The 57,671-nt window shown below is 40.9% G+C and carries 54 protein-coding genes and 1 tRNA gene; 31 read left to right on the plus strand and 24 right to left on the minus strand.

Annotated elements, in window-relative coordinates; genetic code table 11:
* Together I8752_RS01770 and folB are read right to left on the minus strand one after the other, a co-directional pair.
* Window positions 1-255: transposase (locus tag I8752_RS01770; RefSeq protein WP_214430613.1), on the minus strand; the 255-nt coding region annotated here is incomplete at its 3' end.
* Window positions 256-797: 542 nt separating this feature from the next.
* Window positions 798-1,166: a dihydroneopterin aldolase gene (gene folB / locus I8752_RS01775; protein ID WP_214430614.1), complete on the minus strand. Its 369-nt coding sequence runs from the start codon at window positions 1,164-1,166 to the stop codon at window positions 798-800.
* A gap of 173 nt (window positions 1,167-1,339) precedes the next feature.
* Here folB and menD point away from each other — a divergent pair, with 173 nt between their 5' ends.
* On the plus strand, window positions 1,340-3,172 hold the full coding sequence (gene menD / locus I8752_RS01780) for a 2-succinyl-5-enolpyruvyl-6-hydroxy-3-cyclohexene-1-carboxylic-acid synthase (protein ID WP_214430615.1): 1,833 nt from the start codon (window positions 1,340-1,342) through the stop codon (window positions 3,170-3,172).
* Window positions 3,173-3,193: 21 nt separating this feature from the next.
* Here menD and I8752_RS01785 read toward each other — a convergent pair whose 3' ends face one another.
* Window positions 3,194-4,060, minus strand: coding sequence for an Rpn family recombination-promoting nuclease/putative transposase (locus I8752_RS01785; RefSeq protein WP_214430616.1), 867 nt, complete (start codon window positions 4,058-4,060; stop codon window positions 3,194-3,196).
* A 113-nt stretch (window positions 4,061-4,173) separates the two neighbouring features.
* Here I8752_RS01785 and menB point away from each other — a divergent pair, with 113 nt between their 5' ends.
* A complete protein-coding gene (menB, locus tag I8752_RS01790; protein ID WP_214430617.1) occupies window positions 4,174-5,007 on the plus strand; it encodes a 1,4-dihydroxy-2-naphthoyl-CoA synthase in 834 nt (277 codons plus the stop codon).
* Between the two features lie 133 nt (window positions 5,008-5,140).
* Here the strand turns inward: menB and I8752_RS01795 are convergent, their stop codons facing one another.
* Window positions 5,141-5,458 carry a hypothetical protein gene (locus I8752_RS01795; protein WP_214430618.1) on the minus strand — a complete coding sequence of 106 codons (318 nt, stop codon included), beginning with the start codon at window positions 5,456-5,458 and terminating at the stop codon, window positions 5,141-5,143.
* Window positions 5,459-6,665: 1,207 nt separating this feature from the next.
* Window positions 6,666-9,683, minus strand: coding sequence for a GAF domain-containing sensor histidine kinase (locus I8752_RS01800; RefSeq protein WP_214430619.1), 3,018 nt, complete (start codon window positions 9,681-9,683; stop codon window positions 6,666-6,668).
* A 582-nt stretch (window positions 9,684-10,265) separates the two neighbouring features.
* On the opposite strand from I8752_RS01800, the gene murJ reads away from it, so the two are divergent.
* A complete protein-coding gene (murJ, locus tag I8752_RS01805) occupies window positions 10,266-11,870 on the plus strand; it encodes a murein biosynthesis integral membrane protein MurJ (RefSeq protein ID WP_214430620.1) in 1,605 nt (534 codons plus the stop codon).
* A 153-nt stretch (window positions 11,871-12,023) separates the two neighbouring features.
* Entirely contained in the window at window positions 12,024-12,542 is a 519-nt protein-coding gene (locus I8752_RS01810) for an outer membrane beta-barrel protein (protein WP_214430621.1), read from the plus strand.
* A 145-nt stretch (window positions 12,543-12,687) separates the two neighbouring features.
* Here I8752_RS01810 and I8752_RS01815 read toward each other — a convergent pair whose 3' ends face one another.
* Entirely contained in the window at window positions 12,688-13,671 is a 984-nt protein-coding gene (locus I8752_RS01815) for a metal ABC transporter solute-binding protein, Zn/Mn family (RefSeq protein ID WP_214430712.1), read from the minus strand.
* Between the two features lie 667 nt (window positions 13,672-14,338).
* On the opposite strand from I8752_RS01815, the gene I8752_RS01820 reads away from it, so the two are divergent.
* The 4 genes from I8752_RS01820 to I8752_RS01835 are packed head-to-tail and all read left to right on the plus strand — an operon-like array spanning window position 14,339 to window position 18,819.
* Complete coding sequence (locus I8752_RS01820) at window positions 14,339-14,689, plus strand: hypothetical protein (RefSeq protein WP_214430622.1); 351 nt, start codon at window positions 14,339-14,341, stop codon at window positions 14,687-14,689.
* 21 nt (window positions 14,690-14,710) lie between these two features.
* The gene (locus I8752_RS01825) at window positions 14,711-16,765 is read left to right on the plus strand and encodes a MotA/TolQ/ExbB proton channel family protein (protein ID WP_214430623.1); all 2,055 of its coding nucleotides are present in this window, start codon (window positions 14,711-14,713) and stop codon (window positions 16,763-16,765) included.
* The gene (locus tag I8752_RS01830) at window positions 16,758-17,408 is read left to right on the plus strand and encodes an OmpA/MotB family protein (RefSeq protein WP_214430624.1); all 651 of its coding nucleotides are present in this window, start codon (window positions 16,758-16,760) and stop codon (window positions 17,406-17,408) included. The genes I8752_RS01825 and I8752_RS01830 overlap by 8 nt, the downstream gene beginning before the upstream one ends.
* 13 nt (window positions 17,409-17,421) lie before the next feature.
* Entirely contained in the window at window positions 17,422-18,819 is a 1,398-nt protein-coding gene (locus I8752_RS01835) for an EH signature domain-containing protein (RefSeq protein WP_214430625.1), read from the plus strand.
* 98 nt (window positions 18,820-18,917) lie between these two features.
* Here the strand turns inward: I8752_RS01835 and I8752_RS01840 are convergent, their stop codons facing one another.
* From I8752_RS01840 to I8752_RS01860, 5 genes are all read right to left on the minus strand, one after another.
* Window positions 18,918-19,187, minus strand: coding sequence for a hypothetical protein (locus I8752_RS01840; protein WP_214430626.1), 270 nt, complete (start codon window positions 19,185-19,187; stop codon window positions 18,918-18,920).
* 105 nt (window positions 19,188-19,292) lie between these two features.
* Entirely contained in the window at window positions 19,293-20,324 is a 1,032-nt protein-coding gene (locus I8752_RS01845) for a WD40 repeat domain-containing protein (protein WP_214430627.1), read from the minus strand.
* 130 nt (window positions 20,325-20,454) lie between these two features.
* A complete protein-coding gene (locus tag I8752_RS01850; protein WP_214430628.1) occupies window positions 20,455-21,438 on the minus strand; it encodes a CobW family GTP-binding protein in 984 nt (327 codons plus the stop codon).
* A gap of 161 nt (window positions 21,439-21,599) precedes the next feature.
* On the minus strand, window positions 21,600-22,010 hold the full coding sequence (locus I8752_RS01855; RefSeq protein ID WP_214430629.1) for a hypothetical protein: 411 nt from the start codon (window positions 22,008-22,010) through the stop codon (window positions 21,600-21,602).
* Between the two features lie 270 nt (window positions 22,011-22,280).
* Window positions 22,281-22,931, minus strand: a complete 651-nt coding sequence (locus I8752_RS01860; RefSeq protein WP_214430630.1) for a hypothetical protein — start codon at window positions 22,929-22,931, stop codon at window positions 22,281-22,283.
* A 361-nt stretch (window positions 22,932-23,292) separates the two neighbouring features.
* Here I8752_RS01860 and I8752_RS01865 point away from each other — a divergent pair, with 361 nt between their 5' ends.
* Complete coding sequence (locus tag I8752_RS01865) at window positions 23,293-23,877, plus strand: LURP-one-related/scramblase family protein (protein ID WP_214430631.1); 585 nt, start codon at window positions 23,293-23,295, stop codon at window positions 23,875-23,877.
* A 143-nt stretch (window positions 23,878-24,020) separates the two neighbouring features.
* Here the strand turns inward: I8752_RS01865 and I8752_RS01870 are convergent, their stop codons facing one another.
* The 3 genes from I8752_RS01870 to I8752_RS01875 all read right to left on the minus strand — a co-directional run bounded on the left by I8752_RS01870 (window position 24,021) and on the right by I8752_RS01875 (window position 25,922).
* Window positions 24,021-24,962, minus strand: coding sequence for an N-acetylmuramoyl-L-alanine amidase (locus I8752_RS01870; protein WP_214430632.1), 942 nt, complete (start codon window positions 24,960-24,962; stop codon window positions 24,021-24,023).
* A gap of 520 nt (window positions 24,963-25,482) precedes the next feature.
* Window positions 25,483-25,653 (minus strand): hypothetical protein, encoded by a 171-nt coding sequence (locus tag I8752_RS37125; RefSeq protein WP_225895391.1) that lies wholly within the window; start codon window positions 25,651-25,653, stop codon window positions 25,483-25,485.
* 182 nt (window positions 25,654-25,835) lie between these two features.
* Window positions 25,836-25,922, minus strand: a tRNA-Ser gene (locus I8752_RS01875).
* A 107-nt stretch (window positions 25,923-26,029) separates the two neighbouring features.
* Between I8752_RS01875 and I8752_RS01880 the strand changes: the two genes are divergently transcribed.
* The 3 genes from I8752_RS01880 to I8752_RS01890 all read left to right on the plus strand — a co-directional run bounded on the left by I8752_RS01880 (window position 26,030) and on the right by I8752_RS01890 (window position 27,986).
* The gene (locus I8752_RS01880) at window positions 26,030-26,398 is read left to right on the plus strand and encodes a 2Fe-2S iron-sulfur cluster-binding protein (protein WP_214430633.1); all 369 of its coding nucleotides are present in this window, start codon (window positions 26,030-26,032) and stop codon (window positions 26,396-26,398) included.
* An 85-nt stretch (window positions 26,399-26,483) separates the two neighbouring features.
* Window positions 26,484-27,035 (plus strand): thermonuclease family protein, encoded by a 552-nt coding sequence (locus I8752_RS01885; RefSeq protein WP_214430713.1) that lies wholly within the window; start codon window positions 26,484-26,486, stop codon window positions 27,033-27,035.
* Between the two features lie 138 nt (window positions 27,036-27,173).
* Window positions 27,174-27,986 (plus strand): inositol monophosphatase family protein, encoded by an 813-nt coding sequence (locus I8752_RS01890; RefSeq protein WP_214430634.1) that lies wholly within the window; start codon window positions 27,174-27,176, stop codon window positions 27,984-27,986.
* A gap of 4 nt (window positions 27,987-27,990) precedes the next feature.
* Here I8752_RS01890 and I8752_RS01895 read toward each other — a convergent pair whose 3' ends face one another.
* Both I8752_RS01895 and I8752_RS01900 read right to left on the minus strand, forming a co-directional pair.
* Window positions 27,991-29,760, minus strand: coding sequence for an ELWxxDGT repeat protein (locus tag I8752_RS01895; RefSeq protein ID WP_214430635.1), 1,770 nt, complete (start codon window positions 29,758-29,760; stop codon window positions 27,991-27,993).
* Window positions 29,761-29,880: 120 nt separating this feature from the next.
* Complete coding sequence (locus I8752_RS01900) at window positions 29,881-31,251, minus strand: type I secretion C-terminal target domain-containing protein (protein WP_214430636.1); 1,371 nt, start codon at window positions 31,249-31,251, stop codon at window positions 29,881-29,883.
* Window positions 31,252-31,736: 485 nt separating this feature from the next.
* On the opposite strand from I8752_RS01900, the gene I8752_RS01905 reads away from it, so the two are divergent.
* Both I8752_RS01905 and I8752_RS01910 read left to right on the plus strand, forming a co-directional pair.
* On the plus strand, window positions 31,737-32,690 hold the full coding sequence (locus I8752_RS01905) for a J domain-containing protein (RefSeq protein ID WP_214430637.1): 954 nt from the start codon (window positions 31,737-31,739) through the stop codon (window positions 32,688-32,690).
* A 129-nt stretch (window positions 32,691-32,819) separates the two neighbouring features.
* Window positions 32,820-34,031 carry an ATP phosphoribosyltransferase regulatory subunit gene (locus I8752_RS01910; protein WP_214430638.1) on the plus strand — a complete coding sequence of 404 codons (1,212 nt, stop codon included), beginning with the start codon at window positions 32,820-32,822 and terminating at the stop codon, window positions 34,029-34,031.
* Between the two features lie 65 nt (window positions 34,032-34,096).
* Here the strand turns inward: I8752_RS01910 and I8752_RS01915 are convergent, their stop codons facing one another.
* On the minus strand, window positions 34,097-34,279 hold the full coding sequence (locus I8752_RS01915) for a DUF6887 family protein (RefSeq protein WP_214430639.1): 183 nt from the start codon (window positions 34,277-34,279) through the stop codon (window positions 34,097-34,099).
* On the minus strand, window positions 34,254-34,448 hold the full coding sequence (locus I8752_RS01920) for a DUF6888 family protein (protein WP_214430640.1): 195 nt from the start codon (window positions 34,446-34,448) through the stop codon (window positions 34,254-34,256). The genes I8752_RS01915 and I8752_RS01920 overlap by 26 nt, the downstream gene beginning before the upstream one ends.
* A 328-nt stretch (window positions 34,449-34,776) precedes the next feature.
* Between I8752_RS01920 and I8752_RS01925 the strand changes: the two genes are divergently transcribed.
* The 9 genes from I8752_RS01925 (at window position 34,777) to I8752_RS01965 (ending at window position 44,687) form a co-directional block, all read left to right on the plus strand.
* Entirely contained in the window at window positions 34,777-35,502 is a 726-nt protein-coding gene (locus I8752_RS01925) for a hypothetical protein (protein ID WP_214430641.1), read from the plus strand.
* A 36-nt stretch (window positions 35,503-35,538) separates the two neighbouring features.
* Window positions 35,539-36,657: a DUF1822 family protein gene (locus I8752_RS01930; protein WP_214430642.1), complete on the plus strand. Its 1,119-nt coding sequence runs from the start codon at window positions 35,539-35,541 to the stop codon at window positions 36,655-36,657.
* A 315-nt stretch (window positions 36,658-36,972) separates the two neighbouring features.
* Window positions 36,973-39,780 carry an ABC transporter substrate-binding protein gene (locus I8752_RS01935; protein ID WP_214430643.1) on the plus strand — a complete coding sequence of 936 codons (2,808 nt, stop codon included), beginning with the start codon at window positions 36,973-36,975 and terminating at the stop codon, window positions 39,778-39,780.
* 495 nt (window positions 39,781-40,275) lie between these two features.
* The gene (locus I8752_RS01940) at window positions 40,276-40,797 is read left to right on the plus strand and encodes a hypothetical protein (protein ID WP_214430644.1); all 522 of its coding nucleotides are present in this window, start codon (window positions 40,276-40,278) and stop codon (window positions 40,795-40,797) included.
* Window positions 40,798-41,098: 301 nt separating this feature from the next.
* A complete protein-coding gene (locus I8752_RS01945; RefSeq protein ID WP_214430645.1) occupies window positions 41,099-41,398 on the plus strand; it encodes a hypothetical protein in 300 nt (99 codons plus the stop codon).
* A gap of 126 nt (window positions 41,399-41,524) precedes the next feature.
* Window positions 41,525-41,749 carry an indolepyruvate ferredoxin oxidoreductase subunit alpha gene (locus I8752_RS01950; protein ID WP_066380485.1) on the plus strand — a complete coding sequence of 75 codons (225 nt, stop codon included), beginning with the start codon at window positions 41,525-41,527 and terminating at the stop codon, window positions 41,747-41,749.
* 308 nt (window positions 41,750-42,057) lie between these two features.
* Entirely contained in the window at window positions 42,058-42,738 is a 681-nt protein-coding gene (locus tag I8752_RS01955) for a PEP-CTERM sorting domain-containing protein (RefSeq protein ID WP_214430646.1), read from the plus strand.
* A 221-nt stretch (window positions 42,739-42,959) separates the two neighbouring features.
* Window positions 42,960-43,703, plus strand: coding sequence for an ABC transporter ATP-binding protein (locus tag I8752_RS01960; RefSeq protein WP_214430647.1), 744 nt, complete (start codon window positions 42,960-42,962; stop codon window positions 43,701-43,703).
* 249 nt (window positions 43,704-43,952) lie between these two features.
* Window positions 43,953-44,687 carry a carbonic anhydrase gene (locus I8752_RS01965; protein WP_214430648.1) on the plus strand — a complete coding sequence of 245 codons (735 nt, stop codon included), beginning with the start codon at window positions 43,953-43,955 and terminating at the stop codon, window positions 44,685-44,687.
* 217 nt (window positions 44,688-44,904) lie between these two features.
* Here the strand turns inward: I8752_RS01965 and I8752_RS01970 are convergent, their stop codons facing one another.
* Window positions 44,905-46,389 (minus strand): amidohydrolase family protein, encoded by a 1,485-nt coding sequence (locus tag I8752_RS01970; protein ID WP_214430649.1) that lies wholly within the window; start codon window positions 46,387-46,389, stop codon window positions 44,905-44,907.
* Between the two features lie 184 nt (window positions 46,390-46,573).
* Here I8752_RS01970 and I8752_RS01975 point away from each other — a divergent pair, with 184 nt between their 5' ends.
* From I8752_RS01975 to I8752_RS01985, 3 genes are all read left to right on the plus strand, one after another.
* Window positions 46,574-47,368 carry an aspartyl/asparaginyl beta-hydroxylase domain-containing protein gene (locus I8752_RS01975; RefSeq protein WP_214430650.1) on the plus strand — a complete coding sequence of 265 codons (795 nt, stop codon included), beginning with the start codon at window positions 46,574-46,576 and terminating at the stop codon, window positions 47,366-47,368.
* Between the two features lie 75 nt (window positions 47,369-47,443).
* Window positions 47,444-48,451 (plus strand): zinc-binding dehydrogenase, encoded by a 1,008-nt coding sequence (locus tag I8752_RS01980; protein ID WP_214430651.1) that lies wholly within the window; start codon window positions 47,444-47,446, stop codon window positions 48,449-48,451.
* Window positions 48,452-48,461: 10 nt separating this feature from the next.
* On the plus strand, window positions 48,462-48,872 hold the full coding sequence (locus I8752_RS01985; protein WP_214430652.1) for a nuclear transport factor 2 family protein: 411 nt from the start codon (window positions 48,462-48,464) through the stop codon (window positions 48,870-48,872).
* Here I8752_RS01985 and I8752_RS01990 read toward each other — a convergent pair.
* A complete protein-coding gene (locus tag I8752_RS01990; RefSeq protein ID WP_214430653.1) occupies window positions 48,869-49,351 on the minus strand; it encodes a hypothetical protein in 483 nt (160 codons plus the stop codon). The two genes, I8752_RS01985 and I8752_RS01990, sit on opposite strands and share 4 nt — an antisense overlap.
* 31 nt (window positions 49,352-49,382) lie before the next feature.
* Here I8752_RS01990 and I8752_RS01995 point away from each other — a divergent pair, with 31 nt between their 5' ends.
* The 3 genes from I8752_RS01995 (at window position 49,383) to I8752_RS02005 (ending at window position 51,160) form a co-directional block, all read left to right on the plus strand.
* On the plus strand, window positions 49,383-49,577 hold the full coding sequence (locus tag I8752_RS01995; RefSeq protein WP_214430654.1) for a hypothetical protein: 195 nt from the start codon (window positions 49,383-49,385) through the stop codon (window positions 49,575-49,577).
* Window positions 49,578-49,614: 37 nt separating this feature from the next.
* On the plus strand, window positions 49,615-50,739 hold the full coding sequence (gene bchI, locus I8752_RS02000; protein WP_214430655.1) for a magnesium chelatase ATPase subunit I: 1,125 nt from the start codon (window positions 49,615-49,617) through the stop codon (window positions 50,737-50,739).
* Between the two features lie 124 nt (window positions 50,740-50,863).
* Window positions 50,864-51,160, plus strand: a complete 297-nt coding sequence (locus I8752_RS02005; protein WP_214430714.1) for a hypothetical protein — start codon at window positions 50,864-50,866, stop codon at window positions 51,158-51,160.
* 70 nt (window positions 51,161-51,230) lie between these two features.
* On the opposite strand, the gene I8752_RS02010 is transcribed toward I8752_RS02005, so the two are convergent.
* The gene (locus I8752_RS02010) at window positions 51,231-52,322 is read right to left on the minus strand and encodes a nucleotidyltransferase domain-containing protein (protein WP_214430656.1); all 1,092 of its coding nucleotides are present in this window, start codon (window positions 52,320-52,322) and stop codon (window positions 51,231-51,233) included.
* A gap of 647 nt (window positions 52,323-52,969) precedes the next feature.
* On the minus strand, window positions 52,970-53,230 hold the full coding sequence (gene psaK, locus I8752_RS02015; protein ID WP_214430657.1) for a photosystem I reaction center subunit PsaK: 261 nt from the start codon (window positions 53,228-53,230) through the stop codon (window positions 52,970-52,972).
* Window positions 53,231-53,670: 440 nt separating this feature from the next.
* Between psaK and I8752_RS02020 the strand changes: the two genes are divergently transcribed.
* Window positions 53,671-54,111, plus strand: coding sequence for a SufE family protein (locus I8752_RS02020; protein ID WP_214430658.1), 441 nt, complete (start codon window positions 53,671-53,673; stop codon window positions 54,109-54,111).
* Between the two features lie 213 nt (window positions 54,112-54,324).
* On the plus strand, window positions 54,325-55,236 hold the full coding sequence (locus tag I8752_RS02025; protein ID WP_214430659.1) for an alpha/beta fold hydrolase: 912 nt from the start codon (window positions 54,325-54,327) through the stop codon (window positions 55,234-55,236).
* A 273-nt stretch (window positions 55,237-55,509) separates the two neighbouring features.
* Here I8752_RS02025 and I8752_RS02030 read toward each other — a convergent pair whose 3' ends face one another.
* Both I8752_RS02030 and I8752_RS02035 read right to left on the minus strand, forming a co-directional pair.
* Window positions 55,510-56,298 (minus strand): ABC transporter permease, encoded by a 789-nt coding sequence (locus I8752_RS02030; protein ID WP_214430660.1) that lies wholly within the window; start codon window positions 56,296-56,298, stop codon window positions 55,510-55,512.
* 19 nt (window positions 56,299-56,317) lie between these two features.
* On the minus strand, window positions 56,318-57,298 hold the full coding sequence (locus I8752_RS02035) for an ABC transporter ATP-binding protein (protein WP_214430661.1): 981 nt from the start codon (window positions 57,296-57,298) through the stop codon (window positions 56,318-56,320).
* Window positions 57,299-57,671 lie beyond the last annotated feature (373 nt).

The raw sequence follows: 57,671 nt of genomic DNA on the forward strand, positions 1-57,671 counted from the left end.
TAAATATACTTCATTCTTCCGCCACAAATGTTTACGAAAAAATATCCAAAACAGCGTCGCCCAAGGTATTACTGTATGAAAGAACCTCAACATTGTTCGATAACTACCACCCATTTCTGCCCACCGGGATATTCCCAACATTGTGATTCGCCCATTCATCGCTAACATGGCCTGTATTATCTGGTTCAACTGTCGCATCGTTGTGGCGTTTATCTGCGGTAGAAGACATTGCAATAGTGATAAGATGTCGGGCATGGGCGGCTAGTAGTTTCTGAGTTGTCGTTGTGAGAGACAATAACTCTACTACGAAACGCCCTACCTCTTCATGCTCTTATTTTGGCAACGGTATTGATCGTGTACGCCTTTTCTCTCCCTACTGCATAGAAATATAGCAATCCTATTTGATTTGTGAAGAAGAACAGACACATATCTTGTACCAAGCGACTGAAGTCGCGGCTACACGAGACTTTACCCGCCTGCGCGGGTTCCAAACCCTTGATTCTATGTTAGTCCGCGTAGGCGGTGAGTCCAGCGCTGCAAAGAGAAGTGCCGTGCGGGGGTTCCCCCCCGTTGAGGCGACTTCGGGGAGGGTTTCCTTCCACAGGCGGCTGGCGTTAGCGACGTTCGCGTAAGCGTCTCCCCTTGGGAGAAGGAGCTTCACCCGGAGGGACTTCGTTTGTATAGCCGCGAATTCCATGAGCTGGGGCTAGGTGCAAGATGTGAACAGACAAGGGAGAGGTTTTTCACAACTCATTTAAGACTGCTATATTCTGTGGATGGAAAAGCAGGCGTATGCTTCAAAATCCCGGCTTAGTTCTAGTCACTTCAATGCTGATTTTGCCGCCAAAATCTGGGATAGGTGCAGCGGGTTTACTAACGGTAAGTTGGACTTGTGTGACAAGATCGCACTCTTGGAGGATAGAATCTGCGATCGTACCTACTAACCGTTCCAGTAGAGAAAACTTGGATGTTTTAACCAGATTTTGTATTAAGCTAATGACGCTGCGATAATCTAAAGTATCTTCAATCGCGTCAGTCTTGGCAGCTGTGGAGATATCCAACCATAACTTCACATCTACCTCAAACCATTGTCCTAGTACCTGTTCTTCTGCCAGATAACCAGTATAGCCATAGCAGCGAATTCCCGTTAAATGAATGCAATCCATAAAAGTTTGAGAGCAAATTTTGTAGCGAAAAGTTGCAAGGAGGAGCCACTACGTTGCGCGGGTTAAGAGCGTTGAAGCAAGTGGCGTTGGTTTCCCTCCTTAGCAAACTTTTCAAAACGGATTTTAAATCGATCTCTATACAAAATCTAAAATTTAAGATTATCTGAATAGCTATGCTTGATTTGATGCCAATCGCCTTTAGGAATGTTAATCAACTTTGGGCTTATATCTTGACGGAAACGCTAAAAACTTTGGGATTGCGTTGTGTCGTAATTTGTCCTGGTTCCCGTTCCACACCCCTAACAGTCGCCTTTGCCCAACAAGTACCTGATATTGAAGCCATTTCCATTCTCGACGAACGCTCCGCCGCCTTTTTTGCCTTGGGGAGAGCCAAAGCTACAGGATGTCCGGTGGCGATAGTTTGCACCTCTGGAACCGCTGGAGCAAACTTTTACCCAGCGCTGATTGAAGCTAAAGAAAGTCGCGTACCACTTTTAATATTAACCACCGATAGACCACAAGAATTGCGAGATTGCCACTCTGGGCAAACAATAGATCAGTGGAAATTATATGGTAACTATCCAAACTGGCAAGCAGAGTTAGCTTTACCTTCCCCAGATATGGGAATGCTAGCGTATTTGCGACAAACGGTAATTCACAGTTGGGAAAGAACACAAACTCCCACAAAAGGGCCAGTACATCTAAATATTCCCTTTCGTGACCCTCTCGCACCTGTTCCTGATGGCACAGACTTGAGTTATTTCCAGTCACAGTTCCATTTACAAGACTTCTTTGCAGGAATAAACAGCAATTCTCTAATCTCCACTCTTGTGCAGACGCGATTAATCGCCTCTTTACTTCCCACTTTCCAAGAATGGCAAAAATGCGATCGCGGTATCATCATTGCTGGTGTTGCTCAACCACAGCAGCCGCAAGAATATTGTAGAGCGATCGCCCGACTTTCCCAAACTCTTAAATGGCCCGTGCTGGCAGAGGGACTTTCGCCAGTGAGAAATTATGCCGACCTTAATCCTTATTTAATTTCCACTTATGACCTAATTTTGCGTAATCAGCAATTAGCGAAACAGCTAGCGCCTGAAATGGTAATTCAGGTGGGTGAAATGCCTACGAGTAAAGAACTGCGTAGCTGGATAGATGCAACCCAACCCCGACGCTGGGTAATTGACCCCAGCGACCAAAACCTCGACCCTTTGCACGGGCGGACGACGCATTTACGAGTTGCGGTGGAACAGTTAGCAGAGGAGCAGGGGAGCAGGGGAGCAGGAGAGCAGGAGAGCAGGGGAGCAGGGGAGCAGGGGAGAATTAATTCATTGGCTGATGAGTACCTAAAATTTTGGTGTACTGCTGAAGCTCAAGTTAGAAAAGCTGTTGACCAAACTATGGACACAATGGAGGAGTTATTTGAAGGCAAAGCCGCGTGGTTACTTTCCCAGACTCTACCGCCAGGAACGCCGCTGTTTATTGCCAATAGTATGCCTGTGCGGGATGTGGAATTTTTTTGGCAACCGAATAATTTAGGGGTGCGATCGCATTTTAACCGTGGTGCAAATGGCATCGATGGTACGTTATCCACAGCTTTAGGAATTGCCCATCGCCAGCAAAGTAGTGTGATGTTAACGGGTGATTTAGCTTTACTGCATGACACCAATGGTTTTTTAATCAGAAATAAATTTGTCGGACATTTGACAATTTTGTTAATCAACAACAATGGCGGTGGAATTTTTGAGATGTTACCCATTGCGAAATTCGACCCACCATTTGAAGAATTTTTTGGTACTCCCCAGGATATTGATTTCGCCCAGTTATGCGCTACTTACAATGTGCAGCATGAATTGATTACTTCTTGGGAACAGTTGCAGCAAAAATTAAACCCACTTCCAACTATGGGGATTCGGGTTTTGGAGTTGCGGACAAATCGCAAAGCTGATGCCAAGTGGCGACAGGATAATTTGCGTCAGTTTGCGCCGATCGAGCTTCTGAGATAGAGGTAGGATGAGCGAGCTCTCTCAACCAGTAGCTTGATTTTGTAACCACTGTTCTAAGTCCGCGATCGCACTAAAATCCAATAACGCCTCACCTAATGCTTCTAACTGTTCTAGGGACAACGCCTGAATCTGGGACAGCAGCACATCGGGAATTGCGCCTACTCGTCTATTTAACAGTCGCAGAACGAGCGATCGCGCTTCTTGTTCTCGTCCTTCTTCGCGTCCTTCTTCGCGTCCTTCTTCACGTCCTTCTTCCTTTGCTTCGCGGAAAGCCCGTGGTTCTTCCAAATTCAGTCCTAACATTGCTTCAATCTCCTCTCGACTCAGAGTAGAAAACTTGTAGACAATAATCGTCGTCACTAACTCAATTATCGCTTGCTCTGATTGTTGCCGTGCTTGTTCTAACAAAAACCGAGCTGATTCCACTGCTTCTGTTTCCGGAATCCTAGTCAGCAACATCAACCCCAATCCCAAAGGTTGTTGTCGTAAATCTCCCAACTCATCCAGATAAACCCGCTGGACTTGACCACTTTCTAACAAAGCGCGGTGAATAGTTGAGTTAGAGGGTTCCAACTTCCGAGAGTCAAAAATTATTACACCAAACCAGTCATCATAACGGATAGAGTGGCGATAGAGAAATAAAAATAATTCGCTAAAGAAGCGGTGATACAAATCTTCGTCCTTTTGAAACTGCACCTCAGCAAAGAAGACCACTTGGGATGCGTTAGCAGGAGGTAGAAATACTCCATCAATCCGGAACGCTGTTTCTTTGACCTCAACTGATTCAAACTGGTAGCCAGCAGCTTCTAAGGGTGGTTGGTCTACCAATTCAAACAGTAATTCTGGAAATTGCTTGAACAATTTGTAGAAGATGGAGTCGCGTCGCATTGTGGTTGCTAGTCAATTACCAGCCTGATTGTAAAGGTTTGAGACATTAATCTTAGCGATCGCTTGTCCCTTACGCGCTAAAATTCTCAAGCACAATAGCGCACTTCATTTCTATGGAAATTAACTGGCAAACCGCCAAAACCTACGAAGACATCCTGTATCACAAAACCGATGGCATTGCTAAAATCACCATCAATCGCCCCCAGAAACGCAATGCCTTTCGTCCCAAAACTGTCTTTGAACTGTATGATGCTTTCTGTGATGCTCGTGAAGATACTAGCATCGGCGTAGTCCTATTTACTGGTGCTGGACCGCACACAGATGGTAAATATGCCTTCTGTGCTGGTGGCGATCAAAGCGTGCGGGGACATGGGGGTTATGTTGACGATGCTGGCATTCCCCGCTTGAACGTGCTGGATTTGCAACGCTTGATTCGTTCTATGCCAAAAGTAGTAATTGCTTTGGTAGCCGGTTATGCGATCGGTGGTGGACACGTTCTACACTTAATTTGTGACCTCACCATTGCTGCTGATAACGCCATTTTCGGACAAAGCGGCCCGAAAGTTGGTAGTTTTGATGCTGGTTTTGGAGCAAGCTACCTCGCCCGTATTGTAGGACAAAAAAAGGCGCGAGAAATTTGGTTCCTTTGCCGTCAATATAATGCCCAGGAAGCCCAAGAAATGGGCTTAGTTAATTGCGTTGTTCCTGTAGAAAAATTAGAACCAGAAGGCATTCAATGGGCGCAAGAAATTTTAGAAAAAAGTCCGATCGCTATTCGTTGTCTAAAGGCAGCATTCAATGCTGATTGTGATGGACAAGCTGGTTTACAAGAACTTGCCGGAAATGCCACCCTACTGTACTACATGACAGAAGAAGGAGCAGAGGGAAAACAAGCCTTTCTCGAAAAGCGTCCACCGAATTTTCGCAATTTCCCCTGGCTTCCTTAAAAATTGCCAAAATCGCACCTTATTTTAAGGTGCGATTTTTCAAGCAAGAAGTGAAATTTTACAGCACTAGAAATCTTAAAGATAAATCTTAATATTAAGCAGACTACAAACTGAGTCTAGTAATAAAGTTTGACTAAATTCGTACTGCCTTAGCCTCAGCCTCTGGTAAGGAACAGCTAGCCATTTCCTCCACAGGGACAAGAACCACATTATCTACAACATTAGAAGCCATAGAGTGAGTCGAAGCTAACACTTTTGTTGCATTTGGTAAACTCCAAACACCTTCCAAAGTTTCCCAAGAAGGTGCAAAAGGTGGAAGTGCCAAAGAACAAGCTTTCCAACTTGCTTGAACTGGCGCTCCCAACTGCTGACACATTCCCCCACGACGACCCTCTGGCTTGTAATGACGACAATATCGACAGGCAGATGTCAAGAATTTATTGGATTTCATTTTAGTTCATCTTTAGTGCCGTTGATGGCTGAGTTGCATCCTTATATTTTGCTTCTAGATATAAATACGGAGTATAGCCAAAAGTCTTTATTTACTCTATGTTTCAGCGATCCCAATGAAAAAATAAACTTTAGGAAGTTTTTAGATTCTTGTTATATTTTTAAACGATTACTCAAGTGAATACACACCAATTTTCTGCTAAAACTAATTGGGGATCAAAGTTAAAACTATGATTTTAAATTTAAATAAAACTTTTACATCATCCCTAAGACGTAATTTAGTAATGATATTTGTAATAAATTCCTATCGGTCATTTGGCTAGGCTGGCATAATTTAATATAAAATTTTTTGCTTGTTCCAAAATGAGAACTTTTGTATTACTAAGCTGTAAGTTGGTTTAGAATTTATCTTATTGAACTAAGAAGTACTAATATTGTTTTGCTAATAACTGGATAAAAACTAAATATTTTATCTTACCTATATTGTGATACTTGATTTTGGTCATAAAGCCACATGTCAGAGGTTATTTAAAGTAAAAATAAAATTCCTGTAGGGTATATTAAGCACATATTTTGATGTGATTTGTCATAAAAAAACACGATTAAAGCACTTAATGCACTGTCAGTAACATCATGCGCTATGGCTTTAGCTTAACGCAACAGCAATGAAGCGGGAGTAATATCCACGCCACTTTTTCCCTTCTTACTTAAGATTTACTTCATAAGTGGTCTGTCAAACTTTTTTTAGATGAGGTATCTGAAAAAACTTATTACACCTTTAAGACTTAAAGTCCTTCCCAACACTTTCTAACTTTTTACTCAGAATCCGTACTTACATCCATATTTCTTAATAATTGTCAAAGTACGACCTTTAAAGGGTTTTAAAATTCATCTTGAATATGAAATTGGTAACAATCTCTCTACTTTTGTTGCTAAAAAATTCATTTTGTTGAGAATTGTATAGATAGACATAAGTGGTTGACTTTCCATCCAAAATTATTGTTTCAAGTGTCAAAATAATTTGGGTAAATCTAAATAGTACCCAAGCACAATTTAGATTTACCTTCTTATGAGAGCCTAAATAAGTCAAGTAAGTAAATGACCCCACTCAAAGCGATCGCAACCTCGTTTGAGAAGTCATTCATTGGGATAAGTATGGGGTCATAATTTCATAGACAGGTCAAAGAATCTCTAGCACCCAGTTGCTTTTAATTACCGCTGGGAATTTCAATTAAAAATTCCGTTCCCTGTCCTGGTTTAGAGGAACATTTAATCTGACCGTGATGTTTTTCAACCACTATTTGATAGCTGATAGACAATCCCAAGCCCGTACCTTTACCTGGCGATTTGGTGGTAAAAAATGGGTCAAAAATGTGCGATCGCACCTCTTCTGGAATACCAAGACCATTATCAGCTATTCTAATTACAATTTGCTTATTAATAAATTGCGTATTAATCCAAATAGTTAAGGGCACTTTGGGGCTAATTGTTGATGGTTTTAAATGCTTTTGATGTATAGTTTTAAACTTATCCTCTAATGCATCAACACTATTACTCAGGAGATTCATAAACACCTGATTTAATTGAGCGGGGTAGCATTCTATTAAAGGAACATCACCATATTCTTTCACAATCTCAATAGCTGGACGTTCATTATTATTTTTAAGCCTATGCCCTAAAATCAGTAAAGTACTGTCTAAACCCTCATGAATATCTACTGGTTTCAATTCAGCTTCATCTGTACGAGAGAAATTTCGCAGTGATAGCACAATCTGGCTAATTCGCTCCGTTCCAATCTTCATCGAATCAAGCGTTTTAGGTAAATCTTCAAGGATAAAATTTAAATCAGTCTTATCTATTTGTTTTTTAATATCTGGAAATAGAGAATCATTTTGACGGTAAATGTTGATAACGTTTAGCAGTTCTTTAATATATTCATTTAAATGTACGAGATTGCCAAAAATAAAACTGACAGGATTATTGATTTCATGAGCAACTCCTGCAAGTAGTTGCCCTAAACCTGCCATTTTTTCACCTTGAATTAATCGGGTTTGAGTTTGTTTTAATTCTTGCAATGCTTGAGTTAATTCTAGAGTTTGGCGTTTGGTTTGTTCGAGTAATTCTGCTTGCTGAATAGCAATTCCTAACTGCACCCCTACTTGTGCTAGTAGATTAATTTCTTCATCTTTCCAATAGCGCGGTTGCGAATTTTGATAAGCAACTAATAATCCCCATAATGTCTCGCCTTGCCGAATCGGAACAAAAGTTTCATTGCGTGGCAATTTATCATCTTCGTCTGGGTGCTCAAAAGTTTCTATAATCATTGGTTGGGCTTGTGCAACAGCTTTCCAACCATCTTTAAATGAATCTGCTACAAATTTACCACTCCAATCAGAGTTAAAGCGGTAGATTGCAACTCGCTCAACTTCAAGCAGCTCTCGAACAGCTTGGGTAGTCGTTCTAAAAATAGTTTTAACATCTAGCGACTGACGAATTTTATCAATAGTTGCAGCTAGAAGTTCTTGTCGTTCCATTGCTTTCTCACGTTCGGTAGCTTCTGCTAACTGGACAGCCTGCATTTGAAATTGTTTTAAATAAGAATCCTGTCTTAATGCAACTCCTAGTTGCTCGGCTATTTGACTGGCAAATTCAATTTCAGAAGATTGCCAGTAACGAGGAGCATCGCATTGGTGAATACACAGCAATCCCCAAAGTTCGCCCTTTTTTAACAAGGGTGCAACCATATTTGCACGTACTTGAAATCTTTCTAGTATTTGAACGTAGCAGGCTTGAAACTTTTCTTGATAAATGTCAGCGATCGCATTGACTCGGCCTTGGGCGTAAAGTGGTGCAAAATGTTCGCTAAAACAGTGGTCATAAACTTTTTCTGCTCTTGCTGAAGTCCAACTAAGAGCTACATCTTCGTAAATAAATTCTCCTTCCCAGTCTTTTTGCGGGTTAAAACGAAAAATTCCCACTCTGTCTGCTTGCAACATTTGTCGCACTTCGGTGACAGTAGTTTGAAAGATTGTGTCTAAATCTAAGGATTCCCGAATGCGAGTAATGACGCTAGTTAATGTTTTTTGTTGCTCTGCTTGGTACTGTGCTTTTGTTAATAATTCATGATGCCGTAGTACTACACCTATTTGTGTGCCGATTTTACTGAGTGATTCAACTTCATAAGATTGCCACTGTCTAGGTGACGAATTTTGGTAAGCAGCGATGACTCCCCAAAGTTTGTCTCCCTGAAGAATAGGAGCAGTTGCAAAAGCTTTTGCTTGGAATTGTTCCAACAGGTTTATATGGCAGTCTTTTAACCCAGCTTGATAGATGTCATTGGCTATAAATGTCTCGTTATTTACGTAGCGTCCCCCTTGGGTTTGTTGCAAATAAGTATCAGCGATCGCATTTTGAACGCTAACTAAGGGAGTCCAGCCTTCGGTAAACGATTCGGCAACAAAGCTACCACTCCAATCAGCATTGAAACGAAAGATCGCAACTCTATCTGCTTGCAGCAATTTGAGTATTTCTTCAGTTATGGTTTTAAATATAGTGTCAATGTCAAGAGGCGAACGAATTCTATCAACAAGCCGATCGATGACTCGATCGCGCTGAACTGCTTGAGCCAATTGTGCGGCTTGTAATTGCACTTCATGAAGATGCTTGGCTTGTTGAATGGCAACTGTTAAATGGTTAGCAATTTGACGAATAAATTCAATTTCTGATTCTTTCCAGTGCCGAGGTTCGCTACACTGATGAATGCAAATCAATCCCCACAGTTCTTTCTCCCTTAATAGAGGGACAATGAGGTTGGCGCGTACTTGAAATTGACTTAAAATTGCCACATGACAATCGCTTAATCCAGCTTCATAAATATCAGCAACCGCTTGTACCCGACCTTGTTGGTAATGAACAGCAAATTGCTCTCCAAAACAGCGATCGCGGACTTTAACTGCCATAGCCGAAATCCAACCAGATGCAACATCTTCAGAAATAAATTCTCCTTCCCAGTTTTTTCCCATATCAAACTGAAAGACTGCTACACGATTAGCATTGAGCAACTGACGCACTTCGATAACGGTAGTTTGAAAAATTGTCTCTAAGTCAAGAGACTCCCGAATTCGTGCAATCACACTTGCTAAAGCTTTTTGTTGCTCTAGTTGCTCTTGAAGTTGAACGTCTGACAGTAAAAGTGAATTTTCTGCAAAGTTTGAATTGAGTTCCATTGCTTTGAATTTTGGTTTTTTATAAATATTTGTCATGCCAAACTTCTTTGGTTGAATAGCATTAAAACTATGACAAACTTCCAATTATTAGAATGTCTAACTATTTCCGAGAAGATGGTTATTGTTATAGTTCCCCTTTTCGAGGCATCTTTGTAAGAGCCAAAAAATAATTCTGTCTTGAAAAAACAATACAAACATGTCGTGGCGCGTCTATACAAAAGTTGGTTGTTAGTTGTCAGTTGTCAGCTTAGGCGTGTTAGCACAGCGATCGCACAATTAATTATTTTGTCTAGCGTTGGGATCGTGGACTTAAAAAAGAAGTCGGGAAAAGGGTAAGGGGAAAAGGAATAAGAAAAACCTTTTACCTTTCCCCTTTTCCATACCTACCCCTCTGACTTTTTGGCTAAAATGCATACAATCCTCGCCATCTCAGCAATTGAATTTTGAGCGTTCGCACTTAAAATTATTGCCATGAGACTAAAAGCTCATGACTAATTTGGCAAATTTAAGCTGACAGTCCTTAAGATTTCAGGTTAAATATTCAAGAGATATGCACTCTAGCAGAGTTGTCAGGTATTTTTCGTGACTAATCAAGAGCAAACGCCCTCTCGTTCTTTCGCTGGGATTGCTGGCATTGTTGCCGCAGCCACATTAATTAGTAAAGTTGTTGGTTTAGTGCGACAGTTAGCGATCGCTGCCGCTTTTGGTGTTGGTGCGGCTGCCACTGCCTATAGTTACGCCTATATTATTCCTGGCTTTCTATTAATATTACTAGGCGGTGTGAACGGGCCATTACACAGTGCGGTCGTTAGTGTTTTAGCTAGGCGCAGACAAGAAGAAGCGGCTCCCTTAGTAGAAACAGTAACAACACTGGTGGGAGGATTGCTCTTACTGGTGACATTTGCTCAACTTTTCCTAGCAGATGAGCTTGTTGATTTAGTAGGTCATGGCTTGGATACCATAACCAGAGGTATCGCCATCCAGCAAATCCAAATTATGGCCCCGATGGCTGTATTGTCGGGATTAATTGGCATTGGCTTCGGTACTCTGAATGCAGCCAATCAGTATTGGTTGCTCTCCATTAGTCCTTTGTTATCCAGTATCACCGTAATTGTTGGTATTGGTGTCATGGTTTTGCAATATGGCAAGGACATTATCAAGCCAGAATATGCTTTTATCGGTGGTATGGTACTAGCTTGGGGAACCTTAATCGGGGCAATTCTCCAGTGGCTGGTGCAGTTAGTTGTGCAGTGGCGGTTAGGACTAGGCACTTTGCGGCTGCGGTTTGATTTTAAATCTCCCAGCGTCCAAGAAGTGATTAGAATTATGACTCCAGCGACCGTTTCCTCCGGGATGATGCCAATTAACGTTGCTACTGACCTTTACTTTGCTAGCCCGATTCCTGGTGCTGCGGCTGGTTTTAATTACGCCAATTTATTAGTACAAACTCCCCTAGGGATTATTTCTAATATTATTTTGCTGCCCTTATTACCAATATTTGCCAAACTTGCCGAACCGGAAAATTGGCCGGATCTCAAATTACGCATTCGCCAGGGATTACTGCTTACTGCCTTTACCATGCTTCCTTTAGGAGCGCTACTGGTATCCTTATCTGTACCGATTGTGCAGGTTGTGTACGAACGCGGTGCTTTCAAGCAAGATGCTACGCAGTTGGTATCTTCGCTACTAGTAGCTTACGGCATTGGTATGTTTGTATATTTAGGGCGTGATGTCTTGGTACGGGTGTTTTACGCCTTGGGCGATGGACAAACACCTTTTCGTATCAGTACTATTAACATCTTGCTCAATGCTGGATTAGATTGGATTTTAGTTAAACCTTTTGGCGCTCCTGGTTTGGTTTTAGCAACAGTGAGTGTAAATTGCAGTTCAATGTTGATGCTATTGTGGTTGCTCGATCGCAAGTTGAATGGTTTACCTTGGCGAGAATGGACTGTGCCAATTCTGGGTTTAACTGCGGGTAGTGTCGTAACTGGAATTACAAGTTATCTAACTTTGGTTGTTTTGCAACAGGTGTTAGGTAAAGAAGGTTTACTAATTCTAATATTAGAGTTGTGCATCTCAAGCTTAGTCGGGCTTGTGGTGTTTGGGGCGATCGCCTCATGGATGAAAATCCCAGAAGTGAATTCTTTTGTAATTCGTATGCGCCAGCGTTTCTTAAAAAAATAGCTGCCATTTAAATTGCCTAGTGAGTTCACCCAATAAGGTGAAAAATTTTTAACCTTACAGGGTGAACCAAGTGCAGGAGGGTGAAAGCCCTTTAAAAAGGTGACTCTAGTACTAGAGAACATTAATTGAACTTAATCTAGTAAAGAGAAACCTATGAAACTTAAAACTTTAGCCGCTTCTTTCCTTACTGTTGCTTCTATTCTCTTCTCCGCAGGAATTGCTTCTGCTCAAACAGCCACAACAACTGGTACGAACAGTAACTATATCGGTGCTGGTATTTCCGCTGGTGCAACTAGTGGCGGACAAGGTAACGATGCTCAATTTGGTGGCAACGTCCAAGGACGCTACGCTATTCCCAATGCGCCTGTCTCACTTCGAGGTAGCGTTTTGTTTGGCGGCGATGCCACAGCAATTATGCCTATAGTGACTTACGATGTGCCCATTGCCAAAAACACTAACGTTTACTTTGGTGGTGGTTACTCTTTTGTCACAGACAAAGGTAAAAATACTCCGTTAGGTAATGAAAATGCACCTGTAGTTACCCTCGGTGCAGAATCAGTAGTTGCCAAAAATATCATCGCCTATGGTGATGCTAAATGGGGTATTGACGCTTACAAGAACAGCGATGCAGATGCTGTCAGTTTCCAAGCAGGATTAGGCTATCGCTTTTAGAGCATCAATTTAGTAAAGGTAATTAAGCAAAGGAGCCAGCGCGCTGGCTCCTTTTACTTGTGAGTTGAGAAAATTTACGTCTAATTATTCATTAAACTGCATAGCTTTTGATTACCTAATCGCAGTAAAAGTTGTGCTGCATAATCTAGGGAGCTTTTGCTTCAAATCTTAAATAAGTTCCACCCAAACCTTCTACAATTGTGCGGGTATTAGCAATCATCATTTTCTGATAAGTGTCTGCATCGCTTCTTGATTCCCCAAGTCCATCAGCATACAGTTCTCTTTCTGAAACCTTCACTTCTGCATCTTGGGCTAAGGATTGAATCAACTCAGGATTTGTCGTCGTCTCTGCAAAAATTGTTGGTACTTTAGCCTGTTGAATGTCTTTAACTGAATTTTTTAGCTGTGTAGCTGTTGGTTTATCTTCAGTGCTAGTACCTTCTATTGTTCCTAAAGAAAGACCGTAGGCTTTGGCGTAATAACTCAACGCATTATTGGTTGTCATTAATTTGCGTTGCTTGGGAGGAATACTAGCAATTCTTGATTTTATCCAACTATCAATTTGGAGCAGTTGATTTTTTATTTCACTTGCATTGTCACTATAAGTTACTGCATTGTTGGGTTCTAATTTCTTCAGGTTGTTGCTAATTACCTCTACCATACTGATAGTATTCTTGACATTGTGCCAGATATGAGGGTCAGCGACTCTGCGACTACCTTGACGGAATTGCTGCGGTCTAGGAAGCGCAAGTTGAGCAACGGCTATTTTCGGTGCAGAGTTTTTAGTTGCTTTAATGATTTTGATTAATCTTGGTTCTAAATTATAGCCATTGTAGAGAATCAGATTAGCTTGCTCGATAGCTTTGCGGTCTTCTGAGTTGGGTTGATAAACATAAGGGTCTCGATCTGGAGAAATTAAACAAGTAAGATTTACTGTATTCTCAGCAACTTGTTTAATTAGATCGCACAGCACACTTGTAGTAGCCACAACTTGCGGGAGATTCTCGTTTATGCTGGCAGTTTGACTAAAAGAAGTACTTATAACTTGACTTCCACACCCAGCAAATCCAATCGTTAAAGCAATAAGGCTAGCTCGTAAGGAATTATTTGATGGTAGTTTTTTTGACATCATCAACTCCTGCTAGTTGTAAAAATGATATTCATTATTTAGTAAGAGATGAGTGAAATGCTATTTCAAAACATGCTTGGTAAATGCTGAAATATTAGCGCGTCTCAAGGTTGTGGGTAAAAGCACAATGATAAAAGGCGATGCTAGATTTAGTAGTGCTGAGTGAAACACCATAATTAAAGTTAGGAGATTGAATAAGGAACTCGCTTGTTTTTCTTTTAGACTCCAGTCGGAGGCTTCAGACCGAAAAACCCTTACAATTCCTTCTTAAGATGCTTCGTTTTACTCAGCGCTGTTTTGATGAATGCTTCCAGTAAAAAGTGTAGTGCAGGTTTTTACCGCCTTCTGAAGCAATAATTACGCTAAAGGTCGCAAATCAACCAAGATGATGGGGTTAAGGTGTGGAATGTAGTGATGGGGCGTATTGCTCATACGGGATGATTTTGCCGATCGAGTCATGAATCTAAAGCAATTGTAGCGGTGGTTTAGCAAAGTGCGATCATTTTAGTTGTTGCAAGGGCAAATGACTCGATTTTTGGGAAGACTGAGGATTAGGGTTTAGCGACTAGCACTCTTTTCGTTACAGGTAGTTGCTGAATTTATATAAATAAATTTCTATGTTTGGGAACAATAAACTATTCAATCTTAGGCAAGTAGGGTAAAAGCATTGACTGATGAAACTACGCAACTGTTGTACCCCTCTATTGAGAAGTTAGTTGAAGAGATTGTAGCAGTTAACCACGCTTGGAAAGTGGCTTGTGAATTATTTGGACAAGATTCACCCCTATCTATTTCTTCGCGAGATTTAAAAACCTATTTGCAAGTTCGTTTGTTGCGAAGCTATGCACCAGAACAGGTTTATTTAATTGAAGATAAAGAATCAGAAGGTGAGCCGCTTTACAGCTTACGTCTGCGGGAATCTATAGGAAACCGCCTGTATGCAGAACATCTGCCAATGCGGATAGCTCAAAAAATTCTTGCGGATAAAGAATTAGAGCAGTTTGAAAGACATAACTAACATCAACAAGATGGGTGCAGTATGGAAATAGCAAAAGTTTGGGACATTATTTGGCACAACGAACCTTTTCATTGGACAATTGCTTTTGTGTTAGTATTCGCAATTACTGTTGAGCTTTATACATTATGGTTGTATTGGCTATTGGAATGTGGCACAACTGAAGCCACAATTAAATTCTTGAATAATTTGAAAAAGGATAAAAATGTAAAGCTTTCAAACAAAGTCCGTAAATGGTTAGGAGAACATTTAGGAACTGATGATATAAACAGAATAAGAATTAGTCAACAAGCGCAAAAGGATGGTAGCTTTGTACTTATAAAGTATCCATCTGTCTTAACCCACCCAATACCTCGAAGTTCCCTACGTTTCGTAACAACCTTGTGTACTGCTATTGGTCTTCTAGGAACCTTTTATGGTATACAACAGGGACTTCAAGGAATCAATTTATCTACAGAAAATACCCAAGAATTGATGACTGCCAGTAAACAGCTACTGGTGGGAATGAAAACGGCTTTTTCCACTTCCATGATTGGGCTTGGCTCTGGTAGTTTGTTTACTCTATTTTTGTTTGGATGTGATTCGCTACGGCAGAAACGGCGTGATAGTTTACGTCGAAAATTGAAGGCGATCGCAACTTTAAAAACCGCAGATAATAGCAATCAGGAAATAGCTGAATCACTAGGTCTTGTAGCAAAAAACTTGACAGGATTAAAGCAATTAAATGCGGAAGGCATTGGTCAAGCTGTAGGTAGGAGTATCGCAGAACAATTCGCAGGTTTAAATCAGTTGTCAGGTCAAGCTATTGGTAAAGCTATAGGGCAGCAAATTTTCCCAGCCTTGGAAGCAATATTCAAAGAACAAAAAAAACTTCGGGAACTCCAAGAAAACCAGGGACAGAAAGTTTTAGAAGAACTCATCAAGGATCTACGAATTCAGGTACTCGAACCCATTGCAGATCGATTAGATAAAAGTGCAGAGTTAACTCAGCAAGCTTCCACAGCAGTGCTGACGCTGCATAAGGAACTAGGTGGTATTTCTGAAAGTTTAGCAAGTTCTATCTTGACAATTCAGAATTTTCAAAAAGAAACTTTGGTAGAACTTCAGGGATTTGCTAATAATTTGGGAGACACCCTAAATCAATTCCAAACAGATACAAAAGATGTTTTACAACAAACAGCTCATGAAATTAATCGAGCTGTAGATCAGAGTATTCAAGGAATGACAACACAGCGAAGTGCTTTTGAAGCAAGTGCAGTGCAAGCTGCTGCTACCTTCCGAGGAATTCGAGAGGAACTACAAACAGCGCTACAAGAACGCGCAGCAGTAGAACAGGAGATACTTCAAGCTACTCGGACTGGAATTATCCAAATTCTCACCCAAGCAAATAGAACATTTCATGAGCAAACTAATACTCTAACAACAGTGGGCGCTCAAGCTTCTGGATTGATGAATGATGCTAAGAATAATCTTCTGGATACTTTAGTAAATATCGATGCAACACTTACAGCAACTCGCCATACAGTAGAAGATGATTTGACAAGATTTAGGAAAGAATATCAAACCAATTTACAGACATTCTTTCAACAACAAAATGACTTACTTGAAAGAACGCTAGGTAAACAACGAGATGGATTATCTGAAGTTGTGAACAATCTCGATCGAGTCTTCCGGGAGGAATCTAAAAGGCGTAGTCAATTGACTCAAGAAGTAGACGAAAGTATGAATAAAATTCGGGTGTCTGTTGAACAAATTAACAGATTAGTTAGTGCGGCTGGATTAAATGATGCACAACGACTAATGCAGCTAGAAAATCTTGCTCGTGGCATTGGACAGGAAGTGCAAAGAGTGGACAATTCATACAGGGATTTAAATCAAAAATTTGATAATAGCCTTCAGTCTTGGCAGGGTCATCTTGAAGGTGCTATGCAAAGAACTGTTGACTTACAGGTAAGCTTTTTTCAACAAGCAGATACTTCTATGGCTAGAGTTTGCGGAGATGTACTCAAAACGGCAGAAGTGCTACGTGCTGTACTTGATAACCACCAATTTAGTACTGGTGAAAGTAATCATGGATGATCTTATTAAAGGTGAAATTGATGCAGAGATTATAGAAGATGATGAATCTAGTATCTATCTGTCTATTGCCGATATGATGTCTAGTTTATTAATGTTTTTTGCTTTGCTATTTATCACTGTACTACTCCAGCTTGCACAAAAAGATGTACCAAAACGTGTAGTAATTGGTAATGTTGTGGGACAAATGAAAAGCAACAATATCAATGTCAAAGTCAACCCAGAAACTGGGGATGTCAGTATCCAAGAATCAATTCTTTTTGCCAAGGGAAGTACAGAACTGAAACCAGAAGGTAAAGCTTTCCTACACAGCTTTATTCCTGTTTACAGTGGTGTTATTTTCTCCAAACCAGAATTTGAGAAGGAAATTAGCCGCGTAGTTATAGAAGGCCACACTAGCTCAGATGGAGATGACAAAACCAATCTACAACTGAGCTTATTGCGCTCGGCATCAGTATACAAATACATTTTCTATGATATGAATTTTCCTACCAAAGCACCTTTAAGCCAGAAAATACTAGCTGCTGGTCGAGGAGAAATTGAATCTGATAAAAAACGTGATAATCCAGGCGATCGCAAAGTAGTTTTTCGCTTTCAGTTTCGCAGTGATGAGTTAAAAAAAGATATCACCAAAACCTCTTTTTAAAGGAGCAAAAATTTTGGATTTTCAGTTTTCTATTCCTTCCCTACCTGAAACTCCCCAGTGTAGTCCTAATCAACTTATTCAGCTTGCAAGTAACTTACCAAATGCAACAATATCAATACCAAGTGTTGATAAAGTATTGGAAGCTATTGAACAAAGTAAAGTTGATCTAGTAAGTAAGTTGGACTGGGTTTATTGCATCCATGCTAAAGCACAGTGGGATCGGCAAAATATTGACCAAGCTAAAACAACATCAGCAGCCATTTGGAAAATAGCAATTTCTAATTTATGGTTGCAACATCAGCTATTGTGGCGTTTAGCTCTTTATTATAGTGGTCAACAAGAACAGGTATTAGCAGGGTCTCTGGTTGAATCTTTTGATGTTTTTGCTAATTCTCACTTAGTTAGTCGCCTGTTACCAGTTAGAATTATTCAGGCGCTTCGCAGTACACAAGCAGGTAGAGAATTGGCAAAGATTGCTTGTGAACAGTGTATAACTAAAACTGAACTACTAGACACAATCCGAGAGAATTTACCTGTTTGGATTCCATTATTTAGCCAACTTCTAGAATATATAGCCCCCTATTTCACTACAATTATTTCTCCAAATCAGCAGCAGGTGAATTGGCTGTTACGCTGTTTGGATGAAATGTCAGATACTCAGCAAATAAAGGCTGTTAATCATTTGTTAACTAATGTTTCTAATAATATAGCAACCAATCATTCTTTACTGGTTGATTGGTTACGAAATAACTATAGAAATAATGAAAATTGGTATAAACTTTCAGAGTCAGCAAGGCAAAAACTTCGAGAGTGGATTGGAGGTATTAATTATAGTGATTTTCAGAAGTTAGTAAATCTCATATTAAATAGGCTCGATTTACAAGACTTCGAGTCAAATCAGCTATATAGTCGCAGAAAATTCTGGGCTAACTATAGTAATCGCTTTGAACGGCTTCGCATCTTGTTACCTAAGACATCACAAATTGCTATAGGGTATCAAATCCAAGGTGATATTGATTTACTAGAGGATGATGGTAGCGACCCGACAGAGGTCTGTATATTTGATTTTGGTAAGTGGTTTGTAGTCGAGTTCTTTCGCGGAAGAGGTAGTGAGACGCGCCTGTTTCCGAAAAATTCTAGAAATGAGCAAATCCTTTTTGGTGAATCAGCACTTTCAGTCAAGCGGATTCGTTGTCTGGGTGGCGATAAGCACGATCATGTTTTTCTTTGGCAGGTGCAGGAATTTTCTCCCACTTGGCTTAAAAATCATGGAATTTTGCCTAATCCAAATACCCAGCCTTCTAGAAACCCTACAGCAGAGCAATTACGAGAGCGAGAACACAAGCTTGAGCGGTGGAAAAGAGAAATTGAATATTTGGAGCAGGAAGCTAGAGTCTACGCACAAAGTTAAAAAGTATTTTATATACTCTTATTACAGTTAAACTTTACTCAGCAATATAAAGGCACAGCATTGCTGTGCCTCTAAAATATCTATAACTTTTAACTTTATCAAAAGCCGACAGATGGCAGCTTGCCTTGTAGCATCTGTAATTTAGCTTGAACGCAACTAGCACAATTGCAACCAATTCCATCGCCATTAGGATTGGATGCCAAAGTCAACTTTGGTGCTGCCAAATTAGTATGCTGCGTAGATACTACCGCGATCGCTTCTGTAGCGGGTGCAGATTTTAGACTCAATGCTTTGGCTGGATTGGCTACCAATAGTATAGATGCGAGAAATAAAGGAAAAGCAAGCAAAATCAATTTGATTATCTTCATAATTGACATCTAGATAGTATTGTTGATACAGCATAGCCAATTTATTGACTACCTTCAACCTCGAACACTTAGTATTGCTTAACTTTGTCCGAATCCTTGACAAAGTTACACTTTTGACAATAGGAGTAATTCGCCTTTTTCGCCACCTGCGGCTAGAAACTCGCCTTGGGGATGCCAAGCTAGACTAGAAAAACCTGCTGAAACACCCGTGATAATTTGGGCTACTTGCTTGGCATCGTTCCACAAACATAACCAGCCATCAGCAGCAGCAGAAGCCAGGAAAAAGCTTTTGGGTGCAAAGCCGATCGCAGCGATCGCATCTACATGATTAGTTAAAACTCGCGCTTCCCAGCCCAAAGAGTCATCTTCTAACTTTTCCCAAACTACGATACCTTCAACGCTGGAAGATGCCAGTATTGGTGCACCTAGATTTGTGGTAGCTTCTGACCATGCCAGTTGGCGAATTTTACCAGGGAAGCCACGCATTACCCAAGGGTCGGGGTTGTTCCATTCTAAAACGGTGACGCTGCGATCCATGTTGCCAGAAGCGAGGAATTTGCCATCTGGCGACCAAGCCATTGCTACGCTGACAGTTGACATAGACAAGATGTATGGTTCCTCATCCCAGTCTTGACTGTGCCAAATCTTGACTCCTTTGTAACCACTAATAGCTAAATATTGTCCATCTTTACGCCAATCAATACCCAACACTGAGGAATTGTCAAAATTCAGCGTGACGGCAATTTCACGGGTATCTGCATTCCACACTTGAACGTAACGCCCTAAACTAAAAGCTAGTTGGTTGCCAGTGTGACTCCAAGCCAGCTTATCTACCCATACTGGGGCATTTTCTAAAGTGGCAATTAATTCAGTTTCCTGCCAGATTTTGACTTTTCCATCCTGTCCGCCAACAGCTAAAAACTTGCCATCTGGCGAACAAGCAAGGCAATCCACTGATTTACCATTACCAGCCTGCAACGTTGTGAGTTCGCCATCATTCCACAGCACTACTTCCCCAGCAGCGGAAGTCGCGGCGAGAGTTTTACCCTCTGGCGACCAAGCGATCGCAGTTACATAATCTGAAAGCGTCCCTGAATAGTATTGTTTAAATTCTTTGGGTGTAGTTGTAGAGCTCATAGCTGTGGGAGATTGGGGACTGGTGACTGGGGATTAGGGATTGGGGACTGGGAACTAAGAACAAAGAGAATAATAACTGACTCTTGTACAGACGCGATTAATCGCGTCTCTACGGCAACTGACTCAGCACTCAGCACTCAGCACTTTCAAGACAAGCACGAAAATCTTGTTTCAGTTGGGCTTCATCAAGATTACGACCGATGAAGACTAATTCGTTTTTAGGAGTTTCGTTCGGTTTCCAGGGGCGATCGGGTCTGCCATCAAATATCATATGCACCCCTTGGAACACAAATCTATTATCTTCTCCAGCAATATTTAAAATTCCTTTCATCCGGAAGATATCTGGCCCTTGGGTACGCAGTAATTCAGAAAGCCAAGCGTGTAATTTTTCTCCATCGACTGCGCCTGCTTCTACTAAAGCCACGGAAAAAACGCTTTCATCGTGTTCGTGGGCATCTTCACCTAAGAAATTTGGATCGATTTCTAAAGCGCGGTCTAAATCAAAAGCTTTCACTCCCAAAAGGGCATCCATTTCTAGTTCGGAGTTGCGGGTACGGTAGATTTTAGCCATAGCATTCATCGCCCGAATCCGTTTTTCTAATTCATCTAACTCTGCTGGCGCTACTAAATCAGTTTTATTAAGTAAAATTACATCAGCAAAGGCAATCTGTTCTTGTGCTTCGTCTGCATCCCAGTGTTGCCAAATATGTTTAGCATCTACAACTGTAATCACTGCATCTAAAGACAGTTGTCCTTGCAAATCTTCATCCACAAAGAATGTCTGAATAACTGGTGCGGGATCGGCTAATCCAGTAGTTTCAATTACTAAGTGGTCAAACTTATCGCGCCGCTTCATTAAATTGCCGATGATGCGAATCAAATCGCCGCGCACCGTACAACAGATGCAGCCATTGTTCATTTCAAATATTTCTTCATCTGCATCAATAACCAATTGATTATCAATGCCTACTTCCCCAAATTCATTTACAATCACAGCAACTTTTTTGCCGTGTTCGTAGGTGAGAATGTGATTGAGTAGGGTCGTTTTACCTGCTCCCAAATAGCCAGTCAGAACAGTAACGGGAACTGAATTTGTAATTACGTCAGCTACCATACTCTAAATGCCTCTTGTCCTACCTTATGGATAATCATTATCACCCATAATAAATGTTTTTTTCAGAAGTGTAGGGGGGAGTAGGGGGAGATGAGGGAGAATAACTTCCAACTTCTACCTCCTGACAACTGACCCCTAAATCAGCATTTTCTTCAACTTTATTAGCGATGGTGCATTAACCAATACCATCCCGAACCTTCACGGGTTAACCAAGAAGAATCCTTAAATTCTGTATGGTTGTCGTCTAAGTGGGGATTGTAGTTCGGGTAATTAGAAAAATCTGAGCCGTCTTGCACGCGAATTTTGACATTGCGACAACTGCCCTCTATTTCAATAGTGACAGTTTCATTGCGATCGCTAACATCGGATCTTAAAAGGCTATCTCTGATGATACGCCGCTTTCTCTCTTCTTTCTGCTGACTTTTAGAAACACAACGCACTCTCACCAATGAATTGTCATTAGGATTATCCAACAAATAAGGTAGGATTTGCGAATCACGAATTGTACGAGATGGAGTCTCAGCACTTGCTAAAGATGTTATACATAGCGATAGTATGGTACTGAGAGTCATAATTCTTCCACTTGTCTTCAAAATGGTAAGTGGGAAATGGATAGCAAGGAGTAAAGAAGAGGAATTTTTATCCTGTGTTATGAATAATTGCCTGTAGAAGTCTAGCTTGCTTTTCATAATTTTTCCTAATGAAAATAAAGCAATTGCCAGGGTGCTGACCCCGGCGTTTCGACAATCAAAAAAAATTAACGACTCAAAATCTTGTACTTTATCAACTTAAAAATGACAGGTTTTAATCAGACAAAGACAAATCTGAAAACTGACAACTAATTACTTATCTTCTAGTAGTTGGTTGACCTGTTGTCCGCGACGACCAGTTTTGATTTCATAGCGGCGAGTAAGGTTATCTTCGTAGTTCATATCTCTAGCAGCGGCGGAGTTCACAAAAGCATCGCAATTTTTTCCTTGAACTACTGTCGAAGAACTATTGGTTTTTTCTTCGTTGCGGTTGCTGCGTTGATCTTTAGAATCACTGTTATTTTGGCTACCTTGGCTAGCACCACTGCCGCTAACACCAATACCTAAGAAGCTAACACCACCGCCACCGCCATCATTATGGCTGCGCGAAGAACTGGAACGAGTGCTAGTAGAAGTTGCTAGAGCAAGTTTGGTAGAACTGCTGTTGGTGTTGTTACCTAAGCCAACATCACTACATAGGGCGCGAGGGTCATTTGCCAAAGTTTTCGGATCTACCCAAGATTGATGGTCGCCTAATCCTTGGACTTCAGTATTACCAACAGGATTGCTGGGTGTAGTAGAAGTGTTGCCTGTTCCATTACCTAAAACGGCTCCAGGAATCACATTCACTGGCTTAAAGATACCAGCAGGTTGAGCATTAAACGGGCCGGCAAAAGCTGGTAATGTAGATGTTACAAGTGCAGTAGCTGTTAACAAAGAACTAGTTAAGTGGCGGAATTTCATAGTCATGCTCCTAAAATTTAAGTGTCGGTGTGTATCTTGGGTTTCAATCCCTTCACTTACTCAATAGGTTGACCTTTATTTGTTTATGCACTCTCCACCTAAATTTTTTTAACCTGCTGCTAACAGTCACAGATGAAGTAGAAGCAAATGCTGAGTTAAAAGTCAGTTGTCAGGAGGCAGCAGGCAGAAATAATTATTTCTTGTCTTCCCTGTCTCCCTCATCCCCCTCATCCCCCTCATCTCCCTCATCTCCCCCTGCTCCCTTGCCTACCTAAATTTATCCCACTTTTATACAATGCCTGTTACTTCGCTTCCAGAATTGGGATTAATAGGGTGATAATTTCGTTGTTTTACCCAAACTATGCAGTATCCTCTAGAACTCACCTTTAAATTCTGGGCATTAGCTCCACAAATATCTGTTGTTGATGCTCAGAACAATTTGGCTTTCTATGTCAAACAAAAACTTTTCAAGCTTAAAGAAGCAATTACAATTTTTGCCGATGCCGAACAAAGTCGTCCGCTATACTACATTAAAGCCGATCGCATCATCGACTTCTCGGCACGCTATGACTTTAGCGATAGCAATGGTACTTATATCGGTTCGGTAAAACGGCGTGGGTTAAAATCTCTTTGGCGGGCGCGCTATGACATCTTTGATGGCGACGCGACTACTCTAAATATCCAGGAGAAAAATCCCTGGGTGAAAATTGCTGATGCGCTCTTTGCAGAAATTCCGATTGTGGGTATGTTCACTGGTTATGTTTTCAATCCAGTGTATTTAGTTAGCCGAGCTGATGGCTCGATTGTAATGCGCTTGGAGAAAATCCCTACTTTCCTCTCTAGAAAATTTACCATCAAAGCTGTAGATCGAATCAGCGATCGCGAAGAGCAGCAAATTCTATTAAGTTTAATGATGATGCTGCTGTTAGAACGAAATCGTGGTTAGCAAAACTCAAGTATGAAGTATGAAGTATGAAATTACTCTCATCTAAAGCAATGGGTTATAAGTACCGTAAAATTTGATTTTTTACTCTACTTGCTCTTGAGGTATATACGAGTAAATTCTCACTTCATACTTCTTGAGTCTAACTAACCAATTAATTTTTGCCAGGTCATTCCTCCTACAATCCCATCAGCATCTAAACCATTCTGTCTTTGAAATGTCTTAATTGCTGCTTCTGTTTGAGGGCCATAGACACCATCAACCTCAACACCTACACGGTATTGCAGATATCTCACAACAGTACCGCCAGCATGGTTGGGTCTGATGATGCGTTTAGCTAAAATCAAATTAATTGCATTCCATGTAGTTTCCCCAGCAACTCCTGTTGCTTGAATCCCGGCAATATTTTGAAATTTTTCTATCGCAGATTTTGTTAACTCATCTAATGAGTTATTTTCTACTAAAGGTTTGCCATTTTTATCGGTTATTTTTAGTCGATTTAAGGATTGTTTCAGTCTAGAGGTTGTGGTATTTGTATTTTGCTCATCATCTGGAACAGGGGGAACGGGAGTCGTAGGTACTTTACCAGTTAAACCTTTAACGATCGCATTAGAAATTGCTTCAGCATTATACAGATTTACATCCTTTTGAGAATCGATAAAGCAACTTTCTACTAAGATCGCTGGCATATTTGTATTTTTCAGAACAAATAAGTGGGAACCACTCTTAACCCCACGATTAAAAAATCCTAATTTAACGATTTCATCTAAGACAGGTTTGGCAATTTGTCTGCCTTTGTCACTAGTTGCATATACTTCTGTACCATTTGCTTGCCCGTTAAAGCAATTAAAATGCAAGGAAACATAAATATCTACATTTGCCGCATTCGCTTTATCGCATCTTTTTGCAAGTGATTCGCGCACTGTGTTAGCGCTATCTGGCTTACATGAGATTACTTCATGTCCCAAAGTTTTCAACTTAGCTATAACTTTAGTGCCTATCTCCATCGTGAGATTATCTTCAAATTTTATCCCTCTAGCCCCAGTATCTGGAGGGCAATTATGCCCGATATCAATACCAAATTTCATGTTCTAGTCCTCGGTATATTTGCACCATTTTCAAGATTCCGGTTTCACATATCAAGTTTAATTTATAGCTATTGAAATTAACCTGATACACATATTGTCTTCGGCAGGATCTCAAATATTGAATTCATATTGTAACAAAAAATATTTTACATATCTTTATTTACATTAATAACAACACAGCAATTATTAAATTAACTTAAAAAATAACTCCCAGTAAAACTAGATAGCTATAACAATTTGACATAGTTTAGATACCCGATCTAAAAATACCCTCTAATGTAACCGAGTGTAGCAAGATTTATCAATTCGTGAGGATAGTCTCAAATAATCAAAGTTTCGGCTGAACTATTCGTCATCATTGAGGTGCGATGAGCGTAAATTCAATAATGGCACTGAATAAAAGACCTCTAGACCTTTTATCTATAGGTCTTTTCATTCGATCCAACTAATACTCCAAGTAATAGTCGGAGTCAATTTTAGTCCTAACAGATATAAGTTTTAGGGCTTTTATTTGGGTAGGCTACTTTTGCTTATCTCTGTCTATCTCAGAGGTGCTACAAGTTAACCTTTTTAGTCCTCTGGCTTCCTGGTACTGGTTAAGTGCGATCGCCGAGAATGCCATTAGACTAGCGATGTAAGCAACGTTATAGCCAGCATTCCCAGTTGGCTTAAGTCCATATTTTAGGCACAAATCACGTAGTTCTGAGATAGTTTTACTTTCAAGTTCGGTTCGTATAAAAGCGACCTCAAACCACTGGAGACTGGTTAAAGATAAGGATTTATTATTTATTTGTAGTAAATTTATAAGTTCAACCCATTTAGCTAAAAGTATTGCAATTATGCTTGCTGCAATGCTTGTAGAATAAGGATTAACGGAGAGACAGGGATTTGAACCCTGGAATACGTTGCCGCATTACAGCATTTCCAGTGCTGCGCCTTAAACCACTCGGCCATCTCTCCAGTTGTCACGATTTACAATTGTACTCTAAAATCCGAGAAAATGCAAAGATAAAAAAAGACATTTTAGATTTAATCTGTAAAGTTCTAGTTATAAATCCCGGATTGAGATGTCCCGTACACATACGATTAGAGTTCGCGATCGCGCCACTGGCAAAATCTACACGCTGCAAGTCCCAGAAGACCGCTACATCCTGCACACGGCCGAAAATCAAGGGGTAGAACTGCCTTTTTCCTGCCGCAATGGGGCTTGTACTACCTGTGCGGTGAGAGTGCTGTCAGGAGATATTTACCAACCAGAGGCGATCGGATTGTCGCCAGAGTTGCGTAGACAAGGTTACGCTTTGCTGTGTGTGAGTTATCCCCGTTCTGACTTGGAGGTGGAAACGCAAGATGAAGATGAAGTTTATGAACTCCAGTTTGGGCGCTATTTTGCTAGGGGAAGAGTTAAAGCGGGTTTACCGTTAGATGAAGATTAGAAATTTGTTGACAGGGAGAAACCAGGGGTGTGGTTTGGTTGCCAAGGTTGAGGCGACTAGCTTGCAGAGAATAGCACAAACGCCAATGAATGCGACCGGAGGTTTTAGCATTTGGGTGCAAAAAATTGCCATTTTAGCTTGTGTATTACTATTGGTGAGTTGTCAAGCCAAAAATCAATCTGAAAATAATCAAGCCCAGGTAAAGATAGCGCGGGTAGTGAGTGGGCAAAGTTTAGAAGTATTAGGTATGGCTGAACAACCAAATCTCATATCCCCAGTGCGGTTGATTGGGATTGAAGCGCCAGATTTGCGTCAGCGTCCTTGGGGAGATGGGGCAAAACAAGCCTTAGAAAAGTTAATTGGAAATACAGAAAAGCCTGTAATGCTGGAGTTTGATATCGAAGCGAAAGATAAAATCGGGCGGACTTTGGCTTACGTGTGGAAAGATCGGAAGTTGTTGAACGAAGAAGTCGTCAAGCAAGGGTATGCATTGTTTGTGGGGCGATCGCCCAATCATAAATACGATCGGCGTTTAGAACGCGCCCAACAATTGGCTAGAATCATGGGTCAAGGAATTTGGAACTCAGAAAATCCCATGCGTACTACTCCCGCTGAGTTTCGCCGCCTGAATCGTTAATTTGTTGTCAGTTGTTAGTTATTAGTTGTCAGTTGTTTTCTACCAAATATTGACCACTGATTACTGACAATTGTATTGACTAATAACCACTAACCACTGACCATTAACTACTGACTACTGACAACTGACAATTAACTCATGACTCAATTACAAATTTTTCTGGATATTGCCACGGAAGCGGCGCTAGCTGCGGGTGTAGTGTTAAAAGACTACTTGGGTAAATTAGAAGATGCTGTCACTGAAAAGGGACGACCTGGAGATTTAGTTACTGCTGCGGATAAGGCTTCAGAAGAAGTAATTTTGGAAGTTTTGCGTCGTCATTTTCCCCAGCATTCCATACTGGCCGAAGAATCAGGGAAACTCGGCAATCAAGATAATCAATACCTCTGGGCGATCGACCCTTTAGATGGCACAACTAACTATGCCCATCAATACCCAGCTTTTGCGGTTTCCATTGGGCTACTAATTAACGGCGTTCCGCAAGTTGGTGTAATTTACGATCCTTTTCATAATGAATTATTTCAGGCTGCGGCTGGTTTGGGAGCAACACGCGATCGCCACACCATCAAAGTTTCGCAAACATCAGAACTGAGTAAAAGTCTTTTGGTGACAGGATTTGCTTACGATCGCCGCGAAACTTCTGACAACAACTATGCAGAATTTTGCCACCTCACCCATCTTACGCAAGGAGTTAGACGCAGCGGTTCAGCGTCGCTTGATTTGGCACATGTTGCTTGCGGGCGTGTCGATGGTTATTGGGAACGGGGACTCTCTCCTTGGGATATTGTCGCCGGCATAATTTTAGTCCAAGAAGCAGGCGGTAAAGTCACCGCCTACGATGGTAGTCCCTTAAAAATTGAGACAGGTCGAATTCTAGCTACTAATGGTTATCTGCACGACAGCCTCAGCCATGAATTATTACAAGTCCCGCCACTGTCAGCCTGGAAGTGAGGAACTAGAATACAAAGTTATTGAGGTTGTTCATCGCCTGGGGTGTCACATTGTCTAACTCAATGAAGTTTCTGAAGACGGCATTACCAGTTGCACCATCGCGGTCGATTTGCAGGATAGTACTATTAGCACTGCTGCCCTTTACCAGGCGGACGTAGCCATCAGCGATCGCATCACTACCGTTATAGCCACCAGACACCAAGCTATCCAGCAGTTGAGTCAGCACAATTTTGTCCTCACCAACAGTAAAATCAGTGATGCGCTGACCGACTTCCTTGATACTGGTGTAAACAAATTCATCATTACCAGCACCACCTGTAATTGTTTTTTTGCCAGTACCGCCAACGATGCGATCGCTCCCAGCAGTGCCAGTCAAGGGGTCACGACTACCATTGCCGTTGATAGTATTGTCAGTTTTAATTGCCCACAACTCATTACCGTGGATGCCATCGTCAGCATTGAAATAGAGCGTACCATCAACGTTAGCTAGATCGGATATATTAGAACTACCAGCCCCAGGCTTGATATCTTCTACCAAGACAGTGCCTTCTGCTGTGCCATCGCTTTTCCACAACTCCCCACCGTGGGTGCCGTCATCAGCATAGAAATAAAGAGTACCATTAACACCTGTTAGTAGGGGATCTTGCACACTATTACCGTTGATGACAATAGAACTATCAGAGCCTGGGTTGATGTCTTTAACTAAGACAGTGCCAGCCTCAGTGCCATCGCTTTTCCACAACTCTAGACCGTGAGTACCATCGTCGGCATAGAAATAGAGAGTACTATTGACCTCAGTTATAAAGTTATTGCTGCGGTAAGCAAAACTACCAGATGGCCCTGGATTAATATCTTTAACTAGGACAGTACCAGTAGCTGTACCATCAGTTTTCCACAATTCATCACCGTCGATACCGTCGTTAGGATTGGGATCGCTTAGGAAATAGAGAGTGTCGTTGAAGTTTCTCAAATATGAAGCTGCGATATCTTTGACTTCGACAGTACCCTCGGAAGTTCCATCACTTTTCCACAACTCACCGTATCTAGTGAAATAGAAAATGTTCTTAACCGTCGTCAGTTCGTAGAAAGCATTCCCACTAGTAAATTCTTTGAATGGAACGGTACCCGCAGTAGTGCCATCGCTTTTCCACAATATCGGTGGTGCATTGTCACTACCAACAGCAAAATAGAGCGTACTGTTCATCTTTGTGGCTGACGAAATATAAATAAATCCATCGCCAGGATAAAGTTCTCTTAGGCGGAAAGTACCCTCTTTTGTACCATCGCTTTTCCACAAATCATCATGGGAGTCGTCATTAGAAGCAGAGAAATAAAGGATGCCGTTGATGTTTGCCAGTAAGTGAGGAGGATATCCATAGCCGCCTGGAAGGTCGATTGCAACAGTACCCTCGGAAGTTCCATCGCTTTTCCATAATCTAGAGAAGTAAGTAAGGAAGTAAAGGACATCATTAACGTTTGTCAGGTCATATGGTTCATAGTAACGGTAGGAGAAAGAGGAGATATCCTTAAGGGCGACGGTGCCAGCTTCTGTACCATTGCTCTTCCACAAACGAATACCTACCTCGTCTGGGTCATCTAAACTAAAAGAAGTAAAGAAATAGAGGGTATCGTTAACACTTGTTAGGCTGAAAGGATAAGAACCATCAGAGCCGGGCACAATGTCACTTACCAAGTAAGGTTTAGCCAGTTCGATACTATAGTCCTTCGAGGTTGTTGAATTACTAAGTAATGGTGATTTTTTAGTATTTGCCATAACGTGATTGTTTGATTACTCCAAAAAATGTTCAATGCCAATGTCAGCATCTTTAGCAGTAGTATTTGAAGCGATCGCCCTATACACTTACCAGCTTAATTTGCCTAATTGTTCCGTTTTCTAGAGATTTTTCAAGTGCGATCGCTTTGGAAATAAGGGAATCTCTAGAATACTAAAGTTACTGAGGTTGTTCATTGCCTGGGGTGTCACATTGTCTAACTCAATGAAGTTTCTGAAGACGGCATTACCAATTGCACCATCGCGGTCAATTTGCAGGATAGTAGTATTAGCTGTGCTGCCCTTTACTAATCGCACATAACCATCAGCGATCGCATCGCTGCCGTTATAGCCACCAGACACAAGACTATCTAAAAGTTGAGTCAGCACAATTTTGTCCTCACCAACAGTAAAATCAGTGATGCGCTGACCGACTTCTTTGATGCTGGTATAAACAAAATCATCATTACCAGCGCCACCTGTAATTGTTTTGCTACCAGTACCGCCAATGATGCGATCGTCCCCAGCAGTACCAGTCAAGGGGTCACGACTGCCGCTGCCGTTAATAACATTGTCAGTTTTAATTGCCCACAACTCATAACCGTGGATACCGTCATTACCAAGGAAGTAGAGAGTGTTGTTGAAGTTTCTCAGACTGACAGCATTGATATCTTTGACTTTGACAGTGCCAGCCTCAGTGCCATCACTTTTCCACAAACCATCGCTAGTGAAATAGAGAATATTGTTAACCGTTATCAAGTCGTAGGAATAAATGTCACTACCGAATTCTTTCAAGAGAATGCTGCCAGTAGTAGTGCCATCGCTTTTCCATAATGAAGTTTGCCTGAAAGAGTTGCCTTCTCCGTCGTCAGATGTCCTACTAACAGTAAAATAGACTGTATCGTTAATGTTTACTAATGAGTCAATAGTAACGAAACTGTCGTCAGGGTATAATTCTTTGAGTCGGAAAGTCCCCTCTTGAGTGCCATCGCTCTTCCACAAATCATAATTGTATAGTCCAGAATCGGGGTTAGGAGCAGAGAAATAGAGAGTGCCGTTGATGTTTGCCAGGAATCGAGCATAATACATACCAACGGCGCTAGGAAAAATAACTTCTGCACCAGTACCCTCTGGAGTACTATCACTTCTCCACAATGTAGTAAATTTCAGGAAGTAAAAGATGCCGTTGATGCTGGTCACTGCATCGGGTTCAACGCCTTCATTCCGGACTGCGGAGATACTGTAGACATCCTTGACTGGGATGGTACCAGCCTTTGTACCATCACTCTTCCATAAGCGAATACCTATGTAGTCTGGGTTGTCAGTTAACTCGAAAGAAGTAAAGAAGTAGAGAGTACCGTTGATGTTTGTCAGTCCAAGCGGATAAGGACTATCATACCCAGGTATAACTTGGTAAGGTTTAGCCAGCACTGTCTCATCGCTCTCTAAGATTGCTGGACTATTCAGTAATTTTGAGCTTTTAGTATTTGCCATAATGTGATTATTTGGTTATTCCTAAAAATGTTAAATGCTATGTCTGCATTTAGTAGCAGTTACATTTGAGGCATTGCACTCTATACTTACCAGCTTGATTTGCATAATTGTCTCATTTCCAAAGATTTTTATTAGCGATCGCTTGACTCAACAGCCATAAGCTAGCTAGCAATTAATGTACTGGTACTCAAGTATTTAGGTTAAATTAATGACATTAAAGGAATTTAAGAACATTATTGAATGTAAAGAAAGTTATTCTAGCTTTACAAACAAGGTATTTATTCCTTCTTCTTGTCTTGCCAGATGTGCGATCTAATACCATTTCTTTAAAATCTGGCGAACATCAGTCTTTGCATTCTCATCTTTGGAACTCAGCACACGCAAATTACTCTTGCTAACTACCGAAAATTTGCTACTGCCGGATTGCTAATTGGGCAAACTAAACTAGAAAAAATCTAACAGCTCCTTTGGTGCAAAACCGCCTTATGTCATTAAAAATAGATCGTGGATTATTTAAATATGATTTCATAGACCATCACGCAATTTTGTGCGTTTCAGTTGATGCGGATGTGAAAGATATACGTAAACGCTATTTGCAAATCGCCCGCCGCTTACATCCCGATAGCGGTGCTATGACCACTGCCGTAGAAAAGCAGCTAGCCAGTGAATTATTATCAAAGTTAGTTAACCCAGCTTACGAAAAACTGACTGGAGAACGCGATCGCACCGAATACATTGTACTTTTGTCTCAAATGGGCAAGCGTTTAGTACAAGAATCTGCTTCGGTGGAACTGAGTACCGATTTAGCTAGACAGCTAGCCGCTGCCCCAAATATCGATCATCTCTACAAAACTGCGATCGCGAAAATTGCCGAAACTCAATATGACTCGTTGCAGCAATCAATTCAAGTCATTTGCCAAATTAGCGAGTTGAATTTAGTTTACTTAATGCGGAGTGCTGGTAAAGCCTTCGCAGCACCGCCGCCATCTGCTAAACCTGCAACTAACTCAGGTACGTCAAAGCCAAACACACCAGCATCACCACCTCCAGCAGTACCAGCCAAAGAAGATTCCATAGCCGAACAATATATTCGTCGCGCTCAAAGTTTGGTCGATAAAAATCAATTTGCCCAAGCCAAGGTAGAGTTACAAGATGCTTTGAAGCTTGAGCCTAAAAGTAGTCGCTGTCATAGTTTGATTGGATTGGTTTATTTAAAGCAGAATCAGCTAAAGATGGCTAAAATTCATTTTGACAATGCTCTGAAACTAGACCCCAACGACCAAGTAGCGACGACATGGAAACCTAAAATAGAGAAGGCTTTAGGGCAACAATCCAGTACCTCTAAAGTAACTTCATCTCCAAATACTGGAACGAAACAACCAGATAAACCAGGAGGTGGGGGTTTATTTGGTGGTTTATTTGGTGGCAAGAAAAAGTAGTCAGCAACTCACGCTAGATGCTATTGCATACTAGTGTGAGAACCAGTCTAATCGTTCTATACCATGGTAATCTTATCCCATATATGAGGAGATTTTGCAGCTGAACGGAACTCATATAATGGAGGATTAATGGTGTATCAACCAGCAGCGGGAGCCAGGGATTTATTACCTTTAGATGTGGCTCAAAAACGCTGGATTGAAGACAGATTACAGCAAGTGTTTCACCGTTGGGGATATCACAGGATTATCACCTCGACATTGGAACGCATGGATACCTTGATGGCAGGAGAAGCGATTCAACGCCAAATGGTAATTCAACTGCAAAATGGTCAAGATGAAGAGTTAGGACTGCGCCCAGAATTGACAGCCTCGATCGCACGTGCGGTTGTCACACGCATGGCAGATATGCGTTATCCGCAACGACTGTACTACAATGCCAACGTCTTCCGCCGCACTTGGGAAAACAGGCACAATCGTCAGCAAGAGTTTTATCAAGCTGGGGTTGAGTTGTTAGGTGGAGGCGGATTGCTGGCAAATGCAGAAGTGCTGCTATTGGCAGGCAATTGTTTGTCAGCGTTGGGTTTACAGGGTTGGCATTTAATTTTAGGCGAAGCGGGAATTACGCGATCGCTTCTTGATGTCTTTCCCGCTCATCTCCAAGCGAAAGTCCGGAATGCGATCGCTAATCTCGACCGCATTACTATAGATACTCTACCCTTAAGCGACGAACTGCGCGATCGCGCCCGCATCATGCTGGATTTACGCGGTACGAGTGCCGATGTGTTGCAAAAAGTCAGCAATCTTGGTCTAGATGCAGACCAACAAGAGGCAGTAAATAACCTGAAATCTCTGGTAGAATTATTAGAATCAGGAGGTAATTTCCCTGTTATTTTAGACCTCAGCTTGATTCAAACTATCGACTACTATACTGGTATCGTCTTTGAAGTAGTAAGTAATACCGGAGCGCAAACAAGAGTTTTAGGGCGTGGTGGTCGCTATGACAAGCTTCTGGGACTATATCATCCTCAAGGAGAAGATATTCCTGGAATTGGTTTTGTACTCAACATTGAAGATTTATACCAAGTTCTTTTATCTACTCAGCAATTACCGCAAGGAACCCCAGCTAGCAACTGGTTGGTAGTATCACAGACACCAACTGCTGACGCTGCGACCTTTGCCTACGCGCAAAAACTGCGCGATTCCACCCATCTAGTGCGAGTAGAAATCGATTTAGGTGGCAGAGATGCCCAAGCCATTCGGCAGTACGCACGCGATCGCGGCATTGCCCAAATCGCTTGGATTGAACCCAGCGGCTCACCAAAAATTGAAACATTGCGTTAGTAGGGACTGGGGATTGGTTATTCTCCTTGTCACCTTGTCCCCTTCTCTGCGACTCCTACTCCCTTTTACTTTTCATGAGTTTGCTGTTTGATATGTTCTAAAAACTCTTCAACTGTAACTGTTTTCCCCTGATTGCGAAGACGTATCGCCATTGCATGAATAGCATCCTCATCGTCTCTATGAACTAAAATGTACTGTCTTAGGTCTTTCATGGTCATTTGTTCAAAATTCGGCTTCGGTTGACTCATAACTCACCTTTCCTTCTGGGCTAATTGATGCTTCTATCTCTTCACCAGCAATAATGATTAAGTCGCCTGTTCTAGTGTCGGTAGTTACTAAATATATAGGTGTGTACATTTTTGTTAATTGTTGACAAATCCTGTACATCACCGTCTTCTGCTCTGGTGTCGGTTCCATTTCACCTCCTTAAGTGGATAAGTGGCAAATTTTAGCTAAACATTTTTTGCTTGCTTGGACATCTTCTAATAAAGTTTTGTGAATAATCTAGAATATCCCAGTCTCTCGCTTCGATAGCCTATCAGGCAAGTAAGAGGAGGGGAGGTACTGTCATAATATTCAAACCTAAACTGATGGGGTCTGAATAACCTCTATGTGTCAATACGGTTCAGTGAAAGCTAAAAGTTCTTTGTCAAAGTTAATTTTTTTAACTAACCACAGAGGCGCAGAGAACGCAAAGAGATAAATCAAGAGAAGGAAGAAATGCTTAACTCAACTGTATTGCTTTATGTGTAATAACTCTCCTCTGATTGGCTTGCTTCAGGCTGCTTTAAATTATCCAATTGAAAGCAGCAGGCTATTACAGCAACCAAAAAAGCTGCAAGAAATTATGAACGACATTCCTGCACGGCAATGGATATTTGAGCAAGCATGTCAAACTGATAACCTAAATCAAGCAAAGCGGGCAAAGGATCTCATTATTAATATGATGAGGTCTTCCAGATCAATTTGGCAAGGTAGAGGGATATTACCAGATGTCTATAGTGAAGCGCTATCACGAACCTGGATATGGTTTATGGAACATTTTGATGAGTATAATCCAGCACTGGCAGGCTTTGTCACCTGGTTTAACCAAAAGTTAAGATGGATCATTCAAGATGTCATTCAAGAAAGAGCCACGGAACAGGGTAGACGGTTAAATCTTCCAGCAGATGAAGAAGATAATGAGTCGATTTATCCTCCTGCACCAAAACCCGATCGCTGGCATGAAACGATCCAAGAATGGTTGGAGTTGGTGGGAAATAATTCCCATCAGTTGAGTAATTGTCGAATGCAGAGTCATCCTCATGTCAACTGTCACGTTTTGTTAATTGATATTTTGAAGGTATTGGGTAATTCAGGAGAGTTTTCTTGGGACGATCTCGCCCAAAAGTATGGTGTCGAATTATTGGCGCTGAAGAGATTTTGTAAAACACGATGTTTCCCACTATTCAGAAAGTTATTACCTGAATAATATTTCGCAAAGTTTGGCCCTTTTTTCACACAAATTATGATTGATACCACAGCAAAATTTATGCCGATCGCAATTCCCATTACAGCTACCGATCGATGTCAGGCGTACCAGTTTGCTCAACAACAGCCAACTCAAGAGCGATCGCAACAAGTTTATCGGAATACGTTAGCCGTGTTAGTGACTAGGCGTTATTTACAACTGTTAGGCATCGACACCGATTTAGAAGCAAGTCATAGCTGGAATCCTCTCAATCGCTTGGTAGAAAATATTGCAGACTTGTATATTCCCAGTTTGCAAGGCTTTTTAGAGTGTAGGTCGCTTCGTCAGAGCGATCGCAAATGTACAATTCCCCAAGAAGTATGGTCAGAACGCTTTGGCTACGTGATGATTCAACTTGATGAACCCTACCAAGAAGGAGAAATTTTAGGATTTGTAGAATCCGTCTCAGTGTCTGAACTACCGCGCAGCTATTTTCAACCCCTCGATATATTACTGGACCGTTTGACGTTAGAGCCGCCAGCAGAACCAGTTGTTCAACTCAGGCAATGGCTAAAAAAAAGGTTTGAATCTGATTGGCAACCCCCGCAAGACTTACTCATCACTATTAAAGGAGAGATTACACAACTTTATCAGCCACAACTTCAACAACGAGGTGAAGACCCCATTCGCCAGCGGGTTGAACAACTCTATCGCGGACAGTCTTCTAATTTGGTGCAATCTACTCCGCTTCATCTAAATCCCCAAGAAGCTTTGGTAAATCTGATCCAAACTACCCAAGATGATGAAATTCGCTGGCAGTCGGCTGAGTTGTTGTGGCAACTAGATCCCCAACATCCCGACTGTCCGGTAATCAGTGCCAAAGATTTAGGAATTTATCTGATAGGGTATCCGCTAGGACTGATGGTCGGTATTTTGCCTAAGTCAGATGGCAAAATGTTAATTCTCCTGCGAGTGTATCCTCAGCAGCAACTATCTCATCTGCCGTTGAGATTAAAGCTGATCGTGCTGGATGAAACCGGAAATCCGTTTTCTGAAGTGGAATCGCGACAGCAAGATCGCTATATACAGTTCAAATTTACAGCGGATGCAGGCGATCGCTTTAGTGCCCGTGTCGTTCTCAATGATGCCAGCTTTACTGATAGTTTTGTTCTGTAACTTCCTATTGCATAATCACGCTTAATCATGCTTATCTAATTGAAGAAGAATACAGAATTCACAATGTGATTAGATAAGGTTTTAGACAACTACCTAATTGAAGACCGCCAAATCGTTTGCGTAACGTATTTGAGAGGAGAAGATTGAGTTGGGAGCTTAAACCCCTTTATCATCCGTCAGTCGCAAAGAATTCTCGTGAATTGTGGACGGCAGTTGCTACAACGGAGGGAACCTCCGCAACGCACTGCCTCCTCCTGACTCCTGAATTGTTTCTTAAGAAATTCTTTATCTCCAGGCGCTCTCCTATTGTTGTCTATGGTGCAGTCCCCCTCTAGCCTTCAATTCCCTCAAAACGTTGCTGTCGTTATCCGAATTAGTACGGGTAGCTTCGCTGAGGGGTTTACCCTGTCGCTTCAGATTTTAGAAGATGGTCGAACTATTCAAGAATATAATGATTTACCTCCTATTCCTGCCGCACCTGAAATGCTGCAATTGTATGAAGAATGGCAGGAAATATCACTAAAGCACAGTCGTGCGCTTCAAGCGGTTTCTGGACAAGAAACGAACGTATCCTATGCAGATTGGAGACAAAGAACTACAGACCTACGTGACCGTTGTAGGACATGGTTTCGGCATACTGCTTTCAGTAGTTTGCGCGATCGCATTCGGGCAAATGCAAGAGTCCGCAAGGATCAATCTGTCCCCATTATCATTAGATGCTCTACAGCATTTGACACAGAAAATGATATTTTGCGTAGACTACCCTGGCATTTATGGGATTTATTTAGCCATAGCCAGCTTCCTAATGCTGAGTTTGCTTTATTCACTAACTATAATCGTCCAATAGCTATCCTAAAAGCACCGATCAGAATTTTAGCTATTTTCGGTAGTTCTGATGGTGGTTTACAACTAGATAAAGATGAAGCAGCGTTACAGATCCTAGAACAGCGTGGAGCAGAAATTACTAGAATATCAGAGCCGAGTCCAGAAATTCTGTCTCGCCTGTTATTTGATAGAAATTGGGATATTTTGTTTTTTGCTGGACATAGTTCCAGTCAGGGAAACAGCGGCACAATTCAAATTAGTCAAGGCAATTCTTTACAGTTAGATGCGTTACGTCAAAGCTTAACGACAGCGGTAAGGAATGGTTTAAAGTTGGCAATCTTCAATTCTTGTGATGGCTTAGGAATTGCAGATTTTTTAACAGAGTTGAACGTGCCAGTTGTGATTGTGATGCGGGAACCTGTGCCCGATCGCATTGCCTGTGAATTCTTGCTCTACTTATTGAAGGAATTTTCTCAAGGTACGCCTCTTTGTTTAGCAGTGCGTAAGGCTCGTGATCGTCTGGAAGATATAGAACTCAAGGATTTTCCGGCGGCTTCCTGGCTACCCGTCATTTGCGTCAGTCCGAATCAGCCAGAGTTAGTTTGGCCTACCCCAACTCCCCTGCTGCGCCTTCTATTACTACTGCGGCGCTTACTATCTAACCTTCGTCGATTTATTACTAGATTTTTAGTTTCGCCTGCCCAATTATTACTGTCACGCTTGCGATCTTATTTCCGTCGTGATTATTTGATTGTTCTTTTTTTTGCTACCTTGATTTTAGTTTTAGTCTTTGCTGTAGGTAGACCAATTGTGTGTCAGGTTTTTCCCTCAACCTGCATAGAAAATTTTATTAGCTATGGTGAAAAGCAAATTGCTAATAGTAGAGTAAAACTGAGTCCAAAATATTTCAAACAAAAACAGGAAGGTATTGAACAATTTCAGAAAGGTCAATATGAACAAGCAGTGAAAACTTTTGATAAACTACATCCTCGTCCCAAAGAAAACAATGAAGATGCTCCACGCCTTTCGTTTCTTGATACAGAGGAAAAAAATGCGCTACAAGACCCTGAAATCCTAATTTATCGGAACAATGCTTTCGTGAGAAATCGGCAAAAGAACAACCCAAACTTGCCAATTTACACCATTGCTGTTGCCGCACCATTGAATATTGATGCGAGTATCTTCTTAGGAGTCGCTCAAGCACAAGATGTAGCAGTCAATAAGAAAGGGATCGACTTACAAGTTGTTATTGCTAATGATAATAATGACCCCGCTCAAGCTCGGCAGATTGCAGAGAAACTCTACCAGGATAAAAAAATTCTGGCTGTGGTGGGGCACTATACCTCTGAGAACACTTGTGCAGCTTTAAAAGTTTATTCCCAACAGCCAAACCCACTTGTAGTTATTTCTCCAACCAGCAGCGTTGTTAACCTTCCATCGAAGCGAGACATTGCATCGAGGTGGGACTGCGGTGGCGATCCCCATAGAGTATTCTTCCGTACAGTTTCATCAACTCGCGTAGAAGCCGAAAGCTTAGTGAAATATTTCATCCAGGGTCGCGACCAATCAAAGCGAAAAGTGGTTGTTTTTCGTAACAGTAAAGAGTTGTTTAGCGAAGATTTGTTCGAGCAGTTTAGGAGCGTGCTTGAAGGAGAAATGTATAAAGGACTTGTAATTGCTAAGTTTGATATATCAGACGCAAAATTTGATCCTAGCAAACTTCCACAGGAGATTATAAATACGGCAGATGCTTTAGCAGTATTCCCCGATGGTCAGACTAACAATGACACAGCATTTAAGAAGGCAATTGACATTATCAATTGGAACAATGGAAAAAAACCAATTTTAGGAGCAAATACTCTCTACGTTCAGGAAATTCTTAATCAGCCTAAAAAAACCACAGTAGATGCCTTATATCTTGCAGTTGACTGGCATCCAAAGCAATGTGGTGCACAAGATTTTGCAGATCAGATACGTCAATACTGGGGCGGTGATTTAAATCGACGCACAGCCTTAGCATACGAGGCTGTTCAGGCAGTGTTGCAAACTATTGAGCCAAATTCATCTGTGATTAGAACAAAAGATATCCAAAACAAGTTATCTCAGGCAGGAATTGGAGATAAAGTAGCAGCATCTAGTGATGCTATTAAAGGTTTACTGATTAGTTTTATTAATGAATATCACGATCGTAGACAAATTACTACGCGTGCGATCGTTACTGTAAGTGAAAAGAAGAATTTTATTCTCAAACAAGATGTTCCTTGTTCTAATGTCCAAAATGTTCCTTATCTTAATTAATAAGAAGTTAAAAAACCTCCATAACAGTTTTAAATCATTTACGAAAAGTTAGATCCCCGATTTATCAAAAAAGTCGGGGATATAGATTTTATAGATTGGTTGAGAAACGAAACCCAAAACTCGTATAGATGTTGGGTTGAGCAACGCGAAACTCAACATACATTGCACTATTTTAGGCTTGACAGACCACTAGAAGAATTTTGTCTTTACTTTATAAATAGTCTCTAAATTACAGTAGTTTAGATTTTTTGTGAAGATTAGTAAATATTATCGGCGATTATCGCTCTAGCCTCCGATAGTCCTTTGTAGGGTAAAAAGCGCACTGATTATCCAATCATTAATCAGCGATTTGCTTCTCTACAAAAATCAGATTTTTCACAAGTGAATTGCATACTCTGCAAATGATTTTATCGTTTGCAAAAGCTTTGCTGTCAATACTATGACCTTGCAAAGTACATAGTCTCAACTCATCCATTTATCACACAACATAAAACTATGAATATCAAACAAACCGCTTGGATTTGGATTTTAGTAGTTAGTAGCATGGGGCTGTTTGGTGTCGAGTCAGCGAATGCTAAAAAAGCTGAAACCGAAGCACCTACAACTGCATCTTCAACCGATATTAGTCAATCTTCGCAAGTTACTATTGCTCAACTATCAGAATTAGTCACCCCAATTACTGCAACTTGGGAACTAACATATAGCGCTGCTGGAATTGTTCATAAAAGCATTCTCAGAATGAATGGATATTCTGGAACTATGAGAACCAGATTTTTTAACATTAAATCGTTCCAGACAGAAGCTGTAGATCAGACGATGTACCTCAAGCCCCATCCAGAAGGATTACTTATCGTGGGCTATAACCCCGTCTATGCTGGAACTCGCACACCGCATCCTATTTATAGTCCTGACAACTTTTTCTTTTCAATTTCGCCCGACGATGATCAACTACCAATATTTATTACTTGCGATGATAGAAAGCGATGTTCTCCTGTATCTGTAAAGCGGCTTAGATAAGCAAATATTTTTAGATTTTAGATTCGTTAATAAATCCAGAATCTAAAATCTAAATTTGATCGTCGTATAGCTATCTATGCCAAACATATCAACACAAAGTTTGCGATCGCGCATTAGCAATACATTTCAAAATTGGAGAATATTTTGGCCTGTTCTACTTTACCTTTGTTGGGTACTTTGTTTGGATAGGTGAACCAATCGAAATTACCTGTCAAAATGTGGAATTCAATCGGATAGATTGCACGCTGACGTATCAGGCTTGACTGCGTTCCTCAAAAGAGGAAATTAAAGATGTTAAAAAATGGATATTGAGACTCGTATCTATTCCTCAGATAACGAAGTAAGGACGACTGATTATGTTGCTGTATTACGTTCTGAAAGTGGCGATCGCGATATTAAAACCTACTCCAATCGCAACGATCCAGAATTAAAAGTTCTGAATCGTCGTCTTAATCAATTTATCAAAAACCCTGAAGAAAAACTGATTCTTGCAATTCAATATACTTGGTTAGATACACTTATCATTTCTTTTTTCCTATTCGTCATTTTACTAATCTTTGTCGTCTTCATTCTTAATTTGATTACTCAAGTGTTCAAATAGTTTTTCAAGTAGTTGTAAAGCCATTGAGCAGGGGAGAAGCTTTTTTCTAATCTCCCCACACTCCCCCCACCCCCAATCCCCTGCTAGGCTAGAAAAAGCTGACTTACAAGAGAGGGAATCGAAAAAATGCCGCACACGATTGTAACTGATGTTTGTGAAGGTGTTGCTGACTGCGTAGATGCCTGTCCTGTGGCTTGCATCCATGAAGGGCCTGGGAAAAATGTTAAAGGAACGGATTGGTACTGGATAGATTTTGCTACCTGCATTGATTGTGGTATCTGTATCCAAGTTTGCCCTGTCGCTGATGCGATCGTTCCAGAAGAACGACCAGATTTACAAAAAACACCGTAATCATACTTAATAGATAAAAATCTGCGATCGAACAGGCGTTTAAAATACTTTGAAATAGCCTGTTTTTTCTGTAAGTATACTTTAAATAATATAATTTATATTAATATTTGATAAAGTTTTAACAAGTTTTTTATAAAAATTGAGTAAATATCTGGTTGCTGAACTTAAGTAGCGCTTAAGCTTGTTTCACAAGGTATGTGAAATTTACGCAAAGTACAAAATAATATCTAGAACTGATGAAAAAGCTAAGTATTCTAACTACTTCTAAGTTCTTTATGTTTAATTTGGCTACTCTAGCAGTGAGCCTGATGTCCGCTGAAAATGCTACGGCTGCAACATTCGATTTGTCCTTTACCAAGCTATCAGGCTTGACTGGTGGTAATCCCCAAGGAACTGCTGTTTATCGTGCCGAGCTTTCCAATATTGGCTTTGAGAATATCAATTCTATCTTGATAGGTGATAGCAATATCGGTACTGGTGGAGAATCTGGTAAATTTAGCGGCTTTGATTTAGATGCAATTAAACTTAGCAGAACCTTGGTTAGCAGTGCTGCAAGCGTCAACGGCATTACAGGGTTGAATCTGTTTGATTTCAGTTCCACAGGAACTGTTTTTACTCCTGGAACCCAGCGTCCTACCACTAATCCAGCTTTATCTGGTAATTTTTTTGGTACTACTGGTGATAGTATTGACAACTCAATTGCTACATTACAAAACTTTGATGGCAATTCCGTAACGAATGATAATGCCTTTGGATACGCTAGCCTTGGTGATGGCGGTAAAGCAGGATTTAACCTCACAAGTCCCGTTTCTACAAAAGGTTCGCTATACCTTTATATCGGAGAGGTAGGTGATAATGGCGAGGTAGCAACAGCTCAAATTACTGTTTCAGACGAACCACTGAGGATTCCAGAACCTACTACCCTAGCAGCTTTATCTTTGATGGGAATCTACTTTACAGTCCGTAGCAACAGAGCAAAAGCTCAATAATTTCTAGTTGAGCGATCGAGATCGCAAGAAACCTATAGGTATCTTAATCTCAGGATATTTTGTTTTTCAGTAGAAGCGATCGCATACATCTTAAGTTGTGTAATTCTAATATTCTAGTAGCCAGTGCATGACTTCGAGCATGACTCTGGTTACTCGGCGTGGCTAAGAAGCGGCGATCGCACTTTGAAATCACTATATTTTGTACCTATTTAAAGGATTTTATGTCAGGTTCAGTAAAGAATTCGGTTCCACTACTAGAAATTCAAAATGTCTACGCTGGATACATTAAAGATGTAGATATCCTGCAAGGTGTGAATTTTTTAGTTGAACCAGGTGAATTGGTGACGGTAATTGGCCCCAATGGCGCTGGAAAATCCACCTTGGCAAAAACTATTTTTGGACTATTAACCCCCCATACAGGCACAATTACTTTTAAAGGTGAGAATATTGCTGGACTAAAGTCAAATCAAATCGTCCAAAAAGGAATGTGCTACGTACCCCAAATTGCTAATGTTTTCCCATCCCTCAGCGTAGAAGAAAATTTAGAAATGGGAGCTTTTGTTCGTAACGTTCCGCTAAAACCCCTCAAAGATCGAATATTTACCATGTTTTCCAGATTAAGCGATCGCCGTCATCAACGCGCTGGTACTCTCTCTGGAGGAGAACGCCAAATGCTAGCTATGGGCAAAGCTTTAATGTTGGAACCTAGTTTGCTGCTATTAGATGAACCTTCTGCTGCTTTATCCCCAATTCTAGTAACGCAAGTGTTCGAGCAGATTAAACAAATTAACCAGAACGGTACTGCCATCGTCTTAGTGGAACAAAATGCTCGTAAAGCTTTAGAAATGGCTCATCGCGGTTATGTGCTTGAATCGGGACGCAATGCCATCTCCGGTCCCGGCCAAGAATTATTGAACGATCCGAAAGTAGGTGAATTGTATTTAGGAGCAGGTAAAGGTCATTAAGAGAGCAGAGGCGGATGAGGGGGATGAGGGAGTAGGGGGAGACAAGGGAGACAAGGGAGAATAACTTGCGACTTGCGACTCCTAACTCAGCACTCAGCACTACTAACGACTGACTCTTGTACAGACGGGATTAATCGCGTCTCTACGCTTACAAAAAATTAAATGACTCTTAAACCGTGTAAAAGCCTACTCTTGCATCCTTGTTGAGTCTGATATCTTCCGGCCAACAAACTGTTGTCAGGTAGATTAATGACTCGAATTAATGGATTTATCGGGCGACGCAATTTTTTCAGGTTAGCAGGTATGGGAGGCTTCGCCATTACCGCTACTGCTTTGGGTGGTAGCCTGATTTGGGGTAAAGAAGCTGCGATCGCTGATGTTAATTCAGCTAACACTAATCCAGTAAACTCTAATCTAGCTTTACAATACTTGCTGGATGGTAATCAAAGATTCGTACATCAAAGACGATTATATCCTCATCAATCGCTACAACATCTGCAATTAGTTGCCAAAGCACAGTATCCATTTGCCGCCATACTAGGTTGTGCAGATTCTAGAGTACCTGCGGAAATTGTCTTCGACCAAGGACTTGGAGATTTATTTGTCGTCCGAGTAGCTGGGAATGTCGCCAGTGATATGGCTATAGGTAGTTTGGAATATGCGACAGCCGTACTGGGTACGCAGTTAATTGTAGTTTTGGGTCATAGAAGATGCGGTGCAGTAGCAGAGGCGATTAAAAATGCTCCTCTTCCTGGCAGAATTGGTTATGTTGTTGAGAGTATCAAACCAGCTTTAGCAAAAGTCAAGTCCACAATTGGCACAGGCGATCGCAATGATGATGCAGTTATTGCCAATATTCAATACCAAGCAGAAAAATTGCAACAGAACTCAATGATTTTGGCCCAATTATTGCACGCTGGCAAACTCAAAATTGTTGGTGCTTATTACGATATCGACACAGGCAAAGTTTCTGCGATCGCTTGAACTTTTCACAATAACATTTGCCTTTGTTGCAGACTCACATTAATTTTGCGTAAATCCCCTAAAAAAGAGCAAACTATTATTGGTAATGTATTTCGTACTGCTATCCAGTGTCCTGTATAGAGAATTAGTATTACATCAAGTGCGACTAATTAATTACTATAATTAAGTGAATATATCCAGAAAGCCTGAAAATTTATTCTTTTTTCATGAGAAGTCTTTAACCAGACACGATATTACTTCTTTTTAAATAAATTCCAGTAGGCGAACCTAAAACCTCTGCGTTGTTATAGATAAGATTTCCGCGTAAAAAGGTACTCTTCACCCGCCCTGTTAACTCTATCCCTTCAAATGGTGTATAACCTTGTTGCGACTCCGACTCAATAGCACGTACCACAAATGTTTCATTCGGGTCTACCAGCACCAAATCAGCATCATAGCCAATGGCAATGTCACCTTTTTCTAACAAACCAAAGCGCCGGGATGGGTTCCAAGATAGTAACTTAGCCATGTGGTTGTAAGACATTCCCCGCTTACTACCTTCACTCAACACACCAGAAAGTAAATATTCTGTACCGCCAAAACCAGACTTTGCCAACCAAATATTATTCGGGTCTTTAGCACTTCTTTTTTGTTCGGCAGAACAGCAAGCATGGTCGCTGACTATCCAATCTACTTGATGGTTGAGTACTGCTTGCCACAAGTATTCTACATCGGCACGGGGACGAATAGGAGGATTGACTTTTGCCCAAGTACCATTAGGAGTATCGACATCTAATAGCAAATGTCCGGCGGTAACTTCTCGGCGAAAGTTAATATGGGGAAAAGCAGTTTGCATAGTTAAAGCTGCTTCCATTGCCTTACGCGAACTCAGGTGCAACAAATTGATATTTACACAGTTAGTCTCATGCGCTAAATAGGAAGCAATACAAATTGCTAATCCTTCAGAATGCGGAGGACGCGCTGCACTATAAGCGTGCAGTCCACTAAGACTAGAATCATTTTCAACTATTTTGGTATAAGCGTTAAGAATTTCGGCAACTTCGCAGTGCAAACTCAAACTGATAGTATCTCGCGCTTCTGGATGTTTTTTCATTAAGCGAGTTAGACCGCGCATAATGAATTCAAAATGGGCGAAATCGTACCGTTCCTCTTTGTTAATCATCAAAAACAGGTTTTGCTGGTCTGACAAACCATGCAACCCATAACCGCCATAAAACATGAAGATTTTAAACGAAGATACGCCATATTCCTCAAATAATAGAGGGATTTCGTCTATATGCTGGCTAGCTATAGGTGCAACGTGATAGCTATAATCAACAAAAAAATTACCTGCGGATAAAGCTAATACTTCTGGGAAAAAATCTTTATAGGAGCCACCTTTATTGAGATAATACTGCCCTGTACGAATGTAATTGAGGCTAGTAGTCACGCCTCCCATTGCGGCTGCTTTGCTTTCGGTCACAGCATCTTGATTCAGGGGTTGATAAATACCAACGTGCATATGAGCATCCACAACCCCAGGAAAGCCTAGCAAATTTTTGCCATCAAATACCTCTTTAGCTGTGTCTGGGCTAATATTAGGAGCAATATCAGTAAATTTTCCATCTTTAATTCCTAAATCTAGTAGTTCGATCGCATCTTGATGGGGACGAACTACCCGCACATTTTTGATAATTCGATCTAATACGGGAGCTTCAGACACAACAGACCTCAGACTAAAATGAGTACATAACCCAAAGTTTTAATGCCAGAACGCTGGGCATGGTGTTTTAGTTAGTGATGAATATCTTAATTTAGTCAAGAATTCCCACATCGTACCGGAACGCAGACCCAATGCGATCGCTATGTAATGATTTTTTATTCAATCAGCTTCGGGAGACAAGACAATGGAAAGTTTTAACGAGTATCATCTCGATCCACAGCAATTTCTTTTTCTAGAAAGGTTTCAAGATAATTGGCAAGTAATTAGAGATGAGTTTACACACTTTATCAATCGTGTATCTCATCAAGAATTAAAGTTTACTTACGAGGTTTTGGGGCCGAAAAATAAAACAATTAAAACTAAAGGTAACGCGAAATATAGTGCTTTTGGTATTTTATTTAAAGGTTTGTTTATTGAAGAATATATTAAATTACATCAAATAGAGTATCCCGATTATGGCTCAGAAGATGCATCACAAAAAGCACTGGTATTAAGAGAGAAATATTTCCCAAATTTGGCTAAAGTCATAGAAAAAGTCAACTCTCATGATGATGCCATCCTCAGAAATGTCTATTTTGGTACGTTCCATCCAGGATTAGATATTAAGCTGCATGTAAATTATAACCCTCACATGAATCGTGGCTATTTAGGATTAATTGTGCCAGAGGGAGATATCGCTATGAAAATTTGCCACGAACAGCTTTATTGGCATGAAGGTAAAATTATGGTTTTAGATCATAGCTATCCCCACTGTCCCCATAATTATACTGATTATGACAGAACTGTTTTGGTTATAGACTTTTTTAAACCAGATAAGCCAAGAGAGGAAGTAATACAATTTGAAAAAGAACAAGTAACACAGCGGATGCAAGATAATCCTTACAGTTTAGGTGTTTTCGGTAAAAGCGATAAAGCTCAAGTAGAAGATTTTATCAAGTATGGTTTAGCTCATCAATTAGAGTGGGATAAAGCTTTATAAGCTTAGATAATTATTATGGTAAAAATATTTAGCTACACAATTAAGTGAAGAGCAAATTGAATCTAGAATGAAAAAATGAATGCAGAAAAATACAGAAAGTTAATAGCAAAGCAATTCAATCGAGATTTTAAATCTGCTGTTGAATTTGTCGAAATTTCTATTGCTAAACCTGCTGCTAATCAAGTTTTAATTCAAAACAAATTTGCTGGAATTAATGGTGGCTTTGACACTTTACTTTGTCGTGGTGATGTTCCCTATATTAACTTAACTCCTCCCTTCGATCTAGGTGTGGAAGCGATGGGAGAGGTTATAGCTATGGGTGAAGATGTTCAAGATTTTCAAATTGGTGATGCTGTTATCACTACAGCACGTGGGGGTGGTTATCGAGAATATCAGGTTGTCGATGCAAACTTGGCGGTGAAGGTACGCCAAACAATACCAGAGTTGCTCACACTAATACCTACAGGTATATCCGCTTTGGTTGCATTGGAACAAGTGGGGGAGATGAAAAGTAATGAAGTGGTTTTAGTGACAGCCGCCGCTGGGGGAACCGGTCATATTGCCGTGCAATTGGCAAAGTTAGCAGGTAATCATGTGATTGGTACTTGCAGTTCTGAAGCTAAGGCACAGTTATTGAAAGAATTAGGTTGCGATCGCATTATCAACTATCGCACAGAAAATCTCAATCAAGTTCTCAAACAAGAATACCCCAATGGCATTAATTTGATTTTCGAGTGTGTGGGTAAACAAGTTTTTGATACTTGTGTTGAAAACTTAGCAGTGCGAGGACGCTTAGTGGTGGTTGGCTTTATTTCTGAATATGCAAAAAATCCAGAATTAATTATTCAATCCCGAATTTATCATCAGCTATTTTGGAAAGCTGCTTCTGTTCGCGGCTTTCTCATGCCTCATTATCAAGAACATACGGCAAAAGCACGCGATCGCCTCTTAAATCTTTTCTACTCTGGTAAACTCAAAGTTACTATTGACCAAACTCAATTTAACGGTATAGAATCCATTCCTACTGCTGTCGAATATCTGCTTAGTGGTAAAAATTGTGGCAAAGTAGTCGTCAGATTTTAGAGCAATGAAGATGACAGAGAATTCAGAAAACACTTTAAAAATTGCTCGGCAGGGTTTTGAGCATTTCACCCAAGGTTTAGCAACAGGTGAATGGCAAGCATTTCTGGACATGCTTACAGAAGATTTTACCTTTTGGTTCCCAACAGGAAAATTCCAGGGTTTAAATGTGGGAAAAGAGCGAGCTAGAGAATTTTTTCAATACGTTTCTGCATCTTTTCCCAGTGGAATTACTATAAATTTAGACCGTTTGACTAGCAATGAGACGACAGTTATTTTTGAATTTCATGATGAGGGTATTTTATTCGGACAGCCTTACAAGAATCGAGTAGCAGTTTCCTTTGATGTGTGTGGAGACAAAATTTGTGGCTATCGAGAGTATTTCGGTAGCGATGGCAAGTCATCTTTATTGACAACTGACTAATGATTGTTGAATTCTTTAAGTTCTCTGCATTTTGCCTCTGCTGCTTGATATGCTGCTAAATATTCCTGACCGCCCAACATAACATCACCATAATATTCATAAGGCGCATCACCATAAATTGGTAACGGATCGTCCTCTGGATAATCTTCTTTTGATTCTTCTATTACTGCTTTTAGTTGCTTGACACTCAAGCTGTGCGCTGCAAAATACCAAAGTTGCTGGGGATCTTTGTCCATATGTGGTAGCGTGGGATCGACAATACTCACAACAGACTCGTTGTCAGAGACATTGCTTAATTCAATCCAACCGTGTTCAATAGGTTGGTATGGCTGTTCGCCCAAAACTAAAAATCCCTGGACATAAATTGCCCCTTTAGTTGCCAATGCTGCTCTGTAAGCATTCTCAAAGGGCGTATCGCCTTTGCTTTTAATGCTTTCAGCAATTTTGAGAGAAAGCGTTTCATCCAATGCTTTGTTCATCTAAACCGAGGAGCGGAGCGCCGACTACAATATGCTATCACCAGGACAGTGGTTAGTTGTCTTAGAGACGCGATTATACTCTTACGAGCGTCTACGCGTCTGTACAAGAGTCAGTTGTCAGTGGTCAGTTGTCAGTTGTGCTGAGTTAGGAGTCAAGAATTCTCCCTCATCCCCCTCATCTCCCTCATCTCCCTCATCCCCCTACACCCTAACTGTGGCACAATAAAAAATTGTAATAAGAAAAATATTATTAAGGTAATTTAGTGACTCCAACTGCTCAATCCACGTCAAGTGCGCGTCGCGTGGTATTTCCATTTACGGCAATTGTGGGCCAGGAAGAGATGAAACTGGCGCTGCTGCTGAACGTGATTGACCCCAAAATCGGTGGTGTAATGATTATGGGCGATCGCGGTACTGGCAAATCCACAACTATCCGGGCATTAGCTGACCTATTGCCAGAAATCCCTGTGGTTGCCAATGACCCTTTCAATAGCGACCCCAGCGACCCTGATTTGATGAGCGATGAAGTCCGTCTCAAGTTGGAACAAGGGGGAGAAATTCCCGTAGATCGTAAAAAAGTCCAAATGGTAGACCTGCCGCTAGGAGCAACAGAAGACCGAGTTTGCGGCACTATTGACATCGAGAAAGCTTTATCTGAAGGTGTAAAAGCTTTTGAACCGGGACTGCTGGCTAAGGCTAACCGTGGCATTCTCTACGTGGATGAAGTCAACTTACTGGACGACCATTTAGTAGATGTGTTACTTGATTCGGCAGCAAGTGGCTGGAACACTGTAGAGCGAGAAGGCATTTCTATCCGTCACCCAGCTAGATTTGTACTTGTTGGTTCGGGGAACCCAGAAGAAGGTGAATTGCGTCCTCAACTTTTAGACCGCTTTGGGATGCACGCAGAAATTCACACTGTCAAAGAACCAGCCTTGCGGGTGCAAATCGTCGAACAAAGAGCAGAATTCGATCAAAATCCCCTAGTATTTCTGGAAAAATATAAATCCGAACAAGAAGCACTGCAACAAAAAATAGTCAACGCTCAAAATTTGTTGAGCGAAGTCAAAAGTGAGTACGATTTGCGAGTGAAAATTTCTGAGGTCTGTTCGGAACTAGATGTAGATGGTTTACGGGGTGACATTGTTACTAACCGCGCCGCAAAAGCGTTAACAGCATTTGAAGGGCGTACTGAAGTTACAGTTGATGATATCCGCCGCGTCATAACTTTATGTCTGCGTCACAGACTGCGGAAAGACCCCTTAGAGTCGATTGATTCCGGCTACAAAGTAGAAAAAGCTTTTGCCCGGATCTTTGGCGTGGAACTATTAGACGATGATGCCGCACAGAAAAACGGTGTAGGTCAAAAGTTAGGGGTTAGAAATTAAAAATTAGGAGAGGCGCGATTAATCGCGTTTTAGGAGAGACGCGATTAATCGCGTCTGTACAAGAGTTTTGAATGAAAAGCTAATTCCTAACTCAGCACTCAGAACTCAGCACTCATCAACCGCTATGAGATTTTGGAATTTTTGGTTAAACAGTTTTATTTTAGCTAGCCAATACAACCCACCTCGGTTTGTAGAGTTACTGATGCTCATGCTAGCGATCGCAATGTTGGCTATTGGGACTATTTCACCAGATAAACCTTATTTAGTACTAGGCTTAAGTCTTGTAGTCGGAGCATCTATCTCTATTTTAGTACGAGAAGCGATCGCGCCCTCACCCCAAACACGAGTCACACAACTTACAGCATTATTATTGCTTTTAATTAGCCTTTATGGCTTTGCCGATTTACTTCAAACTCTCTAATTAGTTCTTTGTCAATTGTCAGTTGCTATTGACAACTGACAACTGACAACTGACCACTGACAACTGACAACTAACTCCACCCCTGCATTTCTACCAGTTCCATAGACAACTGATTAATTCGTTCTAAATCTGGTTTAGAAGGTAAGCTTGATTGTTCGTAAACAATTTCCATTTGAGCAACCAAATCTTCTGCCATCTTCATTACCTGTTCGTAAGAATACTCTCCTTTGAGGATGGCTCTTAAATCCTCAACATCACCAGCTATCCTCCTATCTACAATGACTTCCCCTTTCTGCAATATTTCTAGCCCACTGCGTAACAATCTAACGCAGTGCATTCCATGCTTGAGGTCAAAACCAGACTTTCTTTCCATTTCTGCCCTCACCGGATTTCTATTTTCTTGCCATGACAAATAAGCTTTCCATTCTCTCAAAGCTATTTGATAGTTTTGACTTTTTTGCAGCAGTCGAATAAAATCCTTACGGCTATTAGTTAATTTTTGAGTATACTCTAAAGTTACATCGGGGAAAGAATACTGTTTCAGTACTCCTTTAAAATCAATATCTGCCGTCAGCAATTGATATAATTGTTCGGCTTCTTCCAGAAACTCAATTCTTCCTCTAATTAAATTATAGAGATACTCTAAAAAAGCATTTAACTCATCTTTGATTAGCGGGGCTTCATCTTCTATCCCAAAATCCGATGGTAGTGGCTTCTTTTGCGGCGGATTTAATAACCATTTCCGATGGGTTTCCATCTTTTTAATTTGGGCAAAAGCATAACCAGAGTAAGTATGTTTTACTTTTTTACTTAAGAATATTTTTTTATGACTAATTAAGTGTTGACCTACTGAAGTTAAAACAGGATAGTTATTTAACCATAACAATTCTAAAACATTGGGATTTGCACCCGATAATAATTGCAAAATTTTCTTTAATTCGTATATAACTGTATCTTTATTGCTATCGAGAAAAGGAAATACACCAGGTTCATCCCAACCAGTATCTTTTTGTTCTATGCGGTCAAATCCCAAGTAGTATCTTTTGGGTGCTATAAATACTCCCCGAAAATCAAAGTCTGATTCGGGACGATTTAACCCATAGCCGTGGCTACCTGCTAAACCAATCAAAATCGTTCTTTGTTCAACTTCTATTCTTTTCATATCATCAAATTAAAATATAGTCATTTTAACTCACGGATTGAATATGGAAAGTAGAGAAAAAAATACTGAATGCAAAGAAACGCAAGCATTTGCCCCCGTACTACTGAGTCACCGAAGTTTACATGAGGGGAAACCGTGCAAAGATTTTTCTGTGCAAGCAACTGATTAAACTTCTCGCCGAGTTAAAAAAGAAATATTTTCATGCTTGTGTTGTACTCAATCTATTACACAAGAAAATCTGAGCAAGGAAGTTCCATGCTCAGATTAGTTAGTGCTGTTCTGTGTCTGTATTAACTACAGTAATAACGAGCAAAATTATGCGTCTCAAATGAAATTAATTGATGAAGATGTTTGAAAAGCTTTGAATAATGACCTCTAAAGTAGGTGTAGGGTACAGGAGTGTGAGGGTATAAGTGAGTAAAACCCTTACACTCAGGCTTAAAAAACGACCTTTTTGCCTCAGTCCTAGTATATTTAATATGAAAAAGCTAGAGAAAAAACTCTCTAGCTCATGAAATCAGACAAAAAATAATCAATCTAACGCTTAATTGAGCTAACAACCTGAAGCAGTTACAGAAATAACTGTCCAGTCGGAAAAAGTTAAGAAGCTTATTTGACAAGCTTTCTTAAGCTTCTACTTGCTTGCCCTAGATTCTCCCCAAATTATGCAGTCCTAAGATAGTACCTACTCCTAAGATGTGACCAAAGGCAGTAGTTGCCAATAAGGCAGGCAGACCAAAACCACCAAAGAAATTGGATGATGGTAAGGCTGGTTCTGCATTAGGATACTTAATCGTAGATTTGCCAAAAGCAATGGCAATAACATTGGCGAGAATCATAATCACCCCAACTGTAGGACTCCATTGTAGGGGTGTGGTTGCAGCAGCGAGTAAGGTTGAAGTCAACACCTGATTTGCTCCTGAAGTTTATTAATGATTGAAAACATAATCTGAGAATTGCTGAAGTCAATTCAAGAAAAAACCTGTTTTTGCATCAATATTTAACAGTTATTTTCAATACTTAATAAAAATCTTATACTGGTGCTTTAGAAATTAAGGGTTGAGATTTTCTGGCTGACACCAGAAGCCGCGATCGCCAGAATCGTTAAAATAAAAGTAGCAAACCAAAAAATTTTCTTGATAGACGTATATCTAGGTTGACTTAGTATTGATAGATACAGCGGTATTTGATTCATAATCATTGGCGATCGCATAAATTCCCTAGCTAGAACAGCATATAGTTAACAATAGTTGTTATGGCTAGCTCATACACTAAAGTGAAGTAAAAGCGCGATCGCTCGAAAGATAATTTACACTCAAGGTGATGGCGATTATTTGCAGCTTCTGTTATGTCTTCTACTCTAGATTCTTTACCACCTGCTCTTGCTAAAATTGTCCAGCGCTTTCAACGTGCTACCGATCCTAAGCGACGCTACGAACAACTGATCTGGTATGCTCAGAAGCTCAACGACTTTCCAGAAGTTGATAAAGTACCAGAAAACAAAGTTCCTGGTTGCGTTTCTCAGGTCTATATTACAGCCGTGCTAGACGATGGTAAGGTTGTGTTTCAAGGAGATTCTGATTCTCAATTAACCAAAGGTTTGGTAGGACTTTTGGTTGAAGGATTAAATGGATTAACTCCTACAGAAATTGTCCAACTTACTCCAGATTTTATTCAGGCCACTGGTTTGAATGTCAGCCTCACACCTTCTCGCGCGAATGGATTTTATAACATTTTTAAAACCATGCAAAAAAAAGCGTTGGAATGTAAATTAGAATTACCTAACTAAAAAGTTAGAAGTTAGTAATTGTGAGTTATGAGTTATGAATTCATAACTCTATTTCTGCCAAACTAAGTACTAAAAAGGTTAAAAATCAATATTCTATAGTTCTTTCCACTTATATTGCAACAATACTAAAAAAGAATAATTTCTCAATCAACACCTTATTAGAGGTACTCCTAACTCCTAATTTTTAACTATTAACTTCAGAAATTTAGTGTCATGTCAACTAATTTATTATCAACTAACGAGCCTGTAGCATTTGGTGGAGTAGTTCAAGAATATCGCTGGAACTGGGACAACCAATCTCTGCACGTCGTTTATGAAACCATTGGTAAAGGTTCGCCACTATTGCTACTACCAGCTTTCAGTAGCGTTTCGACGCGTTCGGAAATGGGCGAACTTGCTAAATTACTAGCTCCTCACTTTCAAGTTGTAGCAGTAGATTGGCCTGGATTTGGAGAATCTTCTCGTCCAAGTTTAGATTACCGACCAGAAATATATCAGCAATTTTTGGAAGATTTTGTTAAAGCTGTTTTTAATACTGCAATTACCGTAGTTGCAGCTGGTCATGCTGCTAGTTACGTATTGCGACTAGCAGTAAAACAGCCTGCTATTTTCTCTCGAATTGTGTTAACCGCTCCCACTTGGCGTGGGCCTTTGCCGACAATGGGGGCAAATCCCCAGATAGCTGGTATGGTTAGAGGATTGGTGCGATCGCCTCTCATCGGTCAAATCCTTTACAAACTTAACACTCTGCCATCTTTTCTAGATTTCATGTACCGTCGCCATGTCTTTACCGATGCGGCTAAACTTACTCCCAGTTTCATTGACAAAAAGTGGCAAACAACTCAACAGCCAGGAGCGAGATTTGCTTCTGCTGCTTTCGTGACTGGAAATATCGATGCTGTACGCAAGCAATCTGATTTTCTGACACTCGTGCAGTCCTTATCCGTGCCCCTGATGATAGTAATTGGCGAATCCAGCCCACCAAAATCACGAGAAGAAATGGACGCTATAGTAGCTTTACCAGGAGTAAGAAGCGTGGTAATTCCTGGTTCCTTAGGGCTGCACGAGGAATATCCAATAGAGGTTTTAGCAGCAGTTCAGGATTTTTTATTCTCCCCAACTTAGCCAAATAATAGAGGATGAGAGCGGAGGAGATGGGGAAAAAGAAGCTCATTTAGATACAATCTTTTTCACCAAGAAGCTCCGGGGCGGGGAGTTCTTAGCAAGGGTAGCAAGCCCTGCCCCAAAGGCTGTGGAAAGGAGTGGAACATGGGAAGCCCCGCCCTTCTGGGGCGCTCTTACTGGGCGCAGTACAAGCTCCGTCTCAGTTTTCCCCCTTGCTCTCTGTCCCCTGCTCCCCTGCCTCTTTTGACCTCTGCCCCTCTTGCCTTCCTTTAATTAAGCTCCCATACCAGAATACCGCTTCAACCCCGCACGCCACAGTAAGCGGTTGCCACCTACAAATATTAATATCCAACCCAGTATTGATAAAAATCCCCGCCCTACATCTACAGGTAGCCCTACTAAAAGACTTGCGGGGAAATCAATTAAGTAAGGAAAAGGTGTAAATAAAACTATCGCCCGTACAGACTCAGGAAACACATCTAAAGGGGCAATCATCCCAGAGAAAAACAAAAAGAATAAAAACCAGAAACTTTCTAAAGCGCTAGCCCGTTCCGTCCAAAAAGCAAATAAAGCAAAAGTGTACTGAATTGCAAACCGCAAAATAAAAGCTAGCGTCACCGCTAATGTAAATAGCAACAGTTGACTCAAATTCGGCAGCCAAAAAGCTTGGGGATATAGTAAGAAAAACAAGGCTATTAAAAGAAGTGCAAATGGTATGCGAGTAATTCTTTCAGAAACATGAGCCGCAATGTGATGCCATACTGGATCGAGCGGCTGTAGCAACTTAGGCGAGAGCTTACCTTCCACTACATCCTTTTCAAATTCCCAAACTACCCAGACAACTGTAATTTGCCTAACAACAAAAACTGTGAGAAAGTAACGGGCAAAATCTACAGGTGTCAAACCGAACTTACCACCTTGTGCTGCTTGTATCCAGACACCCATAAGGATAATTGGTAAAGCCCCAGACAAAACCCATAAGATCATTTCCGCCCGATATTCAAGCATATAGGCGTAGTATACAGAAAGCAAAGTCACAGCTTTCCTAATAGCTTGCTTCATTTATTAATTCCTTACTCGTTTAAACAACTCCTGCTTGAAAAACTCGTCCAATTACTTCTTCTACAGGTGGTTCGCTTACTGTTAAATCAATTATTTCCAAATCAGCTAAAATATGAGAAACTGTCTTAGTTAGTGCCTCTTGTTGTACCATAAAACACACCGCTCGCCCTTCCAAAAGTTGTACATCACCATAAAGCATAAGTTTTTCTAGCGGTAAAGGTTGGGCTAACTCTACACGAACTTCACGATAAGGGGCAAAACGTTCCAGCAGTCCATCTAAGCTGCCGTCATACATCAGTTTTCCTTGATGAATCAACAGCACCCGTTGACACAAAGCCGTAATATCAGCCATGTAATGGCTAGTTAATAATATTGTCGCTTGATAACGCTGATTGTACTCGCGCAAAAAATCACGCACTGCCACTTGAGCATTCACATCCAGTCCTAAGGTTGGCTCATCCAAAAATAATATGTGAGGGCGATGCAAAAGTGCTGCCAATAGCTCTGCTTTCATCCGCTCGCCCAAAGACAGTTTCCGTACAGGTTGAGTAAGCTTACCTTCTAAAGAAAGCATCTCAGTTAATTCTCCTACTCGCCGCTGAAACTCTTTATCAGAGATGTTGTATACAGCAGCATTAATTTTTAACGAATCCAAAGCTGGTAAGTCCCAAATAAGTTGCTGTTTTTGCCCCATTACCAAAGTAATTTTTTGCAAAAATGCCTCTTGGCGCAGAAACGGAATATGTCCAGCAACCCTGACTACACCGCTTGAAGCATGAATTAGCCCTGTGAGCATTTTCAGCGTAGTCGTTTTACCCGCACCATTTGGCCCTAAAAATCCCACTACCTCACCTGGAGCAATTTCAAAGGAAACGTCCTGAACTGCTTTAATTGAACGGTAGGTACGCCGGAAAAAGTGGGTAATTGTACCTTTAAGACCTGGTTCTTTGACAGCTACCGGATAAAATTTACTTAGATTTTCAGCAATAATTATTGACATAAACTCTATGTTAAAACCACAGATACACACTGCGAACTGTGAGAAATTTGTTAACGAGCTACATATTAATTTGAAACAGAAGCACAGATTCTGATTGAAGATTAAAGTTTGATTCTGGTTTGAATGCGATGCGATCGCTATCTAAATATTCAATTTTTTGCCTAAAAAATATATTCTTTGTGTACGGGGCTTACGCATAAAAATTACTGCTAAAGGGCGTATTTGCAATGTGCTTATGCTGTCAAATATATTGTCAGCACATAAAAACTACTGCGTTCCCCATGCACAAACTTCGACGATAGTGCAACCAAAGAAACAAAGTGTCCTTGGAGGTTTTAACATCGGGAAACCTTATTTGAGACCTGTCTAAAGC

Origin of the sequence: Dendronalium phyllosphericum CENA369, assembly GCF_016056275.1 — a bacterium.
Taxonomy (GTDB): Bacteria; Cyanobacteriota; Cyanobacteriia; order Cyanobacteriales; family Nostocaceae; genus Dendronalium; species Dendronalium phyllosphericum.

What these genes read in the sequence shown, in the direction of transcription:
- I8752_RS01865 (WP_214430631.1), top strand. Translation starts at nt 23,293, where the DNA reads ATGCAGTATCCTCTAGAACTCACCTTTAAATTCTGGGCATTAGCTCCA.
- I8752_RS02005 (WP_214430714.1), top strand. Translation starts at nt 50,864, where the DNA reads ATGAGATTTTGGAATTTTTGGTTAAACAGTTTTATTTTAGCTAGCCAA.
- I8752_RS01960 (WP_214430647.1), top strand. Translation starts at nt 42,960, where the DNA reads ATGTCAGGTTCAGTAAAGAATTCGGTTCCACTACTAGAAATTCAAAAT.
- I8752_RS01895 (WP_214430635.1), bottom strand. Translation starts at nt 29,760, where the DNA reads ATGGCAAATACTAAAAAATCACCATTACTTAGTAATTCAACAACCTCG.
- I8752_RS01880 (WP_214430633.1), top strand. Translation starts at nt 26,030, where the DNA reads ATGTCCCGTACACATACGATTAGAGTTCGCGATCGCGCCACTGGCAAA.
- I8752_RS01900 (WP_214430636.1), bottom strand. Translation starts at nt 31,251, where the DNA reads ATGGCAAATACTAAAAGCTCAAAATTACTGAATAGTCCAGCAATCTTA.
- I8752_RS01815 (WP_214430712.1), bottom strand. Translation starts at nt 13,671, where the DNA reads ATGTCAAAAAAACTACCATCAAATAATTCCTTACGAGCTAGCCTTATT.
- I8752_RS01910 (WP_214430638.1), top strand. Translation starts at nt 32,820, where the DNA reads ATGGTGTATCAACCAGCAGCGGGAGCCAGGGATTTATTACCTTTAGAT.
- I8752_RS01825 (WP_214430623.1), top strand. Translation starts at nt 14,711, where the DNA reads ATGGAAATAGCAAAAGTTTGGGACATTATTTGGCACAACGAACCTTTT.
- I8752_RS01995 (WP_214430654.1), top strand. Translation starts at nt 49,383, where the DNA reads ATGCTATCACCAGGACAGTGGTTAGTTGTCTTAGAGACGCGATTATAC.
- I8752_RS01985 (WP_214430652.1), top strand. Translation starts at nt 48,462, where the DNA reads ATGACAGAGAATTCAGAAAACACTTTAAAAATTGCTCGGCAGGGTTTT.
- I8752_RS01925 (WP_214430641.1), top strand. Translation starts at nt 34,777, where the DNA reads ATGTGTAATAACTCTCCTCTGATTGGCTTGCTTCAGGCTGCTTTAAAT.
- I8752_RS01940 (WP_214430644.1), top strand. Translation starts at nt 40,276, where the DNA reads ATGAATATCAAACAAACCGCTTGGATTTGGATTTTAGTAGTTAGTAGC.
- I8752_RS02030 (WP_214430660.1), bottom strand. Translation starts at nt 56,298, where the DNA reads ATGAAGCAAGCTATTAGGAAAGCTGTGACTTTGCTTTCTGTATACTAC.
- I8752_RS01930 (WP_214430642.1), top strand. Translation starts at nt 35,539, where the DNA reads ATGATTGATACCACAGCAAAATTTATGCCGATCGCAATTCCCATTACA.
- I8752_RS01870 (WP_214430632.1), bottom strand. Translation starts at nt 24,962, where the DNA reads ATGAAATTTGGTATTGATATCGGGCATAATTGCCCTCCAGATACTGGG.
- I8752_RS02035 (WP_214430661.1), bottom strand. Translation starts at nt 57,298, where the DNA reads ATGTCAATAATTATTGCTGAAAATCTAAGTAAATTTTATCCGGTAGCT.
- I8752_RS02025 (WP_214430659.1), top strand. Translation starts at nt 54,325, where the DNA reads ATGTCAACTAATTTATTATCAACTAACGAGCCTGTAGCATTTGGTGGA.
- I8752_RS01980 (WP_214430651.1), top strand. Translation starts at nt 47,444, where the DNA reads ATGAATGCAGAAAAATACAGAAAGTTAATAGCAAAGCAATTCAATCGA.
- I8752_RS01890 (WP_214430634.1), top strand. Translation starts at nt 27,174, where the DNA reads ATGACTCAATTACAAATTTTTCTGGATATTGCCACGGAAGCGGCGCTA.
- I8752_RS01975 (WP_214430650.1), top strand. Translation starts at nt 46,574, where the DNA reads ATGGAAAGTTTTAACGAGTATCATCTCGATCCACAGCAATTTCTTTTT.
- I8752_RS01950 (WP_066380485.1), top strand. Translation starts at nt 41,525, where the DNA reads ATGCCGCACACGATTGTAACTGATGTTTGTGAAGGTGTTGCTGACTGC.
- I8752_RS01905 (WP_214430637.1), top strand. Translation starts at nt 31,737, where the DNA reads ATGTCATTAAAAATAGATCGTGGATTATTTAAATATGATTTCATAGAC.
- I8752_RS01945 (WP_214430645.1), top strand. Translation starts at nt 41,099, where the DNA reads ATGGATATTGAGACTCGTATCTATTCCTCAGATAACGAAGTAAGGACG.
- I8752_RS01990 (WP_214430653.1), bottom strand. Translation starts at nt 49,351, where the DNA reads ATGAACAAAGCATTGGATGAAACGCTTTCTCTCAAAATTGCTGAAAGC.
- I8752_RS01810 (WP_214430621.1), top strand. Translation starts at nt 12,024, where the DNA reads ATGAAACTTAAAACTTTAGCCGCTTCTTTCCTTACTGTTGCTTCTATT.
- I8752_RS01830 (WP_214430624.1), top strand. Translation starts at nt 16,758, where the DNA reads ATGGATGATCTTATTAAAGGTGAAATTGATGCAGAGATTATAGAAGAT.
- I8752_RS01860 (WP_214430630.1), bottom strand. Translation starts at nt 22,931, where the DNA reads ATGAAATTCCGCCACTTAACTAGTTCTTTGTTAACAGCTACTGCACTT.
- menB (WP_214430617.1), top strand. Translation starts at nt 4,174, where the DNA reads ATGGAAATTAACTGGCAAACCGCCAAAACCTACGAAGACATCCTGTAT.
- I8752_RS01795 (WP_214430618.1), bottom strand. Translation starts at nt 5,458, where the DNA reads ATGAAATCCAATAAATTCTTGACATCTGCCTGTCGATATTGTCGTCAT.
- folB (WP_214430614.1), bottom strand. Translation starts at nt 1,166, where the DNA reads ATGGATTGCATTCATTTAACGGGAATTCGCTGCTATGGCTATACTGGT.
- I8752_RS01965 (WP_214430648.1), top strand. Translation starts at nt 43,953, where the DNA reads ATGACTCGAATTAATGGATTTATCGGGCGACGCAATTTTTTCAGGTTA.
- I8752_RS02010 (WP_214430656.1), bottom strand. Translation starts at nt 52,322, where the DNA reads ATGAAAAGAATAGAAGTTGAACAAAGAACGATTTTGATTGGTTTAGCA.
- I8752_RS02020 (WP_214430658.1), top strand. Translation starts at nt 53,671, where the DNA reads ATGTCTTCTACTCTAGATTCTTTACCACCTGCTCTTGCTAAAATTGTC.
- I8752_RS01840 (WP_214430626.1), bottom strand. Translation starts at nt 19,187, where the DNA reads ATGAAGATAATCAAATTGATTTTGCTTGCTTTTCCTTTATTTCTCGCA.
- I8752_RS01800 (WP_214430619.1), bottom strand. Translation starts at nt 9,683, where the DNA reads ATGGAACTCAATTCAAACTTTGCAGAAAATTCACTTTTACTGTCAGAC.
- I8752_RS01935 (WP_214430643.1), top strand. Translation starts at nt 36,973, where the DNA reads ATGGTGCAGTCCCCCTCTAGCCTTCAATTCCCTCAAAACGTTGCTGTC.
- I8752_RS01785 (WP_214430616.1), bottom strand. Translation starts at nt 4,060, where the DNA reads ATGCGACGCGACTCCATCTTCTACAAATTGTTCAAGCAATTTCCAGAA.
- I8752_RS01955 (WP_214430646.1), top strand. Translation starts at nt 42,058, where the DNA reads ATGTCCGCTGAAAATGCTACGGCTGCAACATTCGATTTGTCCTTTACC.
- I8752_RS01920 (WP_214430640.1), bottom strand. Translation starts at nt 34,448, where the DNA reads ATGGAACCGACACCAGAGCAGAAGACGGTGATGTACAGGATTTGTCAA.
- I8752_RS01915 (WP_214430639.1), bottom strand. Translation starts at nt 34,279, where the DNA reads ATGAGTCAACCGAAGCCGAATTTTGAACAAATGACCATGAAAGACCTA.
- I8752_RS01885 (WP_214430713.1), top strand. Translation starts at nt 26,484, where the DNA reads ATGAATGCGACCGGAGGTTTTAGCATTTGGGTGCAAAAAATTGCCATT.
- I8752_RS01855 (WP_214430629.1), bottom strand. Translation starts at nt 22,010, where the DNA reads ATGACTCTCAGTACCATACTATCGCTATGTATAACATCTTTAGCAAGT.
- I8752_RS01850 (WP_214430628.1), bottom strand. Translation starts at nt 21,438, where the DNA reads ATGGTAGCTGACGTAATTACAAATTCAGTTCCCGTTACTGTTCTGACT.
- menD (WP_214430615.1), top strand. Translation starts at nt 1,340, where the DNA reads ATGCTTGATTTGATGCCAATCGCCTTTAGGAATGTTAATCAACTTTGG.
- I8752_RS01845 (WP_214430627.1), bottom strand. Translation starts at nt 20,324, where the DNA reads ATGAGCTCTACAACTACACCCAAAGAATTTAAACAATACTATTCAGGG.